General features: G+C 35.1%; 55 protein-coding genes, 1 tRNA gene and 5 pseudogenes (1 of these 61 running past the window's edge). 24 read left to right on the forward strand and 37 right to left on the reverse strand.

Features of this window, described 5'->3' with window-relative positions; translation table 11 throughout:
- The 6 genes from L0Z58_RS05350 to rseP all read right to left on the reverse strand — a co-directional run.
- A protein-coding gene (locus L0Z58_RS05350; protein WP_038228212.1) for a proton-conducting transporter transmembrane domain-containing protein crosses the window boundary here: on the reverse strand, nucleotides 1–1,436 show its 5' portion. It extends 124 nt beyond the left edge of the window; only the first 1,436 of its 1,560 coding nucleotides appear in the window; it begins with the start codon at nucleotides 1,434–1,436; the stop codon falls past the left edge of the window.
- Between the two features lie 303 nt (nucleotides 1,437–1,739).
- Nucleotides 1,740–4,622 (reverse strand): FAD-dependent oxidoreductase, encoded by a 2,883-nt coding sequence (locus L0Z58_RS05355; protein WP_010963032.1) that lies wholly within the window; start codon nucleotides 4,620–4,622, stop codon nucleotides 1,740–1,742.
- Between the two features lie 45 nt (nucleotides 4,623–4,667).
- The gene (fabZ, locus tag L0Z58_RS05360) at nucleotides 4,668–5,099 is read right to left on the reverse strand and encodes a 3-hydroxyacyl-ACP dehydratase FabZ (RefSeq protein ID WP_010082082.1); all 432 of its coding nucleotides are present in this window, start codon (nucleotides 5,097–5,099) and stop codon (nucleotides 4,668–4,670) included.
- Nucleotides 5,100–5,103: 4 nt separating this feature from the next.
- A complete protein-coding gene (locus tag L0Z58_RS05365) occupies nucleotides 5,104–5,655 on the reverse strand; it encodes an OmpH family outer membrane protein (RefSeq protein WP_010082083.1) in 552 nt (183 codons plus the stop codon).
- Nucleotides 5,656–7,992: an outer membrane protein assembly factor BamA gene (gene bamA / locus L0Z58_RS05370; protein WP_010963033.1), complete on the reverse strand. Its 2,337-nt coding sequence runs from the start codon at nucleotides 7,990–7,992 to the stop codon at nucleotides 5,656–5,658.
- Nucleotides 7,993–8,000: 8 nt separating this feature from the next.
- Entirely contained in the window at nucleotides 8,001–9,119 is a 1,119-nt protein-coding gene (gene rseP / locus L0Z58_RS05375; RefSeq protein ID WP_010963034.1) for an RIP metalloprotease RseP, read from the reverse strand.
- A gap of 99 nt (nucleotides 9,120–9,218) precedes the next feature.
- Here rseP and L0Z58_RS05380 point away from each other — a divergent pair, with 99 nt between their 5' ends.
- Complete coding sequence (locus tag L0Z58_RS05380) at nucleotides 9,219–9,497, forward strand: FAD assembly factor SdhE (RefSeq protein WP_006279484.1); 279 nt, start codon at nucleotides 9,219–9,221, stop codon at nucleotides 9,495–9,497.
- Here the strand turns inward: L0Z58_RS05380 and L0Z58_RS05385 are convergent.
- The 3 genes from L0Z58_RS05385 to L0Z58_RS05395 all read right to left on the reverse strand — a co-directional run bounded on the left by L0Z58_RS05385 (nucleotide 9,472) and on the right by L0Z58_RS05395 (nucleotide 11,831).
- Complete coding sequence (locus tag L0Z58_RS05385; RefSeq protein WP_010082086.1) at nucleotides 9,472–9,798, reverse strand: cell division protein ZapA; 327 nt, start codon at nucleotides 9,796–9,798, stop codon at nucleotides 9,472–9,474. The genes L0Z58_RS05380 and L0Z58_RS05385 overlap by 26 nt on opposite strands.
- A gap of 72 nt (nucleotides 9,799–9,870) precedes the next feature.
- The gene (locus L0Z58_RS05390) at nucleotides 9,871–10,149 is read right to left on the reverse strand and encodes an HU family DNA-binding protein (protein WP_010963035.1); all 279 of its coding nucleotides are present in this window, start codon (nucleotides 10,147–10,149) and stop codon (nucleotides 9,871–9,873) included.
- A 29-nt stretch (nucleotides 10,150–10,178) separates the two neighbouring features.
- Nucleotides 10,179–11,831, reverse strand: a complete 1,653-nt coding sequence (locus tag L0Z58_RS05395; protein WP_010963036.1) for a 30S ribosomal protein S1 — start codon at nucleotides 11,829–11,831, stop codon at nucleotides 10,179–10,181.
- Nucleotides 11,832–11,970: 139 nt separating this feature from the next.
- Between L0Z58_RS05395 and trmB the strand changes: the two genes are divergently transcribed.
- Nucleotides 11,971–12,636 carry a tRNA (guanosine(46)-N7)-methyltransferase TrmB gene (gene trmB, locus L0Z58_RS05400; protein WP_010963037.1) on the forward strand — a complete coding sequence of 222 codons (666 nt, stop codon included), beginning with the start codon at nucleotides 11,971–11,973 and terminating at the stop codon, nucleotides 12,634–12,636.
- 476 nt (nucleotides 12,637–13,112) lie between these two features.
- On the opposite strand, the gene L0Z58_RS05405 is transcribed toward trmB, so the two are convergent.
- Nucleotides 13,113–13,760: a heme exporter protein CcmB gene (locus L0Z58_RS05405; RefSeq protein ID WP_010963039.1), complete on the reverse strand. Its 648-nt coding sequence runs from the start codon at nucleotides 13,758–13,760 to the stop codon at nucleotides 13,113–13,115.
- Nucleotides 13,761–13,866: 106 nt separating this feature from the next.
- Between L0Z58_RS05405 and L0Z58_RS05410 the strand changes: the two genes are divergently transcribed.
- Together L0Z58_RS05410 and L0Z58_RS05415 are read left to right on the forward strand one after the other, a co-directional pair.
- Entirely contained in the window at nucleotides 13,867–14,259 is a 393-nt protein-coding gene (locus L0Z58_RS05410) for a TraR/DksA family transcriptional regulator (protein WP_010963040.1), read from the forward strand.
- 296 nt (nucleotides 14,260–14,555) lie between these two features.
- Nucleotides 14,556–15,699 (forward strand): annotated as a pseudogene (locus tag L0Z58_RS05415) (transposase).
- A gap of 9 nt (nucleotides 15,700–15,708) precedes the next feature.
- On the opposite strand, the gene L0Z58_RS05420 reads toward L0Z58_RS05415, so the two are convergent.
- A complete protein-coding gene (locus tag L0Z58_RS05420; protein WP_010081834.1) occupies nucleotides 15,709–15,918 on the reverse strand; it encodes a hypothetical protein in 210 nt (69 codons plus the stop codon).
- A 131-nt stretch (nucleotides 15,919–16,049) separates the two neighbouring features.
- On the opposite strand from L0Z58_RS05420, the gene der reads away from it, so the two are divergent.
- The 6 genes from der to L0Z58_RS05450 all read left to right on the forward strand — a co-directional run bounded on the left by der (nucleotide 16,050) and on the right by L0Z58_RS05450 (nucleotide 20,574).
- A complete protein-coding gene (gene der / locus L0Z58_RS05425) occupies nucleotides 16,050–17,375 on the forward strand; it encodes a ribosome biogenesis GTPase Der (RefSeq protein ID WP_010963041.1) in 1,326 nt (441 codons plus the stop codon).
- On the forward strand, nucleotides 17,372–17,893 hold the full coding sequence (locus tag L0Z58_RS05430) for a disulfide bond formation protein B (protein WP_010963042.1): 522 nt from the start codon (nucleotides 17,372–17,374) through the stop codon (nucleotides 17,891–17,893). Before der ends, L0Z58_RS05430 begins: the two co-directional genes overlap by 4 nt.
- Complete coding sequence (locus tag L0Z58_RS05435; protein WP_006279362.1) at nucleotides 17,868–18,410, forward strand: demethoxyubiquinone hydroxylase family protein; 543 nt, start codon at nucleotides 17,868–17,870, stop codon at nucleotides 18,408–18,410. The genes L0Z58_RS05430 and L0Z58_RS05435 overlap by 26 nt, the downstream gene beginning before the upstream one ends.
- Before the next feature lie 381 nt (nucleotides 18,411–18,791).
- The gene (locus tag L0Z58_RS05440) at nucleotides 18,792–18,932 is read left to right on the forward strand and encodes a hypothetical protein (protein ID WP_186802321.1); all 141 of its coding nucleotides are present in this window, start codon (nucleotides 18,792–18,794) and stop codon (nucleotides 18,930–18,932) included.
- Nucleotides 18,933–18,990: 58 nt separating this feature from the next.
- Nucleotides 18,991–19,971: a phospho-N-acetylmuramoyl-pentapeptide-transferase gene (gene mraY, locus L0Z58_RS05445; protein WP_010963043.1), complete on the forward strand. Its 981-nt coding sequence runs from the start codon at nucleotides 18,991–18,993 to the stop codon at nucleotides 19,969–19,971.
- Between the two features lie 6 nt (nucleotides 19,972–19,977).
- Nucleotides 19,978–20,574 carry a ribonuclease HII gene (locus tag L0Z58_RS05450; RefSeq protein WP_010082329.1) on the forward strand — a complete coding sequence of 199 codons (597 nt, stop codon included), beginning with the start codon at nucleotides 19,978–19,980 and terminating at the stop codon, nucleotides 20,572–20,574.
- 3 nt (nucleotides 20,575–20,577) lie between these two features.
- On the opposite strand, the gene virB9 is transcribed toward L0Z58_RS05450, so the two are convergent.
- From virB9 to L0Z58_RS05465, 3 genes are all read right to left on the reverse strand, one after another.
- On the reverse strand, nucleotides 20,578–21,360 hold the full coding sequence (gene virB9 / locus L0Z58_RS05455; RefSeq protein ID WP_010082330.1) for a P-type conjugative transfer protein VirB9: 783 nt from the start codon (nucleotides 21,358–21,360) through the stop codon (nucleotides 20,578–20,580).
- A gap of 185 nt (nucleotides 21,361–21,545) precedes the next feature.
- A complete protein-coding gene (gene mlaD, locus L0Z58_RS05460; protein WP_010082331.1) occupies nucleotides 21,546–22,001 on the reverse strand; it encodes an outer membrane lipid asymmetry maintenance protein MlaD in 456 nt (151 codons plus the stop codon).
- Nucleotides 22,002–22,003: 2 nt separating this feature from the next.
- Entirely contained in the window at nucleotides 22,004–22,318 is a 315-nt protein-coding gene (locus L0Z58_RS05465; protein ID WP_007548590.1) for an NADH-ubiquinone oxidoreductase subunit NDUFA12 family protein, read from the reverse strand.
- A gap of 64 nt (nucleotides 22,319–22,382) precedes the next feature.
- Here L0Z58_RS05465 and L0Z58_RS05470 point away from each other — a divergent pair, with 64 nt between their 5' ends.
- Genes L0Z58_RS05470 through purF form a run of 3 tightly spaced genes read left to right on the forward strand, consistent with a single transcriptional unit; the run spans nucleotide 22,383 to nucleotide 26,417 of the window.
- The gene (locus tag L0Z58_RS05470) at nucleotides 22,383–23,849 is read left to right on the forward strand and encodes a proton-conducting transporter transmembrane domain-containing protein (protein WP_010963044.1); all 1,467 of its coding nucleotides are present in this window, start codon (nucleotides 22,383–22,385) and stop codon (nucleotides 23,847–23,849) included.
- Between the two features lie 53 nt (nucleotides 23,850–23,902).
- On the forward strand, nucleotides 23,903–25,006 hold the full coding sequence (gene rodA, locus L0Z58_RS05475; RefSeq protein ID WP_010963045.1) for a rod shape-determining protein RodA: 1,104 nt from the start codon (nucleotides 23,903–23,905) through the stop codon (nucleotides 25,004–25,006).
- Between the two features lie 25 nt (nucleotides 25,007–25,031).
- Entirely contained in the window at nucleotides 25,032–26,417 is a 1,386-nt protein-coding gene (purF, locus tag L0Z58_RS05480; RefSeq protein WP_010082377.1) for an amidophosphoribosyltransferase, read from the forward strand.
- Here the strand turns inward: purF and L0Z58_RS05485 are convergent.
- The 5 genes and pseudogenes from L0Z58_RS05485 to L0Z58_RS07135 form a co-directional block, all read right to left on the reverse strand.
- Entirely contained in the window at nucleotides 26,399–26,938 is a 540-nt protein-coding gene (locus L0Z58_RS05485) for a DNA-3-methyladenine glycosylase (protein WP_038199418.1), read from the reverse strand. The two genes, purF and L0Z58_RS05485, sit on opposite strands and share 19 nt — an antisense overlap.
- Before the next feature lie 60 nt (nucleotides 26,939–26,998).
- Nucleotides 26,999–27,916 carry a hypothetical protein gene (locus L0Z58_RS05490; protein WP_022626411.1) on the reverse strand — a complete coding sequence of 306 codons (918 nt, stop codon included), beginning with the start codon at nucleotides 27,914–27,916 and terminating at the stop codon, nucleotides 26,999–27,001.
- A gap of 77 nt (nucleotides 27,917–27,993) precedes the next feature.
- The gene (gene ruvB, locus L0Z58_RS05495) at nucleotides 27,994–28,974 is read right to left on the reverse strand and encodes a Holliday junction branch migration DNA helicase RuvB (protein ID WP_010963048.1); all 981 of its coding nucleotides are present in this window, start codon (nucleotides 28,972–28,974) and stop codon (nucleotides 27,994–27,996) included.
- Nucleotides 28,971–29,543 carry a Holliday junction branch migration protein RuvA gene (ruvA, locus tag L0Z58_RS05500; RefSeq protein WP_010082382.1) on the reverse strand — a complete coding sequence of 191 codons (573 nt, stop codon included), beginning with the start codon at nucleotides 29,541–29,543 and terminating at the stop codon, nucleotides 28,971–28,973. Before ruvA ends, ruvB begins: the two co-directional genes overlap by 4 nt.
- An 892-nt stretch (nucleotides 29,544–30,435) precedes the next feature.
- Nucleotides 30,436–31,376: pseudogene (locus tag L0Z58_RS07135) on the reverse strand (IS5 family transposase).
- A 68-nt stretch (nucleotides 31,377–31,444) separates the two neighbouring features.
- Here L0Z58_RS07135 and L0Z58_RS05520 point away from each other — a divergent pair.
- Nucleotides 31,445–31,594, forward strand: coding sequence for a hypothetical protein (locus L0Z58_RS05520; protein ID WP_234962155.1), 150 nt, complete (start codon nucleotides 31,445–31,447; stop codon nucleotides 31,592–31,594).
- A gap of 180 nt (nucleotides 31,595–31,774) precedes the next feature.
- Here the strand turns inward: L0Z58_RS05520 and tyrS are convergent, their stop codons facing one another.
- From tyrS to rsfS, 3 genes are read right to left on the reverse strand one after another with little or no spacing between them, the layout of a single operon-like run.
- Nucleotides 31,775–33,025: a tyrosine--tRNA ligase gene (gene tyrS, locus L0Z58_RS05525; protein ID WP_007548582.1), complete on the reverse strand. Its 1,251-nt coding sequence runs from the start codon at nucleotides 33,023–33,025 to the stop codon at nucleotides 31,775–31,777.
- 1 nt (nucleotide 33,026) lies between these two features.
- Nucleotides 33,027–33,266, reverse strand: coding sequence for a hypothetical protein (locus L0Z58_RS05530; RefSeq protein ID WP_010963049.1), 240 nt, complete (start codon nucleotides 33,264–33,266; stop codon nucleotides 33,027–33,029).
- Entirely contained in the window at nucleotides 33,257–33,574 is a 318-nt protein-coding gene (rsfS, locus tag L0Z58_RS05535) for a ribosome silencing factor (protein ID WP_006279567.1), read from the reverse strand. Before rsfS ends, L0Z58_RS05530 begins: the two co-directional genes overlap by 10 nt.
- 179 nt (nucleotides 33,575–33,753) lie before the next feature.
- On the opposite strand from rsfS, the gene L0Z58_RS05540 reads away from it, so the two are divergent.
- Genes L0Z58_RS05540 through L0Z58_RS05550 form a run of 3 tightly spaced genes read left to right on the forward strand, consistent with a single transcriptional unit; the run spans nucleotide 33,754 to nucleotide 35,616 of the window.
- The gene (locus tag L0Z58_RS05540; protein ID WP_022626414.1) at nucleotides 33,754–34,371 is read left to right on the forward strand and encodes an AAA family ATPase; all 618 of its coding nucleotides are present in this window, start codon (nucleotides 33,754–33,756) and stop codon (nucleotides 34,369–34,371) included.
- Nucleotides 34,364–34,852: an RNA pyrophosphohydrolase gene (locus tag L0Z58_RS05545; protein WP_010963050.1), complete on the forward strand. Its 489-nt coding sequence runs from the start codon at nucleotides 34,364–34,366 to the stop codon at nucleotides 34,850–34,852. Before L0Z58_RS05540 ends, L0Z58_RS05545 begins: the two co-directional genes overlap by 8 nt.
- On the forward strand, nucleotides 34,849–35,616 hold the full coding sequence (locus L0Z58_RS05550) for a TatD family hydrolase (RefSeq protein ID WP_010082353.1): 768 nt from the start codon (nucleotides 34,849–34,851) through the stop codon (nucleotides 35,614–35,616). Before L0Z58_RS05545 ends, L0Z58_RS05550 begins: the two co-directional genes overlap by 4 nt.
- Nucleotides 35,617–35,643: 27 nt before the next feature.
- On the opposite strand, the gene mdh is transcribed toward L0Z58_RS05550, so the two are convergent.
- Genes mdh through L0Z58_RS05585 form a run of 7 tightly spaced genes read right to left on the reverse strand, consistent with a single transcriptional unit; the run spans nucleotide 35,644 to nucleotide 39,458 of the window.
- Nucleotides 35,644–36,594 (reverse strand): malate dehydrogenase, encoded by a 951-nt coding sequence (mdh, locus tag L0Z58_RS05555; RefSeq protein WP_007548577.1) that lies wholly within the window; start codon nucleotides 36,592–36,594, stop codon nucleotides 35,644–35,646.
- Nucleotides 36,595–36,597: 3 nt separating this feature from the next.
- Nucleotides 36,598–37,170: an NADH-quinone oxidoreductase subunit C gene (locus tag L0Z58_RS05560; RefSeq protein WP_006279573.1), complete on the reverse strand. Its 573-nt coding sequence runs from the start codon at nucleotides 37,168–37,170 to the stop codon at nucleotides 36,598–36,600.
- The gene (locus tag L0Z58_RS05565; protein WP_006279574.1) at nucleotides 37,163–37,669 is read right to left on the reverse strand and encodes a NuoB/complex I 20 kDa subunit family protein; all 507 of its coding nucleotides are present in this window, start codon (nucleotides 37,667–37,669) and stop codon (nucleotides 37,163–37,165) included. The genes L0Z58_RS05560 and L0Z58_RS05565 overlap by 8 nt, the downstream gene beginning before the upstream one ends.
- 3 nt (nucleotides 37,670–37,672) lie before the next feature.
- Nucleotides 37,673–38,026, reverse strand: coding sequence for an NADH-quinone oxidoreductase subunit A (locus L0Z58_RS05570; RefSeq protein ID WP_006279576.1), 354 nt, complete (start codon nucleotides 38,024–38,026; stop codon nucleotides 37,673–37,675).
- A gap of 18 nt (nucleotides 38,027–38,044) precedes the next feature.
- A complete protein-coding gene (locus tag L0Z58_RS05575; RefSeq protein ID WP_010082356.1) occupies nucleotides 38,045–38,413 on the reverse strand; it encodes an HIT domain-containing protein in 369 nt (122 codons plus the stop codon).
- A 3-nt stretch (nucleotides 38,414–38,416) separates the two neighbouring features.
- Nucleotides 38,417–38,674 (reverse strand): hypothetical protein, encoded by a 258-nt coding sequence (locus L0Z58_RS05580; protein WP_010082357.1) that lies wholly within the window; start codon nucleotides 38,672–38,674, stop codon nucleotides 38,417–38,419.
- A 16-nt stretch (nucleotides 38,675–38,690) separates the two neighbouring features.
- Nucleotides 38,691–39,458 carry a hypothetical protein gene (locus L0Z58_RS05585; RefSeq protein WP_010963051.1) on the reverse strand — a complete coding sequence of 256 codons (768 nt, stop codon included), beginning with the start codon at nucleotides 39,456–39,458 and terminating at the stop codon, nucleotides 38,691–38,693.
- Nucleotides 39,459–39,641: 183 nt separating this feature from the next.
- Between L0Z58_RS05585 and L0Z58_RS05590 the strand changes: the two genes are divergently transcribed.
- Both L0Z58_RS05590 and L0Z58_RS05595 read left to right on the forward strand, forming a co-directional pair.
- A complete protein-coding gene (locus tag L0Z58_RS05590; protein ID WP_010963052.1) occupies nucleotides 39,642–41,171 on the forward strand; it encodes a UDP-N-acetylmuramoyl-tripeptide--D-alanyl-D-alanine ligase in 1,530 nt (509 codons plus the stop codon).
- A gap of 50 nt (nucleotides 41,172–41,221) precedes the next feature.
- On the forward strand, nucleotides 41,222–42,172 hold the full coding sequence (locus L0Z58_RS05595) for a complex I NDUFA9 subunit family protein (protein WP_010082395.1): 951 nt from the start codon (nucleotides 41,222–41,224) through the stop codon (nucleotides 42,170–42,172).
- 8 nt (nucleotides 42,173–42,180) lie between these two features.
- Here the strand turns inward: L0Z58_RS05595 and L0Z58_RS05600 are convergent.
- Nucleotides 42,181–42,254, reverse strand: a tRNA-Arg gene (locus tag L0Z58_RS05600).
- Between the two features lie 1,270 nt (nucleotides 42,255–43,524).
- Between L0Z58_RS05600 and terL the strand changes: the two are divergent.
- The 3 genes and pseudogenes from terL (at nucleotide 43,525) to topA (ending at nucleotide 47,703) form a co-directional block, all read left to right on the forward strand.
- A pseudogene (gene terL, locus L0Z58_RS05605) lies at nucleotides 43,525–44,976 on the forward strand (phage terminase large subunit).
- A gap of 90 nt (nucleotides 44,977–45,066) precedes the next feature.
- Nucleotides 45,067–45,165: pseudogene (locus tag L0Z58_RS07140) on the forward strand (TomO hydrophobic C-terminal domain-containing protein); the annotation flags it as partial.
- An 87-nt stretch (nucleotides 45,166–45,252) separates the two neighbouring features.
- Nucleotides 45,253–47,703 (forward strand): type I DNA topoisomerase, encoded by a 2,451-nt coding sequence (topA, locus tag L0Z58_RS05610; RefSeq protein ID WP_010963054.1) that lies wholly within the window; start codon nucleotides 45,253–45,255, stop codon nucleotides 47,701–47,703.
- Nucleotides 47,704–47,867: 164 nt separating this feature from the next.
- Here topA and trhO read toward each other — a convergent pair whose 3' ends face one another.
- On the reverse strand, nucleotides 47,868–48,695 hold the full coding sequence (gene trhO, locus L0Z58_RS05615; RefSeq protein WP_010963056.1) for an oxygen-dependent tRNA uridine(34) hydroxylase TrhO: 828 nt from the start codon (nucleotides 48,693–48,695) through the stop codon (nucleotides 47,868–47,870).
- A 129-nt stretch (nucleotides 48,696–48,824) separates the two neighbouring features.
- On the opposite strand from trhO, the gene L0Z58_RS05620 reads away from it, so the two are divergent.
- The gene (locus L0Z58_RS05620) at nucleotides 48,825–50,423 is read left to right on the forward strand and encodes an ABC transporter permease (RefSeq protein ID WP_010963057.1); all 1,599 of its coding nucleotides are present in this window, start codon (nucleotides 48,825–48,827) and stop codon (nucleotides 50,421–50,423) included.
- 10 nt (nucleotides 50,424–50,433) lie between these two features.
- Here L0Z58_RS05620 and L0Z58_RS05625 read toward each other — a convergent pair whose 3' ends face one another.
- The 5 genes and pseudogenes from L0Z58_RS05625 to apaG all read right to left on the reverse strand — a co-directional run bounded on the left by L0Z58_RS05625 (nucleotide 50,434) and on the right by apaG (nucleotide 54,257).
- Complete coding sequence (locus tag L0Z58_RS05625; protein ID WP_010963058.1) at nucleotides 50,434–51,204, reverse strand: Rpn family recombination-promoting nuclease/putative transposase; 771 nt, start codon at nucleotides 51,202–51,204, stop codon at nucleotides 50,434–50,436.
- Nucleotides 51,201–52,748: a group II intron reverse transcriptase/maturase gene (gene ltrA, locus L0Z58_RS05630; protein WP_010962767.1), complete on the reverse strand. Its 1,548-nt coding sequence runs from the start codon at nucleotides 52,746–52,748 to the stop codon at nucleotides 51,201–51,203. Before ltrA ends, L0Z58_RS05625 begins: the two co-directional genes overlap by 4 nt.
- Before the next feature lie 37 nt (nucleotides 52,749–52,785).
- Nucleotides 52,786–52,929 carry a hypothetical protein gene (locus tag L0Z58_RS05635; RefSeq protein ID WP_173862902.1) on the reverse strand — a complete coding sequence of 48 codons (144 nt, stop codon included), beginning with the start codon at nucleotides 52,927–52,929 and terminating at the stop codon, nucleotides 52,786–52,788.
- A 446-nt stretch (nucleotides 52,930–53,375) separates the two neighbouring features.
- Nucleotides 53,376–53,621: pseudogene (locus L0Z58_RS06840) on the reverse strand (PD-(D/E)XK nuclease family transposase); the annotation flags it as partial.
- Between the two features lie 234 nt (nucleotides 53,622–53,855).
- Entirely contained in the window at nucleotides 53,856–54,257 is a 402-nt protein-coding gene (gene apaG, locus L0Z58_RS05645; protein ID WP_007549064.1) for a Co2+/Mg2+ efflux protein ApaG, read from the reverse strand.
- Nucleotides 54,258–54,353: 96 nt separating this feature from the next.
- On the opposite strand from apaG, the gene L0Z58_RS05650 reads away from it, so the two are divergent.
- The gene (locus tag L0Z58_RS05650; RefSeq protein WP_010963059.1) at nucleotides 54,354–55,418 is read left to right on the forward strand and encodes a 5-(carboxyamino)imidazole ribonucleotide synthase; all 1,065 of its coding nucleotides are present in this window, start codon (nucleotides 54,354–54,356) and stop codon (nucleotides 55,416–55,418) included.
- A 958-nt stretch (nucleotides 55,419–56,376) separates the two neighbouring features.
- On the opposite strand, the gene L0Z58_RS05655 is transcribed toward L0Z58_RS05650, so the two are convergent.
- On the reverse strand, nucleotides 56,377–57,570 hold the full coding sequence (locus L0Z58_RS05655) for a bifunctional 2-C-methyl-D-erythritol 4-phosphate cytidylyltransferase/2-C-methyl-D-erythritol 2,4-cyclodiphosphate synthase (RefSeq protein WP_010963060.1): 1,194 nt from the start codon (nucleotides 57,568–57,570) through the stop codon (nucleotides 56,377–56,379).
- Nucleotides 57,571–57,671: the final 101 nt, after the last annotated feature.

Consider the following 57,671-nt stretch of genomic DNA (forward strand, 5'->3'; position numbering starts at 1 on the left):
CCAACAAGTGGATTAGTCAAGTTTTGCACTACGCTGGCAAACATTTCTCTAGTTTTAGAGACTAACTGATTGAACAGCAAGATAATATAGGGTATGAAAGCTCTAAAAATCCAATCAACATCCATTTTAAAATTTACTCTCGGGTAAAATAACTTGCGTAAAGGAATAAACAATAAAGTGGTACATAGTAATAAATTAAATTGCGACCAAATATTTTTTGTGTTGTACACAAAATCGAAAATCGAAGGTTTATTGTAAATAGGTAAGTAAGGATTGCCAGCGATTACGCATATAAATGCTAAAATAATCATAGTCATTTTGCTTCCTCTCTCTGCTAAAGGTTTTGACTTACTTTTTGCAATAAATAAGTAATAAAGAAACTTTAGCCCCACGCTTAAATGAAGCAGCAAATTTAGAAGCTTATATAAATTTTTATACCCTTTTAAGGCAACAGTGTTCATTTCAATTTCAGCTGTGATATATGATTTACTGATAAATCCAACGGTTCCAGGAAATGCAGCCATTGTAAGTATTGCGATTATAGCACACATGCCTTCCACTGACATCAGTTTACCCACTCCATTAAAACTAATTGTTTTTGTTTGTGAAATAATCGAATTACTGACCACAAACAATAATGATTGATAAACAAGAGAGAAGATTATATGCAGTATCAAAATTGGTATTGCTTTTTCCGAAGGACTGAGCAAACTTCCTGCAATAATCAGCAAGCCCATTTGTCCTACAACGTTATAGCATAAAAATCTGCGAATATTTTGCTCAAGAGAAGCAAATATAATGCTGTAAATTGCAGTGATGGCGCCTACAAGCGCTAATATTTCAGTACAATCTTGCCATAGGTTATAAGTGTGTAAAAGCATCACTAAAAAAGAGACTTTAGTGGTAAATAAAGAGAGATATGTGGTGCCATGTAGCGATGCAGCAGGATATGCATCAACAACCCAAAATGAAAAAGGAAAACAAGCGCAGTTTATCAATAAACCCAAAATTATCAGGTTAGTGCTTTGAAGTGCCAATCCTGCTATTAATATAACTCCAACGAAAAAGTGTACACAAGCGTACCTTATTGCAGGTCCACTATCTCTACAGCTAGCTGCGATAATAAAAAATGCACTGATGGTCATTAATTCACAGAATATTATAACCAATATCATATGTTCAGATAAAACTGCATAAAGTGAACTAATAGTGTAAGCAGCAAAAGATAGCATTTCTGAAAAAGTCAAATTTTGTGCTGGTAGAACAGCTAAAAATGCAACTGATAAAAAAGATATTAGTATGGTACGAAAAGATAAATCAAAATCTAGAATTGGGAGAGACCAATTTACTGCAATGCTCAAATTTTCAGGTAATTTTAGGACTATAACTATTAATACAGTCAGTAGAAGTAACAGTGACGATTTATAAAGTTGCACAATAATTAAAACCAATATGGTTTATGCTATCTCAATATATGAATAAAATCAATTTGCATATTAACCACTCATTAAACTAATTATCATATAATTATATCAGAGTTTAGAGGGTTATAGAGAAACCGGTCAGATTAGGTTTTTAATCTAATCTGACCGATAGCTTTAATAGTGAGGTAAGCTTTAATATAGCACTCCTAATTCATAACGCTACACTCGTGCATAATTTATTTTTAATTTGTGCACGAGCGTTAGTAAATTATTTACTTTTTGAAATAAAATTTGGCATCACTTTAATATTGAGACTTAGTAAACCTCAGTAGGTCTGCCAGTTGGGCCCATAAGAATTATTTGCTCGCCTTCTCTTAAGTGTCTGCATAAATTAGTGGAGCCGCCGATTTCCAGCACAATAGTGGAAATAATTCCTTTTTTTTTGTCTACTTCAGTGCCGGTTACGGCTATACCTTCCATAGCAAGGTTTGTATTATTGGCTTTTCTGCCATTGGTTTCAAAATTTTGCAATCTAAAGAATTGCCCAGGCTTAAAATTCTTTGCCGCAAGTGGTGCTTTGATCACTATTTCCACAACTTTGTCTGTTAAATATTGAACTTTTATAACCTTTGCAGTGAATTGCTCTTTGATTCTATTAAATAATTCTTTATTAGCCAGGTCTTCAACACTTGACCACGCATTTTTTTTCTGGCCCACAACATCACACACTGGAATGACAGAAACGAAGCTATTAACTCCACTCAAAAGCTGAGAAATAATAGGGTAGCCGTTTTTAGCACTTGCCATAGCTTTCACGACGCTGCCACTATACGAAGGGTGAAGATCACCAAAAAAGCTGATTGTTTTATTGCCTTGCTTATACACTAATATTCTATCTTTATTTTGCATTTTAGGAGAAAATATTGGGTCTATTTCTTTTCCTGATGAATTCAAATGAGTAAAATACCCATTACTTAATTTAAAATGCTTTTTATCTTCTGTTGCAATAACTGTATTTGGCTCAGTACCTGCTGCTATAAAAATAGAACGTGCTTTTATACGTTTGATTTCGCCGGATTTTGTGTCTATCAGTTTTATTAATTCAGCATGGTTATATTTATCCGTCACAACTTCAACTGGCTCTAAGTTTTCAATAAAGTAAATTCCTTCTGACAGTGCATTTTGCACCTCTTCGCTATTTAATCGATAACTTGGTGAATCTTTTAGCTCTTTTCTATATATAACTTTCACTCCCCCGAGGCTCTGCATTAACTCTAATATTTTTATTTCTCTATTCTCTTTTTTTGCTAACTTTTGCTTTTCTCGGATCAATTGTGCGTGCGATATAAACTCATTCGCAATTTCGCGCTCTTCTTCTGTCCAATCTTTTTCAACACAGTCCTTTCCATACTTATCAACTAATATCTCATAACGAAGAAGAAATTTTTCTACTTGAATTGGATAATACGCTAAAGCTTCAGTGGCAGTGTCAATCGCAGTAAGCCCCGCCCCTATGACAACTATCGGCATACGAACTTGCAGATTTGCTATAGAATCAAATTTAAGAGCGCCAGTCAGTTGTAACGACATCAGAAAATCAGATGCCATGCGTACTCCACGAGCTAGTATGTTTTTTATTTTGATCATTCGTGGCTTACCAGAGCCAAGTGCTAGGGCGATGTGATCAAAACCCAAGTTGAACGCGTCATCAGCATTAATCGTGCCACCAAAACGAATGCCTCCATAAAGTACGAAATTCTCACGTCTTTCCAGCAGTAATCTAATAATCTTTAAGTAATTCTTATCCCACCGAGAAGTAATGCCATATTCTGCCACCCCACCAAACCCTCCTGCCGTGCGTTCACTCAATTTTTCGTGTTTGAAATCTTTAATTAGCTGGAAATTATCGATCAAAGGTTCAATCTTTAGTCCATCAATGGTGATAACGTTATGCCCATCATTCAACAAATGATGAGCTAAATTAAAACCAGCAGGACCAAGGCCTACAACTAGAACGTTTTTTCCGGTGTTTTCTCTTGGCAATGAACGCTGAAAATTTAAAGGATTCCAACGGCTGAGCAGAGAATATATTTCAAATCCGTACGGTAAACTGAGCACATCATCCAGAATCCTTGTTTCAATTGCTGGCACATTTACGGGTTCTTGTTTTTGATATATGCACGAATTCATGCAGTCATTGCATATTCTGTGTCCAGTAGCCGCGCATAATGGGTTATCTATCATCACAATTGCAAGACTTGCTATGCTGTACCCTTCGCTTTTCACCAGATTCATTTCTGATATTTTCTGCTCTAGTGGGCAGCCGTGCAGTTCAACTCTAAGTGGAGACTTTTTGAAAGTATTGTCATCATTAATTAGCCCCTTTGAGCAGCTATCCTTACTTTGCTTATGACAAAATATGCAGTAGTGAGCATTATCCAATGCTTTATCTAAACTAGCCTTTTCACTTGTTAGGTCAAAACCGTATCGTCTTTTTACTTCATTTGAATACAGCACTTCAACTTTGTCTACTTCTTTTTTAGAAAATGGTATGAGGTTTTCGTGGTCAATTTTTTTATGTATGCTAAATAATATACTCTGTTTATTTTTTACTCTCCACACTGCATATTGTGCCGCAAGTTCTATTTCCTCTTTGTGATTTTCTTTATCTTCAAACCAATGCATCACCTGCTCAGCAAAATTTTTTTCTGTTGTTGGCAAAGTGAGAAAATGACTTAGTTTGTTAGTAATATCTATATTCGCCACATTAGTGTATTTCTTCAATGCATAGCGTTGGACAAATAATCTTTTGCACTTATATATTACAGCAAAGTCGTTGTGCTTTTTCTTTAGCTCCTCTATTTCTTTTTCAACATTAAAAAGTTTTGCAATAAATTCATCAAGTAAATATGAGAGGTCTATAATGAGCTGGCTATCTGTCATCCAAGTAGCTGACCGTTCTTCTTGTTTTCTAGATCCCAGTGTCAAGCACTGGGATGACGGGGGGTGACACTGGGATGATGGGAGGTGACACTGGGATGACATCGAAGAAGAAGCTGCTTTTTCTCTTGCTTCAATTAATGAACAAAACAAGCTCTCATCACATGATTTAATATAATTCAAAAATGTCTCATCTAATTTTGTTAATCCATTGCGAGTATATAGATTCGAAAATGAGATTTTGAAATTCAGCTTCATTGCTATACTATAAAGTGTACATGCTGTTTCTTACAGATGAAGATTTTATTTATTTTGCAATACTGCTGAGATTGTTGCTTCTGCAACTTTTTCTTCGCTAACAGATGCAATACACCTAAATTTGTATACACCTAAACACACACTTTGAATGTTAGCTTGAAGAATCAATGTGTCCCCTGGAGTAACTAGCTTTCTGAATTTTGCATTTTCAATGGATCTCAAGTAAACAACTTTATTTTCTATTGTTTCTTTACCTAGAACACATATAGCAGATGCCTGAGCTAGAGATTCAATTATCAAGACTCCTGGCATTATCGGATGACCAGGGAAGTGGCCAATAAAAAATGGCTCATTGAAAGTCACATTTTTGATTGCTTTTATACTTTTACCAGGATCACACTCTATAACTCTATCTACTAAGAGAAACGGATAAGAATGTGGTAGTGTTTTTATAATATCACTGATATTAAATTGCATAAGTCTATTCAATGCCTTTTAAAGCAAATTCAGGTATTTCCTTGTTTATATTGTTTAATACCACATCTGATAAATCAACTTCATCCATGGAGTATAAAACTTGGTTCTTTTTTGAAATAAATAGTACCAAATCTATGTTGTTTTTTTCTGCCGTTTTTTTAGCGACTTCTTTTATCTTGTTAAAAACACTCTCTACTGCTTCTCTATAGCTTTCTTCTAAATGTAACATTTTTTTAGCATAATTATCTCTAACATTTACAGTGTGCTTATTAAATTGTCCTGTCTTTTCCTTTTTTGCTTCTTCTGACAAAAGGTCAAATTCTTCTTTTGATGGCTTAAGTTTTTCTAACTCATTTTCAAATTCTTGTTGTAATCTAGAATTCTGCTCCTTTATTTGTTGTTGTATATTTTGCAGAGCAAGAGATTCATTGATGACTTTTTCACTATCGATAATTGCAGCCTTTGTGTTCTGAGGTTGATATCCTACAAACTTATACCCCACAAATAAGGAAATAATTAAGGCAATAACTGATATAAATAACTGTATATATTTCATTCAAATCCCCGCTTCAATAGAAAATTTAACATTTGGTGATGGTATTATATCATAAGATTCCTTTACTAAAGGAAACCCGAAATCCAATCTAAGTCTACCAAAAGGAGAAAGCATTGAAAAGCCAAAACCTGGTGACACTCTCACAAGCTTGCTATCATAGTATTTCCCTTCATACTTCTTATTTTTATCATCTAAGCCAAAAAGTGTTGCATAGTCAACAAATAGTGAGCCTTTGATACCAGCATAGTCATATAGTTTTGGTAGAGGAAAATCCACTTGCTGTGTTAGATTAAAATAAGTTTTGCCTCCTAATGAGCTTTTATTTTTGTCTTCTGCTCTTGGTCCAATACCGGAAAGGTCAAACCCTCTAATCTCATTACCCCCTTTAAAAAAGTGCTGGCCAATGTTTAGATTTTCATCAGTATAAGAAAAAATATGACCTGCCGCCATCTTAAAGCGTAGCGTTATATCATCGTCAATTTTGCTTAATATAGGGTGCGTATAAAAAGATAAGAATTCAGATTTCAGGAAATTCACGTTTCCTCCCAATCCTGAAATATCCTGACTTAAGCGCAGTAAATACCCTTCTTTTGGAGTATAGAGGTTATCCAGTTTATTATATGCCAACGTGTATCCCACTGATGAAATCTGATGTTTACCTTTTCGGTCCAGTATTATTTCAGAGATATCGGTGTCTTGTCCACCCTTATGATCCATGTGTATATGATTATACTTATAAGAATAGCGAAGGGAATTAGTTAAGTTCTCTGTGACTTTATATGATAACTTTGTAAAAAATCCCATATCGCAACTATCAAAAGTAGTGTTTGGTTTATCTTGTTTTTCATAAAATACACCCATGCCTAGTGACGTATCAGAATCGTTAAAATTATTTTCAACAAACTCTAAATCAGTAGAAAATACGTATTGACTTTTTTCAAGAGCAAAAGAGAGCTCTTTTCCAGTACCAAATAAATTACGGTCTTTGAGGTCAATTTTAATCAATGCTCCACCAGGAAGAGACACACCTCCTCCCAAATACAACGAAGTAGTGTTTTTTTCTTTAACACTTAAGTCAAGATTTACTGCATTATCATTAACTGCATAACTATTTACTTTCACTGTTTCAAAAAAATCACTACTCATTAGTTTTTTACGTGACTTTTGAATCTCAGATATATTGTACGCATCACCTTCTGCTACACTTAGCTTACTTCTGATCACTTTATCTAAAGTGCGATCGTTACCATCAATTGTAATTTGATTTATATAAATCTTTTTACCCGGCAGCACTCTGTAGGTTACATCTACAACATTGTCACGTTGTGCATACTCTGGATTAACTTTTGCAAATATATATCCTTTCTCATTTAAATATTTGTTTATTTTTTCTACTGTATTATTAATTTTAACTCTATTAAATATCTTATCGTTTTCCTCTGTTATAAAATCCAATATTTCTTCTTTTAGGCTCAAATCCTGAATTTCAGTTTCAATATTAACCTCATTATTTCCAAATAAATACTGCTGTCCTTCGTCAATCAAAAAAGTTAACTCTGTTTGATTGTTATTATCAACCTCAACAATTGGTTGAATATTATTTTGAATATATCCTTTAGATGAATAAAAATGATCGAGCAATTCTGTGTTAATCAATAGATATTGCGGTGAATAATGATTTCCGCCTTTTAAAATAGCTCTAAATAACTTACTAAATATGTCATTACTATGTCTTTTGATAACTTGCTCTAGCTCATTTTCAGAAAAGTTTTTGTTGCCTATAAATCTTATATCCTTAATTTTAGAGGTTTTGCCTTCTTTTATTTTAAAAATTAGATTGACTCTATTGCCATCAAGCTTATTCAGGTCATATTCAATTTTAACACCAATCTTACCGTTATTTCTATAAGTAGTGACTAAATTCACTAAATCGTTTTGCAATTTTGTTTCAGTTAAAATAGTTAGCGACTTTGATTGAATCACATTACTTAGCAGCTCTTTGCTGTTAAATAACTTATTGCCTTTTAACACTACCTTGTTAATCAGTGGATTTTCTTGAATTTTTATTACTAAATTTTTTTTATCATCTATGTAAGCATTAACACTAGCAAATAACTTTGTTTTATATAGATCTTTTATAATTGAGTCTATATCATCGTCGTTTATATAATCACCAGATTTTAGTTTTATATAGAACCCTATTGTCTGGTTGCTTACCCTCTCATTACCAATACATTTGACATCTTTCACCTGCACTTTTTCCGCAGTTCCTAAAGCAACAAGCAGGGCAGGAAAAGAAATAAAAACCACTACCAGTATATAAAATAGCTTTTTCATATTTTATTTCAAAAAAGATCCCTAATATCATTTGACATTCCAGTTGCCATAAGCAAAAACAACACTAAAGCACCAAAAATAGCTGCATATTTTTGACATTTCAAGCTTAAATCCCTACGTATAACCGCTTCTATGATATAATGAAATAAATGCCCACCATCTAGCAGTGGTATTGGCAGCAAGTTAATTGCAGCTAAATTAGCTGAAATGATTGCCATAAAATATAGAACCATAATAAATCCCTTTTTAGCTGATTGTCCTGAATATTTTGCGATTTTTATTGGTCCACCTATTTTACTTGCACTCCTCTTACCAACAATAATTTGAAAGATAGCTTTAATCGTTAAGCACATAGTGTGGTAAGTTTCACTTACTGATAAGCTCACAGCCCCAAGAAAAGACGACTGCTTTAATGTATTGACTGAAATAATCCCTATAGTTTCTCTTTCTATTGTGTTGCCAAAAACGTCTTTGTCCTTGATTATTAATGGAGTTAAACTGGTCCTGTGCTTCTCATTATTTCTGCTATACTCAACCTCCATTCTTGTTTTAGGATTCGACATTATCACACGTGAAATATCTTCAAAGTATTTTATTTTATGCTCATTGATTTGTGTAATAGTGTCACCTGGCAACAAACCAGCTTGCTTAGCTGCACTACCTTCGATTACATTTTCAATCACCGGTGGAGTGCGATAATAACCTGCTATGCTAAAAAATATTGTAAAAGCTATAACAGCAAATACCATGTTTGCAAAAGGCCCTGCAAAAACTACTGCTGCTTTTTTATGACGCGGTTTTGTATGAAATGAATACAATTTTTCTTCTTCCGTTAATTCTTGTTGATCAGCTGGGACACTCGCTGCATTAGTATCTCCTAGCATTTTAACATAACCACCCAATGGAACAACGCTTAATTTCCATCTAGTTCCAGACTTATCGTTAAAACCAAAAATTTCAGGACCAAAACCTATGGAAAAAGATTCAACTTTAACTTTGCATGCTTTGGCAACAACATAATGCCCATATTCATGCACGAATACTATGACAGAAATTATTAAAGAAAATGATAAAAAATAATATATTCCATCGCTAAATTGATGGATAAGATTAGAAATTAATTCCACCTGTATATTTAGATCTTAACAAAATGTTAAGTATATTAAAATGCGCCTCGCTTGACAAGTATTTAGTTTAACTTTTAAATTAAAAAAAGTTTAATTGTAATGACAGATACCTCACTACTCAGAAGAAAATTAATATATAGAAGCTGGCATAGGGGTTGCAAAGAAACCGATATACTTTTAGGGCATTTCGCATTGAAATATCTTGATAAATTTTCCTTAAGCGAACTAATCGAATACGAAAAAATAGTTGATCTTGATGATTACGAATTATATTGTTACATAACTCGTAAGACAAACCTCCCTCCTGGCTTGAATAGTCAGATAGTCAATTTAATTGCTTGCTTTATTGAAGCTAATCCTTTATGCACTCAAGATTAGTGATAATCTTATTTACCTTATCTAGTACCTCAGTATATTCTATTCTTTTCTCGTTTCTATACTTTTCGCGCTCTTGATTTACTTCATCTAATCGCTTTGTTAATTCTAAAATTTTATCCTCAAGAATTAGTGCTGCAAGTAAGAAATTTAATGCATCCGAACCCTTACCTCCAGTTTTTTGAGATACAGAACTAACTAACTTGTCAAAACTATTAGCAAGGCGTAATAAATGATTCCCCTTCCCACTTTCGCAAGATATTTTATATGTGTTATTACGTATAACTATTTCTACTACTTGCATATGGTGCTAAAAATTTCTATCGTACAGTATAAACTCAAACCCCTACTTTCATCTTATTTATGGTATAAATTTTTATTCATTTATCAAATCAGATAATTTTTTACTGCTACGAAAATATGTTTTAAAGTATTGATTCTTTGTAAACTTCTGTAACATTAAATGGCTTGTTTCTTTCAAGTTATAACTTCTAACTGAAAAAGAACCAAACCCCCTAATTTCAACTCTATTATGATGTTTCAATGTGCTTGAAAGTATCCCAAAAAATCTATCAACTATAGCTGCTATAACAATCTTATCTAAAAAAGGATGTCTTTTTGCTACCCTCGCTATTATATCAGACTTTGTTGCCATTTATATGAAGCCAAAATAAGTAAACCTTATCACTTAGCAGATAATGCTATGTTATATTCTTCAACACCCAATACTTCAACTTCTATTTTTTCTGATATAGAGAATTTTTTATTCTCTGGTAAATGCTCTTGATCTATTAGAAGGGTTACATCGTTCTCAACTTCAACGACTAGTCCATTATTTTCTCTCTTATCTACAATAACCTGTATTTTATCACCTACCTTAACTTTCTTTATCAGTTCTTCAAGAGGATCATACTCTATTTGTTTTATTCCAAGATAAATTCTTGCCCGATTCACGTTAGCCCTTATTACTTTTGCTTCTATTTTATCACCTACATTATACTTCTTTATCTCATCTGAACCGTTTTTAGACCAACTAAAATCTTTCACATATATTGTCCCTTCTACGTTCTCATCTATTTCAGAATCACCGAAAGCAACAGATACATATGAGCCGGTATTATTCTTCACTTCACCAGAAACAATAGAACCAGGAGGATATTTATTGATAAATACTTGCCAAGGGTTGTCTACACACCTTTTCATGCTTAAACTCATCCTACTCTTAGCAATGTCAATACTGAGAATTTTTACATATACTTCTTGTCCCCTTGTTACGAGACTACTAACTGGTAAATTACTCTTAACCCAAGTTATTTCTGACGAGTGCACTAAACCTTCAATTCCAGGTCTAAGCTCAACAAATAATCCATAATCTTCTATGCTTGTTACATAACCCTTATGCACACTATCAACTGGATATTTTGACTCTGCATCTTGCCAAGGGCTATCTTCTAGCTGCTTCACACCCAAGGAAATTTTAGCATTTTCCTTATCTATTTTTATAATTTTAACTTTTATAGTCTGACCACAAGTAAAAACTGCAGACGGATGACTTACCCTACTCCAAGAGATATCTGTAATATGTAACAATCCATCTATAACTCCCACTACATCTGATTCATGAATACCGACAAATACACCGTAATGAGTGATACTTTTTATTTTCCCTTCTATTATATCGCCTTCATTTAAAGATTCTAAAAATTTAATTTTTTCACCAGCGTGCAATTTTTCTAACACCAGCTTTCTTGATACTACAATATTGCCCTGCTTCTTATCCATTTTAAGCACGATGAACTTTTGTTCAGTTTCAATAAGGTGCTTCGCATCTTTTACTTGCTTCAAATCCACATGACTCAGCGGTAAAAAAGCGCTTATTCCGTCACCAAGATCAACAATAAAGCCACATTTAATTGAGCGTTTAATAACTCCGCTTACTTCAGCCCTTGTAACTGTATCTTCTTCCAACTTATTCCATTTTTCGTCCCTAATTGCTTTTTCACGACTAAGAACAACATTACCATGATAATCTTCAATTCTTTCCACATAAACTCTGATTTTCGAGCCAATAATGACCTCATCATTACAACCGAGTTCCTTGATCAGAATTCTCCCGTCAGATTTTAAACCAATATCAACCACAACGTCGTTAGGGTTTATTCTTGTAATTACACCTTCTACCACATCTCCTTCTTTAATTTTGTTAACAAAAGAATCTTCAAACAAGGTATTATCTTGATCCTCAAATTGGCCTTGACATATCTCTTCTATAAATTTGTTTGATGATAGCTTTCTGATAGTAACCGGTAGATTTACGACTGGATTATTATTATTCATACCTTTAACTTAAACTTTATTAGAACTCATATATTATATAATATTAACAATTATTGACAAGTAATTTTTCATTAACTCATTTCGAGAATTGTTTAAGCTATATAAAATATAGTGAGAAAATTATATATGTATCAAGAATATGCTATTTAAGAATAGCAAGTGGATTGGATCGTTCTCCAGAAGGTCCAGGCTAAAACCTGATGTTGATGAAATATTGGAAAAATATTCTATTCAAAACAGCAAGGAATCTATAGAGAAAATTGTAAATTCACAAAAAAGAATATGGGTAGAAATAGGCTTTGGCAACGGTGAAAATATGCTTTACCAGGTGCTCAATGAACCTGATCTATTATTTATAGGATGTGAGCCCTACTTAAAGGGGGTTTCTCGCTTGCTAACAAACATAGAAATACAGAACATAAAAAATATTTTAATGTGGACAGAAGATGCAAGAGAATTGATTGCAAATTTTCCTGATAACAGTGTTGAAAGATTCTTTATTCTCTTTCCAGATCCATGGCCAAAAAGAAGTCACAATAAAAGACGATTAATTAATACGGAATTTTTAAATTTATTAGCAAAAAAAATACTTATAACAGGGGAAATATTCATTGCAACCGATCATCAGGACTATGCAGAGTGGATAGCATCACATATAAAGCAGTGTAACTCTTTAATCTATAGGGAAGACGATTTCACAAGTTATACTCTTACAAAATACCACAGAAGAGCGCTCAAAGATCAGCGTAAAGTGAGGTTCTTTAAAGTAAGTGTTATTAATAATTTGCAGACTATGGATCAATAGAGTTTTTGCATATCTCTTTTACGTTAACTATAGATTAAAAATAATAAAAAAAGAGGGAGAAATAGAGTAAATTCCTTTAACTACTTCTCCTTATGAAGGAATAGACTTCTTGCATAACCCAAACTAAGTAGAAAAAAGGTATCATCCAAGTAGCCCCTTTCTCGTCATGCCGCTGCGAATCGTCATACCGCCGCGGCGCTAACACGTAGCGGGATGATGAGGCTTATCGTCATGCCACCGCGAACCGTCATACCGTCACGGTATCTCTTAGCCGCTAACAAGTAGCGGGATGACGGTTGTCAGGTTAGCTGTTATCCCAGTTTTTGACACTGGGATGACAACGAAGGGCTACTTGGATGACAGGGAAGGATGCTGGAATGAAGGTTTTTCAAATTGTCGATAAACCTAAATCTATAATAACTATTTGCCTTTTTTCTAGGTTATGCAAGAAGTCTACTGAATAACAGTAAGATTTTTCAATCCTGTTCCACAGCAAATTTTAGTGCCATGTGAGTAGTTATGGTGCTGTTAACAATCAAAATAACAAAAACTAAGATGGTGATTAGTAGTGTATAAATATTCAAGGATAAATTTTCAAATTGAGTTAGCATTTTAAAATACACAAAGGTTGGCATTATCATTGGCAAAACAAGAATTTGCGATACTCCTGATGCTAAGTTGTTTTGACCAATCATCAATGCATTTCCAGTAGCTGAAATATTAGTGATTATCAGCGTATTAAATAATAAAGACACTCCAACTGCTATTGAGTGTTCAATACTATTGCCTAGAATTGCAAAGCTGAATATGGAAGAAATTACTGAAATCGGTAACCCAAATAATAACCAGTGAGCGAAAATTTTATAAGCAACTATAAGCCTAGAAGAGAGTGGCTGTACAAAGATTTGCTCTAATATTCCATCATGATAATCAGATGTAAACAAATTATTTGTAGAAATCTGCAAAACAAATGTAGCACATATCCATGTTAATGTTAACATAACTTCTTGTTTATTGTTGTTTTTAAGTGTAAATGAAGATAAACTTAACATTATGATAAAAATACATACTATATAGGTAAAGTTCTTATCATCTATTACTAATTTTTTTACTGAGTCGATCATACTAGGCTTTTAAATGTTTATTATAAATTATAGTGTTTACTTTGAGGTAGTATAATTTTTTGTTCATAAATTATATAGGTTTTATTATTTTTTTGATAATGCAATTATGGAAAAGTTACCAAAAATAAAGTCACCAGAAGATTACACTCCTTCAGAAGATGAAGAATATATGAGCGTAAAACAACTGGAATACTTCAGCTTAAAGTTACAATCAATACTCGCTGAGTTAGAGAAACAAGAACTAGAAGATAATAGTATTGATACATACTATTCTGATGAAGATAGTGGAAACGAGGAATTAATCAAGCGTCGAAAAGATAGAAAAGAAAAAATTAAGGAGGCGTTAGAAAAAATAAAATTAGGCACTTATGGTTACTGCGATGGAACAGGAGAAGAAATAGGAGTCGAAAGACTTAAAGCTAATCCGCTTGCTATATATTGTATTGAAGAGCAAGAGAGAGTAGAAAAAGAAAAGAACGTGTACAACATTAACGATTAATTTACACATAAGTGGTGAGCCCATTGGACTTCAAGAGGAGCAAGAGGCGCTGAAGTATGTTATGCTATAAAGAAAGTGGAAAATTGGACATTCTCAACTTGACTCCTGCAGATTAAAAATTAAGTTGTATCCGTTCAGGCAATGGCGTCAACTTAAGGAAAAATATCAGCGATAGTATATAAAATTTCTCTCTAAATTTTTTATCATTAAATTATCCAAAGAGTGCAAGGGACAGCACTTTTGTTTCTATTTTATTGCAACAAAAAAGTTTAAAATGTGTCTTTTTTAGGTGAGGCATGCAAAAAGGAAAAGATCTTATCTTACAAATTAAAAATGCAATATACTCGAAAACTTTTCAGAAAATCCATTGTGTTGAGTTTTACACGAACAAGAAAACTTCCTTTTTCGACAGTATTTTCTATGATTTTAAAGTTAGTTAAAAAAAGTTTGGGAATAGAATGTGAACTTATGGAGCCATTGACATGTACCCTCAAAGCAAGCTTTTTCTAAAGCAAGGTATAAGATTTGCCATACAGGCTTTCAAGAATCTAAGCATCCAAACAGCCTATCAGGATGAACCTGAGTTGGAGAGGCTATAGACTTATTGCAGCAGATGGTTCTGGTATGAGATTACCCAGCTCTGGGGAAATTGTATCCGAGTTTGAACCAAATGGAACAACAGGCACCATTGGCAATTTGTTTGTTGATTTGTGTACTTCGCTGATTTGCAGTGCTCGTCTTGCAGCTTGGAATATAGGTGAACAAACGTTGGCGGCAGAGCAATTACCCGAAGTTATCACTCAAATGCGTTTATTAAATCAAGAGAAATTATTATTTATCTATGATCGTCTTCAGTAAAATTCATTCAGCAGCATTATAATTTGGAAGTAGATTTTATTTTTCGCTTGCAAAAAAGAAATTATAGTAAGCTATGGGAACGCTGGCGAATTAGATTTTGATTTTATATTAGAAAATGAAAAGCTAAAAAATAAAATGAAAGGACAGAAAGTAAGAGTTATAGTGCTGACATTAGCCAACTGAGAAACAGAGTTTTTGACCGAGACTTTGGAGCAAAGCTTATGTGTTAAGGTGGCACATAGAGGAGTGCTATAAACGACTCAAAGTAGGAGCAGAGTTAGAGAATTTTTCTGGAGAGGCTGTATTACAAGAATTTTGGGCAAACTTGGTCATGTGCAATATATTATCGCTTCATATATGTGATGCACAAGGGCCTTGGAACCCAGATCAAATTACTGAGTATCGTTTAAATTTTTCAGTTTTATTTAGTGTAATGAGACAGAAACTCTATCAGGTACTTATTGCGCCAAAAAACTTTCAAGCCCTTTTTAAGTATACGCGCTAAAGTTAAAATCCGACCGGGACAGCCGCAATAAAGTAGATAAGCCTAAACGCCATCATGTCTTTAGGAGAGTTTGCTAATGAAAGCTCTTAAGTTGACGCCATTGGCTGTTCCGATTCGTTATATGACATAAGAGCATCATATATTTCATGCAATGTATTTGAGATGTTTTTTTCCATATGTTGATTAATATGCCCATATATTGTCGTCTCTTCCGAATACTCTGTATCTTTATGTATATGATTTTGTTGCTTTAATTCTTCTCTATCTACACTCTCTATTTGCTCTGACACTAGCATAACTACCCCATATTTTACATAACGAAATAAAAAAATTCTAACTGTAGTATGCTTATATAATCTACGAAGTCAATAGTTAAATTGAAAAGTTTCGGTTATAATTTACTTCATATAGAACATGCCCTTGAATTATGCTAAAAATCGCCATAGTAGGCCTACCAAATGCTGGAAAATCGACCCTATTCAACAGATTAGTAGGAAGAAAAGCAGCAGTAGTGAGTAACATTCCAGGAGTGACAAGGGATAGGCGAGAGGGAATGGGGAGAATTAGCGATTTGGAGTTTAAAGTTATAGATACAGGAGGATGGAACGACCAAACTAATTTTTCACTACAAGTTATTGAACAAATCGAATTTTCTTTATCCAATTCAAACATAATTTTCTTTCTTGTTGATGCAAAAGTGCAAAATGAGCGAAATGAAGAGTTTGCAAAGTGGCTGAAGAGAAAAATAAATAAACCTGTAATACTAGTAGCAAATAAATGCGAGAGTCATAAATCCGAAAATGTTGATTATTTGCAGTTTTTTGATTTTCTTGGCCCGGTGTATATCTCTGCCGAGCATAATCTTGGCATGGTTGATCTTTATGATGCATTAGCTGGTGTTATTGAAAATTTTAACGAGAACACTGAGTTACCTAACAATGAACTGAGTAGGCTGAGGATCGCGATCATCGGCCGTCCGAATGTTGGAAAATCAACTTTTTTAAATGGTTTACTTGCAGAAAACAGACTAATAACAAGTTCAGAGCCAGGTACCACACGTGATTCTGTGGATATTACATATGATCATGATGGAGAGTTAATTACTCTAATTGACACTGCCGGAATCCGCAGAAAGGCGAATGTTGTAGATGGCTTAGAATCAAGATTTGTTGAGAAAAGCATGGAATCAATCAAGCGCTCTCATGTGGTAGTTTTAATGCTAGACTCCCTAGTTGGTATTGAGCAGCAGGATTTATCAATTGGTGAAGCTGCAATTAAGGGAGGGAAAGGGATTATTGTTGTTTTAAATAAGTGGGATTTAATAGGTAAGGATGACAGAAGCAGGTTAATAAAATTTGTCAAACAACAGGAAGTAACCAGGTTATTCTTGGAAGTGCCAACTATAACAATTTCTGCGTTAAAAGGCATGCGCTGCGGTGATGTGATAGATAAGTGTCTTGAAGTGAGTGAATCCTTGAACAAGAAGATCAGCACTGCAAAACTGAATAAGTGGCTCATAGATGCTGTAGGAAAACATTCTCACCCTCTTGTAAAAGGCAAAGCAGTTAAAATGAAGTATATCGCTCAAATTGGTACTAAACCTCCAGCTTTTTCTTTGATATGTAACATACCTGAAAGTGTTGATGAAAGTTACAAACGCTATTTAATTAACGATCTCAGAAAAAATTTCTTTGCAGACGGTGTGCCAGTTAGATTGCTTTTGAAAAAAAATAAAAATCCCTATGTAAAATGAATACTCTGCTTTATACTTTCAGGGATAATTTACTTAAAGTTATGTGTAATAATTCCAGAATTCCTGCAATCTTTCTGCTGTCGAGTGCCGCTGCTCTAATTTTTGCATATGTGCTAGAATATTTTTTCAACATGCTGCCATGCAAGTTATGTACATACGAGCGAATAGTTTACTATATCGCTGGATTACTTGCAGTAGCGTGCATGCTTAAAGACAACAAAATTCTAATCTATGCAATGTTTTGCAGCTACCTCATAGGTGCAGTAATATCTTTTTATCATATAGGTCTTGAACTTCACTTATTTCATGATGTTTTAGGTTGTACAGAGCAAGCAAGTAGTAACGTTAGTATAGAAGAGCTCAGAAATAATCTACTAAATCCTAATTACTCTCCATCTTGTGACAGACCTCATTACGTTCTAGGTGTTTCCTTAGCAACATGGAATCTAATTTATCTCATAGTAGCTCTGTTCGTATCAGGTAAGGTGTATTGTGGAGAAAGAAAGAAATCTAAATAATTTAAGGTACAGCAACAATCAGTTCTTGCAACAGGCAATTAGAGTAGATCACGCTGGAGAATATGGAGCTATTTGCATTTATTCTGGTCAAAAATTTATTCTTAAGAAATCTTCTATAATCAATGAAATAATTGAAATGGAAGAGCAGGAAAAAAAGCATTTTCACTATTTTAATGAGAAAATCAAAGAGCAAAAAGTTCGTCCTACTGTTTTGTTGCCTGTTTGGCGTGTTTTAGGAGTGTCGCTTGGCGTTGCAACTGCCATTATGGGCAAAAAAGCTGCTATGGCTTGCACTGCTGCAGTTGAAGAAGTTATCGGGGAGCACTACAAAGAGCAAGTTTCACATTTAGAAGATGGGGAATTAAGAGAAACTATAAGTAAATTTCGCGACGAGGAGTTAGAGCACAAAGATATTGCAATTCAGCACAATGCTGAAAGCGCATTTGGCTACAACATTTTATCATCATTCATAAAAACAGGCTGCAAAACTGCTATTTACTTGTCTAAGTTAATTTAACTAAGCAGCTTTCTTAAAGTGTTTTAAATGTTCTGATAACAACAGAAACCAGGAAGGAATTCAAGTGTAACAATTATTTTATAACTATATTTACATATCACCATTATTAATAAATAATTAGTATTTGTAAATTAAATACATCTAAAGTATAGACTGCAAAGGAGGCAAAAGTGCGTTTTAATTTAGAAGAGGGAAATGCTCTTATGTAATACCTGCCACAGGTTCACAACTGTACGAACATTCATTTTTGAAGGTAAATTGCACAGCAAATGGTGTCATTCCAGTCTGGAATCCAGAAATTTTGCTTATAACTGAGCTGATAAGCTAAAGGTAATTGTCTTACACTAAAACAAACGTTTTTAATTAAGTTGCATAGAACCAGTGTCTGGGCACTGGGATGACACCCCACTGGTGGTCCAAACTACAACGTTCGTACAGTTGTGGATTCCAGACTGGGATGACACCCTACTGATGGGCCCAAATCACAATGTTCGTACAGTTGTGGGTCAGGCTATAGGATGACAGAAGTTGACTTTATTAGCTATAGGTGGTATGACACTTAGTCAATTTAAGTAAGCAGATGATCTTAGCTACAAAAGTATTTTTTACCTCATTTGTTTTTGGGTTTATTCTTTTTCCCTATTTTATAAAGCTTCTAAAAAAAATAAGCAAAGATGGGCAACCAATTAGATCATGTGGACCAGAAAGTCATTTAATAACAAAAAAGAATGTACCACCTATGGGCGGAATAATAATACTGATTTCTTCTTTATTACCAATTTTACTCTGGGCTCAGTTAACACCAGAAATTTTGCTGCTGATATTGATAACTCTATTTTTTGCTCTACTTGGATTTATTGATGATTATTTAAAATTGAAGACAAATCACTATCGAGGTTTAAGTGCAAAAACCAAAATACTTATTCAGTTTATTGTTGCTCTGGTTGGTGTGTTTATACTTAAGCTATACTCTGCTGAATGTTTTACAAAAACGTCCCTATTTAAAGGAGTAATAATAGATTTTGGCTATCTATATGTTCCGTTTGCTGCGTTTGTAATTGTCGGCTCTTCTAATGCTGTGAATCTCACAGATGGTTTGGATGGCCTTGCTGCAACTCAAGTTATCACTTCCTTTGCTTTTTTGGGGCTAATTGCATATATAACTCAGGCAGATATGAATATTACTTTATTCTGCATTGCATTTATAGGAGCTATTCTAAGTTTCTTGTGGTTTAACACACATCCAGCAAAAATATTTATGGGTGATGTTGGTAGCTTGTCGGTAGGTGCGGCTTTAGGGTTAACTAGTGTCCTAATTAAAAGAGAAATGCTTTTTGCCATTATTGGAATAATCTTTGTAATAGAGACTCTATCTGTTATTATTCAGATATCATATTTTAAATATACAAAGTTTAAATATGGAGAAGGAAAAAGAGTTTTTCTTATGGCACCAATACATCATCACTTTGAGAAGAAGAGATGGTCAGAAAATGTAATCGTTATGAAATTTTGGATAATTTCTATTATCTGTTCAGTTTTTACTATAACTTTCTTATTATAAAAACCTATGAAATACCCAGACTTTACATTAGAAAATAAATTATCAGGAGTGATAGCAGGAGTGGATGAAGTTGGAAGAGGTCCGCTAGCTGGTCCAGTAATATCCGCAGCCGTAGTGTTTATTGATAGAAATACAATTATTGATGGAATCAACGACTCGAAAAAGTTGACTCCTCAATGTAGGCAAGTCCTATATGAAAAAATAACATCCGTTGCAAAATTTGGTATAGGAATGGCAAGCGTAGAAGAAATAAATTCATACAATATCTTGCAAGCAACAAAGCTTTCAATGAAACGTGCGTTGATAGACTTGGACCTAGAATTAGATTATGTACTAGTTGATGGTAATCAACCACCTGAAGTGAAATGGCAAGTGAAATCCATAGTAAATGGTGATAATTTGAGTACATCAATTGCAGCAGCTTCAATCGTTGCAAAAGTTACGAGAGATCGGCTTATGCAAGAATTGCATAATAAGCATCCTGAATATAATTGGTATAAAAATAAAGGATATGGGACAAAAGAGCACCTTAACGCTATTGGCCTTTATGGAATTACAGAACATCATAGAAAAAATTTTGCACCCATATCTCGGGCATTATAGCCTTTACCCTTTTTTGAAAGGTATGGTTTCATTAAATAGGCAAACTGTACTCGATCCATTCCTTAAGGTAAACACTGAACTTACCCTTTCGATTATCAGGTAGTTATCAACTGTACGGAAATTTACTAAAGACTCATATCCTGCAGAATCAACCATAAAAACTGCCGGAAAATCAGAGTTTATTTTATTGAATTGTAGATATGTAAATTTTCCGTCATCAAAAACCTTAATTGGTATTATTGACTGACTACCTTTGACGTGCGAGATGGAATAATTAAAATTTAATCCCTTCTTTACAACTTCAATATCATTGATATCAGGAATAATGGTATGACTAGCTTGTTCGAAGATATCACCGTTATTTGTTGTGTAAATCTCATCACTGCTAAATAGTGGATAAAGAAACCTTACTTCATATGCTAATCTTGGATCATCTAGTCCAGTTGCTTCTTCAGCATGAAGTTCAAAGTAATAAACTCTTTTATTGGTAATTATAGTTGCATTAGTATCGGCAATATCATCTATAGGCTTAATAAACAATCTATTACCTTGAGGAAGGAGTTGCCAACCAGTTGAATCACCCATTGAAAGGTTTTGTATTACCTCCCCTGGTTCAAACAATATACTGGACTGATAACCATAAAAACCCGTATACTTATGTATAGCTTGTGGGTTATAATTTATCACCTTTATGTGATTATCTCCAGCTATTGAACGTGGCTCCTGTTTTGCAAGTGCATCACTACCACAGAGGAACAACAGTACGGCAAACAGTAAACCAATCATAATATCAAAATAAATTAATTTTCATTTTATCATTGATAGACATGCACTGCAACTATTAAGGCACTTTCTATACTATAAACCCCAAAGCAAGCGGTAGAAAAGGCAAGAAATAAGGCAAACTCCTTAAATACTTTAGAACTACAGGAGGCTTTACCTGAACGGATATACTTGGAATCCTGCCATTTTCACTTTGTAAACATACCAAGAATTCTGTCCATTATTCCACCCATATTTGCTTCAGCTTGAGTATACTCTATTTTACCACCATGCAAGATTAGTTTAATATCTGATCCAGGTGATATATTAACAAATTTACTGCCAACAACTCCACTGCTAGTGATCAGAGCTGAACTATCAATTGGCAATTTTATGTCTTTGCTTATACACATATCGATTCGTGCTACGTAGGTAGCTTTGTCAAGTGATACACCAGTTATGCTTCCAACATCTACACCAGAGATCTTGACACTATCACCAACTCCTATACCGTTAGCGTTAGCAAAAAGACCATATATTTTATTGCAATCCTTATAGTTTTTCTTTATGTAAGATAGCTTATCAATAGCAAAGAAAATCAGAAAAATAGTGAAAATTAATACAAATAATCCAGCGGTTATTTCAAGTATATTTGACCTTCGCATCTTTAGTTATCAGGACTCCAGCTTTTATAGTAATTTTTCACTTTTTGGTTTGGATAGTATGCATCTTTTGTACCCGTTAAATTAGGAGTATGTTTTACTTTTCTTTTTTTATTATTAACTGGTACTACATTATCAGTATAGTGAAGCCATATATGCCATTCCGGAGGCACTGTTGTAGGCTCAGAGACACTGCTATACATAACCCACCTTTTTCCTTTACTTGATTCATAGTAAGAATTTCCATTTTCATCTCTTCCTACAAATTTATCTTCTCTTCGTAATAGGCGTTTTATTGCGTTACAAATTTTAGATAACATAAGGGTATTAAAACAAAAAGTATTATATATACTAATACTTTAACGATATATTAACAACAATTTAATGCAATTACCAATCTTACAAGTTATTATACCAATAATTGCATCAATGTTTTGCTTTCTTGCCAAGAAACACAAGGTATCTTGGTTTATTTCTTTTATTGCAACAACAATCACTCTTATCATTTCATCAATACTACTCATTAAAACATATAAAGGTGAAATTATAACTTATCACCTTGGAAATTGGGCTCCTCCGTATGGAATAGAGTTAAGAATCGACGTGTTAAACTCCTTGATTCTAACTTTGGTGAATTTTATAGCGCTGATTAGCGTGCTTTATAGCTTTTATATTAACGAAAAAGAAATTAGCAAAAACAAAATCACTGGTTTTTACTCTCTATTTCTACTGTGCTTAAGCGGACTGCTCGGGATTCTAGTAACAAACGACATATTTAACCTTTACGTTTTCTTGGAAATTTCATCTCTTTCTTCTTATGTATTAGTTTCAATGGGAAGGGATAAAAAAGCCTTGGTTGCAGCATTTGAATATCTAATTAGTGGAACAATAGGCGCAACATTTTATTTATTTGGCATCGGGCTCTTGTATTCAATGACTGGAACGCTCAATATGTCTGACATGGCTGAAAGAATAGTTCCATTACACGATAACAACATCATAAAACTTGGCACGTTGTTCATTTTTATTGGTCTCTCAATCAAAATGGCACTGTTTCCATTAAGCAGGTGGCTGGTTAATGCATATAGTGAGGCGCCAAGTTTCATTAGCATATTCTTTTCAGGCACAGTGGCAAAAGTGATGATATATGTTTTCATCAGAATCTTTTATACTGTTTTTCATCAAAATTTCTTCTTATTTAAACCATCACTAAGCAACGTGATAATTATCCTCGCACTTTGCGCTGTTATATTTGGGTCGATATTTGCAATAACCGCAAAAGACATAAAAAGACTGCTTGCTCACTCTAGTATTAGCCAAATTGGTTATATAATTTTAGCACTGAGTTTTAACTCAAAAACAGGTGTATTTGCAGCAATTCTTCACATAGTAAACCACAGCATAATAAAAACATCTTTATTTATGGCTGCAGGATGTATTTCTTACAAATTTGATACAACAAAAATAGAGAATTTATCGGGACTCAAGAAATCAATGCCTTATACAGCACTTGCGTTCACTCTACTCAGTTTAGCATTAATCGGTGTGCCTTTAACAAATGGCTTTGTAAGCAAGTGGTATATAATGAAAGCAATTATCGAATCTCATGCGTGGATTTCCCTTGTAACATTTGCTGCTGGCTCTTTCCTTGCATTGATATATATGTGGAAGATGGTAGAGAAAATGTATTTTGAAAATGATGCAACGTCACGCACTGGAATGACACCGGACAAAATTAATGATGTGCCATTTCCTATGCTTTTCTGTCTATTGTTTATGGCAGTTTTAACAGTAGTAACTGGAATATATAGCACTCCAATTCGGTTAGTAGTTGAGAAGTTGGTTTTTTGATTTTTATCTTTGTTTCATATTTTACTATACTTTAAAGTTATAAGGTCTTTATTGTGGATAGACTGAAGAAGATTCATTGGTTGTTAGTCATTAACGTGATAGCGCTGTTTTGCGTTGGCATTGTTGTTCAATACTCTTCTGCTGGAGGAAAGTGGGTGCCATTTGCGATTCACCAACTGGTCATATTCTCCTTCTTTTTCCTACTTGCTATAGCTATGTCATTCATAGAGCTAGATTTTTATTTGAAGCACGCCTACTTTTTTTATGTAGCAGCAGTGATTTCGCTATTAGTAGTGAATTTTTTTGGCTCACACATAATGGGTGCAACAAGGTGGATAAGAATTGGATCAATTAGTTTGCAACCATCAGAATTTGCAAAAGTAGGCTTAATACTTGCGCTTGCTCGCTATTTTGATAAGCAGAGTGTATATAAAATGATGGAATTTAAAAGATTGCTTAAGGCACTTATAATTATTTTCTTACCCGTGTTCTTGGTGTTAAAGCAACCTAATTTAGGCACAGCTGTGATAATGTTATTTATAGGGATATCAATTATATTCACAGCAATAATAAAAAGATCTCATTCGGTAATATGTGGAACGCTTGGCATTTTTGCAGTACCGGCTATTTGGCCTTTTTTACGTCCTTATCACAAGCAAAGGATATTGTCGTTTTTGGATTCATCAGTGGATCCACTTGGAATAGGTTATAATGCGCAGCAATCTCAGATAGCTATTGGTTCAGGAGGTTTGCTTGGTAAGGGCTTTGTTAACGGAAGTCAAACTCAACTTGGATTTTTGCCGGAGAAACGTACAGATTTTGCTTTTGCAGTGCTGAGTGAGGAATGGGGATTTTTAGGTAGCATGGCTTTAATTTTGCTTTATACCTCATTACTTGGCATAATTTTCTCTATCGCTTATAGGTCGAAAAATTATTTTTCTAAGTCGATATCTATCGGCATTTTCGCCTTTTTTAGTGCTCATTTCTTTATAAACATCGGAATGACAATGGGCCTCTTACCTGTGATAGGCGACCCATTGCCATTTCTGTCCTATGGAGGAAGTACAACTGCTGCAAGCTTAATATGCATAGGATTATTGCTGGCAATAAAAGCAGATGAACAACAAAATGCTTGTATTTTACCTATGCTAAAGTAAAATTAAATTTTACTTAATAGTTTTTATGCTAGATGAAATGCGTGAGGAATGTGGGGTATTTGGCATAAGTTGCAACCAAAGTGCTGCTTTTAACTCTATACTTGCTCTCCACGCTTTGCAGCATAGAGGTCAAGAGTCTTTTGGCGTAGTAACCAGTAACAACGATAAGCTGCACTCTTATCACTTTCAAGGTCAAGTGAGCAGCGTATTTGATGATATAGATGAAATAAAGAAATCCTTACCTGGAGATTGTGCAATAGGTCATGTTCGATACTCAACAAGTGGTAATAAGTTTGGAGTGCAGCCCATGTTTAGCAAAAGTGGCAAATTTGGGGATTTCGCCATAGCACATAATGGTAATTTAATTAATATTTCTCCGATACGCGAACAATTGATTAAACAAGAGTGCGTTTTTCAGTCAGATATTGATACAGAAGTAGTAGTGCATCTGACAGCAAGCGGTGAAAAAGATAGCTTTTTAGAGAGTTTTATATATGCATTAAAGCAAATACAAGGTGCTTATTCTTTTGTTGCAATCAATCAAGAAGTAGTTATTGGAGTACGTGATTCATCTGGAATCAGGCCTCTTGTTTTAGGAAAGTTAAACGGTTCTTACGTTCTTGCATCTGAAACTTGTGCTCTTGATATAATAAATGCAGAGTTTGTTAGAGAAATAGAACCAGGCGAATTAGTTACCATCAGTTCGGGTAGTAAGCTAGCCTCAATGTTTCCTTTCCCACAGCAAAAATCAAGTTTTTGTATTTTTGAATACGTTTATTTTTCAAGACCAGACAGCATAATGGAGAATAGGTCTATATACGATACAAGAAAAGAAATAGGAAGAATACTTGCAGAAGAGAGCCCACCAAAAAACAATGTAGATATGGTTGTACCAATACCTGATTCTGGAATACCTGCAGCTATTGGATATGCAAAGCATTCAGGATTACCTATGGAACTGGGAATAATTCGTAATCATTACATAGGAAGAACTTTTATACAACCAACCGCTGAAGTACGTAAAGTTAGAATAAAATTAAAATTCAATGCTAATAAGCACACTTTGAAAGGTAAAAACATAATTTTAATAGATGATAGTATAGTGCGTGGTAGTACGTTAACAAATATAATAGTTATGCTAAAGGATGCAGGAGTAAAAGAGATTCACCTCAAAATTTCAAGCCCACCAATTAAGCATTCTTGTTTTTATGGAATAGATACGCCAGAGTGCAAAGATTTAATTGCTGCAAATAAATCTGTAGAGGAAATTAAGGAAGTTATAGGAGTAGATAGCCTAGCCTTCTTGAGTATTGATGGATTATATCAGGCTGTTAAAGGAGAAGTGCGTAACAATGCTACACCACAATATTGTGATGCTTGTTTCACTGGTGATTATCCAATTGGCAAATAGTCTACGCAAGATCTTAAGTTTTTAAACCGCCAAAATTTCTCTTGGCCTTTACTAATTCCGATTCTCGGAGTGCACACATAATCTGGTTTGAGGTGAGATTCATAAACACAAAATTCGTGGCTTATAGTAAGGTCCTGTTTGTTATGTTCTTTTGTAATATTTAATCTTTTACACAATATTCCTGGCCCACCTAAATTTGCCTCAAGCGGTTCAATGAGCTTTAATCCCCGTATTAACACTGCTGCTGGGAACCCTTCTGCTTCTGTTACAATATTTAAACAGTAATACATTCCATATATAAAGTACACATATGAAAACCCCGGCATACCAAACATTACTGAGGTTCGGTTAGTATAACCCTTAGCTGCATGACAAGCTGGGTCACTCATTCCTATATAGGCTTCAACTTCGGTTATTATTCCACTAAAGTTAGAAAATTTCAGCATCTTTCCTAGTAACTCCCCGGCTACAACCAAAGTTGGCCGCTCGTAGAAATTTCTTGGTAGTATTGTGTTGCTCATCATAAAAGTATAAGTTACTTGCAGATGCAAGCAACTTATACTGAATTTTCACTACTTTACCTATTTTGAAGCAGCAGGAGCTTGATGCTTTTGTGATGCGCCGCTCAAGTCTTCTACATTTGTTGAATGCTGCTCCAAAAATTTTACTTCTTCAGAGCTTTGTTGTAATTGTGTTTGTGGCAATTGTGATGCTAACACTTCATGTAAAGGCTTTGCTTCATATTGCCTTCCTACTTTTACTTCTTTATGTGCAGCTAATTGCTCCATAGTAACACCATTACCCTCAATAAGTTCTACGGAGCCATTATCATGAATATTAATTTTAATATTACATTCTTTTCCTTGAGCATTCCACTTTAAAGTCATTTGATATGACCCATTAGCTACTTCATAAATTCTTGTTCCATGTTCATCAACCCGGCAAAGTAGCTCCCTTGCTTTACTTTGAGGTAGCAATAATGTAATTGCTTTCACGCCATATTGTTTACACAAATCGTTATTTAGAATGTCACTCATGCTTATTTCTTTTGTATTACTACCTATCGCAATTCTTACGGCAGGCTCAATAATATTATCTTCATTTTTGCTTTCTTTAAGTTTTATAAATTCTATATCATTATTTTCTATATTTTTAGATATCTCTTCTTTAATTTGTTCAGCAATTTTGCCTATAATGTTCTTACCACCATATTTATTCTCATCCCGAGCAGTATATGTACATATACCATTACTATCCTTATGAATATAAGGTTTTGGTTTCTTTTTATTAGTGGTATTAGTAGAAGTGTTGTTCTGCATTATAAAGAACTCATTCCATTCTTCTGCATTATTAAGAGTGACGTATTTAGGTACGTTCTCATCTAGTGTTGATTTAGGTACATTTTTAGTATCCGAAATCGAATTATTATCAGAAGGACTGATATTTAGATTAGAAGAAGTTTCAATGAAAGATACAGTTTCAGTGCTATTAGTTAACATATATGCCTCCATTATTTTTAATATATAAATGTTAGCATATAGATACCACGCCAATTAGTCAATATAAATTATGATGTTTAATGTTGAAAGCTCAAATACTCCTTTGCTTGATCGGTTAGAACGCGCCCTCTTGGTGTGCGCTTTACAAAACTAATTTTGATTAAATAAGGTTCTACTGTTTCTTCAATATTGCCAACATCTTCGGATAGCGCAATAGATATGGTGTCAATTCCAACAGGGCCTGAAGTGTTGAATAAAAATCTTAGATAATTCATATCAAGTTTATTGAGTCCCATTTTATCTACACCCAATTTTAGTAATACAGAATCAGCGACTTCATAAGTAATTTTTTTATCATCTTTCACTTCAACAAAATCCCTTATTCTTCTGAGTAACCTCAAAGCAATTCTTGGAGTGCCGCGCGCACGGCAGGCAATTTCCCGTGCTGCATCCTCTTCAATTTCAGCAGAAAGAACTCTTGCGCCTCTTTTTATAATATTAACCAGCTCCTCAAAGGAATAAAACTCAAGATGCAAAGGAATGCCAAAACGATCTCTGAGTGGCGCAGAAAGTAATCCAAGCCGTGTTGTTGCTCCAATTAGCGTAAATGGTGGTAGATCTATCCTTAAAGTGCGAGTAGATGGACCTTCACCTACTAATATGTCCAGGCAAAAATCTTCCATAGCAGTATATAAAACTTCTTCGATGCTGCGATTTAATCTATGAATTTCGTCGATAAATAGAACATCTTTTGCATTTAAAGTGGTAAGCACTGCGGCCAAATCTCCAGCTTTACTAAGTAAAGGACCAGAAGTTGCGCGAAAGCTAACTCTTAATTCTTTAGAAACAATTTGTGCTAAAGTGGTTTTGCCAAGCCCTGGAGGACCATATAATAAAACGTGATCTAAAGCTTCAGTTCTCGTCTGTGCAGCGTTTATAAACACTTTTAAATTTTGTATTAAGTCTTTTTGCCCGACAAAATCATCAAGTTGTTCAGGCCTGATGTTGATATTGCGCACATCTTCAGTATATTCTTTACCGCACGATATTGATTTCATAGTATTGAAAGCTCCTTAAGCGCCATGCGAATAATATCCTTAGTGTCCAGATTTGGCCTGTATTTTTTTATCGTATCATAAGCTTTCATTTTTTCATACCCAAGATTGATCAATGCTGAAAGGGCATCTTCATTAATTGGATGAAAATTATTGTTATTTATTTCTAGTTTACTCACTTTGCCACTCAATTCAGTGATGATTCGATTTATGAGTTTCAGGCCAAGTCCGCTCATCTTGAGTGCTACTTTATCTTCATTCATAATTGCCAAAAATAGCTGTTCTGGAGTTAATTTGCCCAAAATTGACATTGCAGTTTTATAGCTAACGCCGCTTACTTTGACAAGCAACCTCAAGCACTGCTGTTCTTCTTTGCTTATAAAACCATATAGCTGAGCGACATTTTCTCTGTTATTTGCATAGGTTTCGATAAGTAATTTAACTCTACTTCCGATGGAACATGCATTTAAAGTTTTGGCTGAAAGATACACCATATAGCCAACATCATTCACATTCAGGATTATGTGATCACTGCGCACTTCATCAACTATTCCGCTTAGATTTCCTATCATTTTTAACACTATATAGAGTTCAGTTTAAATACTCCTGGATCTTAGGTCAAGCAAACGAACATTATAACAGGGAAACGTGGCTAAAAAACCACTTGACAAACTCCGCCAGCCCCCTTATCATAAACACTGAAGCTATTTATTTATCTTCTCTGTACAGATTAAATGACAAAAAACTCACGTATCTGGCGTCTCATGTTTAATTTTTTGCACTATGTGCACTCTATGTCTTTATCAAATTTCTGGGTTTTTACCTACACAAGCTGAAATACGCTTATAAAGCATTTAAAACATTAAAAAACGCCAACTTAAAAAATGGATAGTGAATAATTAGCTACCCTAGGGTTTCTTTTGCCTTTTTTTCTGTTTAGTAAATTTCTTAATGTTTATAATTTAGATTAGTTGCAGCTTAAAAGCAGCTGAGTCGTGGTTATTAAGCGTTTAGAATAAAAAAACGCCATACTTGAAAGTATAATGTAAGTAATTAGCCAACCACGGGGCTTCTTTTGCCTTTTTTTTATTTGGTAAATTTCTTAATGTTTGTAGCTAAACGACAACCGTCATCCCGCTGCTTGTTAGCGGGATCTATGTTAAGGTATGACGGTTAAGTAAGGGATCTATGTTAAGAGATACCGCGAATGAATCGCGGTATGACGGTGTAGATAGTAATTCGTCATCCCGCTACGTGTTAGCGGGATCTCTTGTTAGCGCCGCGGCGGTATGACGGTTCGTGGCAGCGTGACGATAAGCTCGTCATCCCGCTACGTGTTAGCGGGATCTCTTGTTAGCGGCCGAGATACCGCGAATGAATCGTGGTATGACGTAGGACTGCTGTCATCCCAGTGCGTGGGCTTTGTTGCATCGCTCTTCGGATAGTAGGTAACGCACAATAAATTTATGAAGCTATCTCAAATTTAGCCATACCAATATCAGTGAACTTATTGAGCAAATAGCATTTAACAAGTAGTTCCTTCTCTCTATTTGTCTCAGATTTATTCCTAAAACTAAACCCGAATGTTTGTTTCAGTCGCGAGAAAAAACTTTCTATATAAGATCTTTTTCCATAACTCATCTCTTTTTTCCACTTCTTTATACCATCTTCATCATATGACTTTATGAGCTTGACTGCAGAATTTCTCTCAGCCATATAGTCTAACTTTGGATGCTCTGCTGCGTTGTTTTTCGGAGGAATTTTCGTTTTTATACCATATTGATTACACAGCTTATAGAGCTTTTCTCTGTCATATGCCCTATCTGCATATAGTACTTTTATGACATACTGAAAATCGACTTCTTTTAGCAAATCACAAGCTCCATAGTGATCAGCCGTTACTGTATTTTACAGCTATGGCTTTTTTGCTGTTTGTATTCAACATTACATGCAATTTTCTTGTCTGTTCATAGCTGCGATACTTTCTATCTTCGCTATTTTCTTTGCTATGACCAGGAGTGTTGTTGTATATACTAATTCCTATACTGTCTATAGCAATTTCGATATCTTCCATATTATTTTCTGCAATCATTGATCTTAATATTGAGTTTCTTAAACCTTCTTGATGATTGTGAATAGCTGATAACTTGCAAATTTTTCCCAATTTGCTCAAGGTATCCTGCTATAAACCCAACTGTTTGCCTCAGGCCTATTCTAAATAAACAAGTTATTATGTGCACCAAAATTACAACTTTATCGCTATAAATATTGTTGCCACCTGGTATTTTTGGACCATTCTCGTACCACTTTTCTATGGCTTCGTTGATATAATGAAAAATATTTCCTCTTTTTTCTAGAAATTTGTTATATTCGCTATGGTTACTGACCCTCATTTTTTGTGGCATATTTTTTCTTTCAAGGTTAAATGGCTATTTTATAATGAATTTTGTCAGTAGCCACCAGATTTTTTCAGTTGCTATGCAACAAAGCCATCCCAGTGTCGGCTACTTGGATGACAATAAGAGGGTACTTGGATAAGAGGCATTGCCCTCCTGGTAGGCCCAAATTGCAATGTCCGTACAGTTATGGATTCATTCGCGGTATAGATTCTGCTAATGAGTAGCGGAATGACGAATTTGTTGTTTTTCAAATTGTAGGTAAACCTAAGCCACTTTAGCTATATATAATAGAATTTCGCTTTCTACTATCTTTCCAGTTGTTTTATACATAATTCTCGAATTTTGAAAATTTGCTCCATATCTAATTTCTCACTTGTATAAAATTTGTTTTCTTACTTCGAGACCTAATCTACCACAACTTTTATATGGCGTTTCTTTCCTGCAGATAATTTTATAAATGGCTGATCTTTAAAGCTTTCGAAATTTATTACATGATCAATATTGTTTACAACATTATCATTAATCTTGCATCCGTTGCCCTGTATTAAACGCTTTGCAGCGCCTTTTGAAGGTTCAAAACCGGTGTCATGTAGTAGGTCTACTAAGGATATGCCGCTTGCAACTTGTTCTTTTTTTATGATGTAATCAGGAAGTAGTGAGCTATCTTCATTCTCAAAAGCAGAAATTGCAGCAAATTGTGCAAGTTCCGCTTCTTTGTCACCATGACATATTTTTGTCACTTCTGTTGCCAAGACCTTTTTTGCTTCATTTATTTCTTGATCCTTTAAAGACTCTAATTTTCTAATCTCATCAATTGGCACATCAGTGAGCAATCTTAAAAAACGTCCAACATCTTGATCATCAACGTTGCGAAAATATTGCCAGTAGTCGTAAGGCTTTAGCATATTATCATCAAGCCACACTGCTCCACTTTCAGTTTTGCCCATTTTTTTTCCTTGTGCATTTAATAAAAGAGGCATGGTAAGGCCAAATAGCTCAGGTAAATTCAACTTTTTTCCAAGTTCAATTCCGTTTACTATATTTCCCCACTGGTCTGACCCTCCAATCTGCAGACGACAATCATATTTTTTGTTTAATTCAATAAAGTCGTAAGCTTGCAATAGCATGTAATTAAATTCTAGAAAGCTTAAGGTTTGCTCTCTATCCAGCCTGGTTTTCACACTATCAAAACTTAGCATACGATTTACAGAAAAATAAGCTCCTATATCACGCAAAAAATCTATGTATTTTATGTTATCCAACCAATCTGCGTTATTTACTATCATTGCACCAGTCTTGCTGTCATTAAAAGACACCATTTTCTCTAATATTCTCCTTATACTGGATGTATTTTGATTGATGTTCTCTACAGGCAAGATGCTTCTTGCTTTATCTTTGAAGGATGGGTCACCAATTTTTGTTGTGCCACCTCCAAGTAAGACTATCGGCTTATAACCAAATTTTTGTAGGTGACAGAGCATCATAATCTGAATTAGGTGACCAGCATGAAGACTTGGTGCTGTGCAATCAAACCCAATGTATGCAACTATATAATTGCTCTGCAATAATAATTGATCTAGTCCTTCAATGTTTGTGCATTGGTATAGGTACCCTCTTTCTTGGATGAAATTTAAAAATTCAGATGCGTGTTTCATTTTATAAACCCCAGTCTATCCTGTCATTAATGCCGAAGGTAACCCTAATAGAGAAGCCAGTGCCCAGACACTGGAACTTAATTATAAACAAGCACACTATACAACGTTTCCGATGAAATTGCATGAAAAACTGGATTCCAGTGTCAGCTACTTTCATGACACCACTACCTGTGCAGGAGTTGCCTTCAAAATTACAACGTTTGTGCAGTTGTGCACCAGCTATCCAGGCAATCAGTTCCATAACTCTTCTATTTTATAATACTCCCTTACTTCCGGCCTGAATATGTGAACCATTATGCCTTGAAAATTCAAAACTACCCAATTGCCTTCATCCATACCTTCTACATCTATTTTATCATGTGGCTTGAGGCTTTTTATTACGTGCTCAGCTAAAGCTTTAACGTGACGGCTTGAATCACCAGATGCAATAATCATATATTTTGCAATAACGGTTTTATTCTGCACATCAAAAGTTACTATATCATGACCTTTATTTTGATCTATTATCTCTTCAATTGTACTTCTTATCGATTCCATATCGCTAAGCATTGTTTACAGGTTATATGATTCATTTATAATTATATACTCAAAATTTCTAAATATGAACTATTTTCAACGCAACTACTTGTTAAAGGTATTACCTGCATCTATTTTATCATCATGTTTTTAGCATGTACAATGTATATACTTTTTATATCATTGAAAATAGCTTTTTACTAGTATTCATTATGGGCAAGACTCTCATCTACTTAATCGGCTTTCCAGGCAGTGGTAAGTTTACTACTGCAAAGGAACTGTGTAAAATCATTGGTGCAGTAATAGTAAGCAATAATCTATTCAATAATATTATATTTGATATTGTTAAATTACAAAACGCTGAAGTTCCAGATGACCTATGGGAAAAAATTTTTGCAGTTAGGGAAAATGTATTAGCAATACTGGAAAAACACTACGTAAAATCAAAACATTATATATTTACAAATGAATTGATAGAGGGTGATCCCTATGACCAAAGATTATATAACTCAGTGGTAAATTTAAGTAAAAAAATGGACATGGAAATTTTTTCTGTAGTATTACATTGTAATAATGAAAAACTAGTAAGACGTGTCCAATCAGAAGAGAGATATCAGGAAAATAAAATTACTGATCCGGATTTTGCTATAAAGAAAATTGAAGGGAAAAGGCTATTTATACCTGAGGGTTCGCTTGAAATTGATAACTCGAACTTGAGTGCAAAGGAAGTTGCAAAGAAAATTGTTGAAGAGATGAAGAAAGAAAAAAATGGAAAATTAATTAAAACTTCTGTAACAAATCATTTAAAAACAGAGCGTACTCGTGGTTGAGCAGAAAGATAAGTACCGTCCTTGTGTTGGCATAATGCTATTTAACAGACAAGGACATGCCTTTATTGGAAAACGCTTTGAGAGCGATTCTTACTGGCAGATGCCACAAGGAGGTGTTGATGATGGTGAGGAACTGGAACAAGCAGCGTTACGTGAGTTGCTAGAGGAGGTTGGTACTAATAAAGTAAAGGTTATAACTAAAAGCAAGGATTGGATATACTACAACTTGCCTGAAGAAGTTATACCAATATGCTGGAATGGAAAATATTCTGGTCAAAAGCAAAGGTGGTTCTTAATGAAGTTTTGCGGAGAGGATGAGGACATTGATATTAATTATACTGGTCATCCAGAGTTCAAAGAGTGGCGTTGGCAAGGTATAGATAGTTTAGTAGCCAGTGCTATATCATTTAAAAAAGAAGTTTATAAAACAGTGATAGAAGAGTTTTCTTCTATAATAAAAGCCTCAACAATAAGCTCATGATAGTAGATTCTCATTGCCACTTGATTTATTTTTCTGACGATGAAATACCAAAAGTAATTTCAAGGGCAGAGCAAAATGGTGTAAAGGTTTTGCATAACATATGCGTAAGCATTGACGATGTTCCTAAGTTATTAAAAATTTCTTCATCCTATGATCAGGTCTACTCCTCTGTTGGTATACATCCGCTTGATGCTGCTATAGAAAACGGTGAGTGTATACATGTTGATGAATTAGTTGAATTTACCAAGAACCAAAAGGTAATTAGTATCGGTGAAACCGGGTTAGATTTTTATAAATCTGACAACAAAGACAATCAGAAAAAAAGTTTTGCATTACATATAGAAGCGTCAAGAATAACTGGACTACCTTTAGTTATTCACACAAGAAGCGCTGATAATGAGATGATCGATATGTTAAGGTCAGAAATGAAAGCCGGTGCTTTTAGTGGAGTAATGCACTGCTTTGCTTCCTCTAAAGAACTTGCTTATCAATCTATAGATTTGGGGTTATATATTTCATTTTCTGGAATTATTACTTTTAAAAATGCGAGCTTACTCAGAGAAATTGCACAAAATGTACCACGCGAGCGTGTTTTAGTCGAAACTGATGCACCATATCTATCACCTGAGCCTTATAGGGGAAAAAAGAATGAACCAGCAATGGTGAAATACGTTGTTGATTGTTTGGCAGAGTTGTGGAATGAGTCACCAGAACAAGTAGCGAAGGTAACCACAAGCAACTTTTTTAGGCTGTTTGAGCTATAAAGAAGCTCTATAAAACCATTAATTTGCTTATGAACCTAAAGATTTCACCAGCTCTCTCACCGAGTTTACAGACTTATTAAACATTTCTTGTTCACTATCATTCATTTTAACTTCTAGGATCTTTTCAATTCCGTTTTTTCCAATAATTACAGGAACACCAATAAACAACTCTTCTACACCATATTCACCATTAAGGTAAGCAGCACATGGTAATATGCGCCTCTTATCTTTTAAATATGATTCTAACATGCATATAGCTGAAGATGCAGGAGCGTAGTATGCAGATCCAGACTTAAGCAGATCAACTATTTCTTTACCGCCATTGCGAGTGCGTTCAACTATTTCATCGACTTTTTTCTGTGTGATAAGACCCATATCGATAATTTGAGTAAGTGGAACTCCAGCAACTGAAGCACAATTGATTAGTGGTACCATAGTGTCGCCATGTCCTCCAAGCACAAAAGCAGATATATCTTCAACTGAGATATTTAACTCACTTGCAAGAAAGTAACGAAAACGGGAAGAATCAAGCACTCCTGCCATGCCAACAATCATATTAGTTGGAAGGTTTGAAAATTTATGCACCACTGAAACCATGGCATCCAAAGGGTTGGTAACCACTATTACAAACGCGTTTGGAGAATATTTTTTAATATTTTCGCCAACCTCCTTCATTACTTTAGCATTGGTTTGCAGGAGGTCATCCCTGCTCATTCCAGGTTTTCTAGCGATGCCAGCGGTTATTATAATTGCATCGGAGTTTTTTATATCTTCATACCTATTTGTGCCAGTAATATTGACATTAAATCCATCAATAGGGGATGATTCTGCTATGTCGAGTGCTTTACCTTGTGGTATTCCATCACTAATATCAAGTAAAACAACATCACCGAGTTCCCTTAGTGCAATCATATGGGTGAGAGTTCCACCGATATTTCCTGCACCGATTAAAGATATTTTTTTTCTTTGTACTGTCATTTTCTACTCCTTTGTATTTACTTTTATGGTTTTACCTTCCCAAGGCGATAAGCTATCAAACATACGAAAATCTTGCGGTAAATCTATAGGATTATACACAACCTTTTTTGTCTCTATATCATATCTTACTTCCTCATAACCAGTGAGAGGGAAATCTTTTAACATTGGATGACCTTTGAATCCATAGTCTGTTAGAATCCTACGCAAATCAGGGTGATCAGAAAACTCTATTCCATACATATCAAACACTTCACGCTCAAACCACAAAGCCGTACTAAATATCTTCGCTACACTTGGAGGCATGTCGCTTTCACATAACTGAAGCTTTATGTGTACTCTAATATTATGCACAATGCTGAGTAGATTGTATATTAGCTCGAAACGCTTCTCTCTATTTGGATAGTCAACCCCAAAAATATCAACTAATAGTTCAAACCTACACTTTTCATCATCACGTAGAAAGAATAGGTACTTTTCAATTTCATCTAAAGTTGAATATATTACAATAATGCCATCATCTTTTTGAATGCACTCGCATTTGGTCTTTTTTTGTATATACTTTGCAGTTTTATCCATTCCGAGTCCGTTTTATTTTGTTTTGTAGGCATAGCATTCCATATAGCAACGCCTCAGCGGTTGGTGGGCATCCAGGGACATACACGTCAACTGGCACAATTCTATCACAGCCTCGGACTACTGAATAAGAGTAATGGTAATAACCACCACCATTTGCACAACTTCCCATGGAAATAACATACTTCGGGTCTGCCATTTGATCATAAACCTTGCGCAATGCTGCTGCCATTTTATTAGTTAGTGTGCCAGCAACAATCATCACATCTGATTGACGTGGGCTTGCACGAAACATTATACCATATCTATCAAGATCATAACGGCTGGATGCAGTATGCATCATCTCAACTGCGCAACATGCAAGACCAAATGTCATTGGCCACAATGAACCAGACCTTGCCCAATTCATTACATAATCTGTTAAATCACCAAATTTAGTGACAAGAAACCCTTCTTTTTTATAACGACCCCAGTCATCATTAGATAGAATTTGATTTGTCATAAACTACTCCCACTCTAATGCACCTTTACACCATTCATAGATAAAACCTATAGTGAGTATTGCAAGAAATACCATCATAGACCAAAATCCACCATAGCTTATCTTAGATAAAGAAACAGCCCAAGGAAAAAGAAAAGCAATTTCTAAGTCAAATATTATAAATAATATTGAAACTAGGTAAAATTTAATGTCAAAATTTTTCCTTGCACTGGATAGTGGATTGAAGCCACACTCATATGTGGAAAGCTTTTCACCATCTGGCTTACTCACTGCAAGAAACATAGGCAATATACCTAAAGCAAAAGATACTACAATTGATACGCAGATAAAGATTACTATGGTTAAATATTCGCTCATTTAACAAAACATATAACACTATGAGTTTACATGCTTTCCTAACTTTTTACCACCTAAAATATGCACGTGAAAGTGTGGTACAACCTGCTCTCCATTTTCACCGTAGTTAGTGACTAATCTATATCCTGTTTTTTCTAGATTATATTTGTGTGCTATCTCTCTTACAGTTTTGAAGAAATCCGCTATTTCCTCTTCAGGAGCTTTTAGAATGAAATCATCATATGAAATATATTGATTTTTTGATATAACTAAAATATGAACTGGTGCGTCAGGGTACTTATCATGAAAAGCTAGTACATTTTCATTTTCATGTACCTTCTCACAAGGTAACTCACCTCTTAATATTTGAGCAAAGATATTATCGCTATCATAAACTTCATTGCTCATATTTTAAGAGCGACCTTTCCCTCTTTCTTCGTTTTTCTCTACATTAGGTGTAGATAGTGGTTTTATCGCATCACCAGAAGCATCTTCAAGATTTAAAGAGCTTACAAGTTCCCTTACTTTTACCATGTCCTGCTGTTCTTTCAAAAAGGGTTCTATTCCACTTACCCTTTTTCCAGTAATAACTCCTGGTTGTAAGTGATACATATCCCCAGGAACAGTTAGACTATGATGTCTTTCCTCTATTTTTTTAGCTTCACTCATAATACTCCCCTATAACTTATTTTTGCATTCCACAACTTTGCGACTTACCTGCTTTTATAGCTTCTTGCGCCCATTTTTTCTCACCTGAAGCTATAGTTTCTGAAGGCTGACCAACATCAGACTTCACAACTTTGTCTGATGACTGCTTTTGATTATCATATTCCTTATACAATTTTTCTGCAATACCATACAGCAATTTTAAGTCTGTGTGAACTTTAAATTCTCCACCAGTAATTTTTGCTAGATCTTTAAGGTTACCGTCAACTTTTTGTTTAATTTCTTCAATAGCAAGCTTTTTTATCTCCTCTGGACTCTTTCCTTTATATTTAATGTCTTCAATTATTTTTTTAACATCAACTTCAATTACAATTTTATTTTCTTCTTTAAAGATAGTTACATTTGGCAGGTTTTGCTTTATTTCACCTAATCGTTCTGGCGTCAAATAGGGTATATCCCCTGTCAGAGTCCTTGATGCTAAAAAAGTTACCTTTCCTGTTCCTTTCTTTTGCTCCATTATTTGGACACCAAGATCCTCACTAGCTTGTGTGGTTTCTATAGTTGGATCATATTCTTCAAGTGGGTTGCCAATAATAGAACGTCCGCCATTTTTTATGTCGTGCCGCATTTCATCCCAGGACTTAAACCAATTCTTTGGCCATATAGGGTACACTGCACCCTTGACTAGAACTTTTACACCTCTACCCAGAAAACTTCCTACTCCCGAAGCTGCATTACCAACTTTAGCTAGTATAGAAGTAGATTTTTCATTTTTTCCTGTGAACATACATACCTCCAAGGTACTTTCTACAACTAAATACATTTTAATTATAGACGAAAAAACTTAAACTTCTATATCCATTATAAGATAGAATTATAGGGATTGCAACCATTATTTGCACATTGTCTAAAACATGTAGTATTTTCGCTACTTTTATTGTTCAATTTATTATAAAGAATACTCTAAATTATGTTTAAATGGAACACAAATAATATCATTGATGCAACTGGCGGAAGAGACGTAAATGGTTGTAATTGGATACATAGCTCAAATATTTCAACGGACACAAGAAGCATAAAAAAAGGTGATTTATTTATTGCCTTCAAGGGAAAGAATTTTGATGGCCATAATTTTTTGCATGAAGCGTTTTTAAAAGGAGCTATCGCTGCAATAGTGAGTGAGGGTAAATATAAAAGTTTCCCTCTCATTATTGTACAAGATACCCTGAAAGCTTTGCACGATATGGCATCATATTACATTAGAAATGTTCTTATTGATGCTAAAGTTATTGCAGTTACAGGCAGTGTCGGAAAAACCACTACAAAGGATATGCTACACACTGTTTTATCGCAATATGGAGTGTCCCATGCAAACGAAGGTAACTTAAATAATAATATAGGATTGCCTTTGACAATTCTGAAAGCTCCAAAAAACTGCCAGTACTTAATTCTTGAAATGGGAATGAATAAAGCTGGTGAAATAAAAGAATTATCAAAAATTAGTAATCCGAATATTGCAGTTATTACCAACATCGAACCTGCACATACTGAAAATTTTTCATCACTATTTGACGTTGCACAAGCGAAGTTAGAAATTCTGTATGGTATGAAAAATAACGGTACTTTGGTTTTAAGCAGAGATAATAAATATTATGATTATCTCTCATCACACGCCAATAGAAATGTAATAAGCTTCGGTAAAGATAAAAATGCTGAAGTTTGTTTACTAAACTTAATAAGAAACGATGAATCTTCTGTCATTTCAGCACTATCTTCTGTCATCCCAGTGCTTGACTACTTGGATCCAGGAAGTTCAATTGCAAATGAGCATATCAGACGGTTGTATAATAAAGACTGGATTCCAGCGTCACGCGCTGGAATGACATCAAACCGAGTTGCTAATAGATTAAGTTTAAAAATCAGGCTGAGTGATAATCAAATTATAAACTGTAATTTACGTGTACAAGGTGAGCATTTTGCTTATTCGCTACTTGCTGTTGCAGCAGTTGTGCAAAGCCTCGGACTTGATTTATCAAAATTACCACTTGCACTTAAGAATTTTAGTGTAGCGAAAGGTAGAGGCAATATTCATAAGGTCAAATGCAATAAAAAATATATACATTTAATTGATGACTCCTATAACGCCAGCCCTGCTTCGATGAAAACTGCAATAAAAACTTTGAGTACATATTCTAATCAGAGAAAAGTAGCTTTGCTTGGTGATATGTTGGAACTTGGTGATGAAAGCATAGAGTTTCATACAGATTTGGTCAAGATTATCACAGAAAATAATATAGATAAAGTTTATACAGTTGGTAAATTTATGTTAGAATTGCATGAGCTTTTGCCAGATAATATAAGAGGCACGCATTTTAATGATTCTAATCAATTGAAAAGTGATTTAGCTAACATTATTCAGAATAATGACGCAATTCTAGTTAAAGGCTCACGAGGAATGAAAATGGATCTTATTGTACGGGAATTCGTAATAAAATATTAAGCGAAATCATTGTATTAATTTACAGTAACAAATTATTAGGAACTTTAATTGTGACAAAACGTGTAATTATTTTTGGTGGAACGGGGTTTATAGGGAAACACATCGTAAGACGCTTGGCAGCAGAAGGATATTTAATAAAGATATTCACTCGTAATCAGGAAAAAGCTGCTTGTTTAAAATTGTGTGGCAATTTAGGACAAATATCAATATTTAAAGGCGATTTTTTTGATGAAAAATCAGTTCTGGATGGTATGGAAGAATGTGATGTAGCTATAAACTTAGTGGGAATATTATATGAAGCAAAAAAGCACGATTTTTACGCTGTTCACGTTAAAATAGCTGAAAGGATAGCAAAAGCTGCAAAAATGAAAAATGTACCTATGATGATACATTTTTCTGCTATGGGAATAGAAAATAGCAAGTTGTCAAAATATGCCAAAAGTAAATTGGAAGGTGAAAAAGCTGTAACTTCAGCATTTCAAAAAGCAATAATAATTAGGCCAAGCCTTGTATTTGGTAAAGAAGACAACTTCTTTAATAAATTTGCAAGATTAGCAACTATTCTTCCTTTCTTACCACTAATTGGCAATGGAACAACTAAATTTCAGCCAATATGTGTAACAGACTTAGCTGAAGTGGTATATCGTATTATCAGTTTTAATAAGCAAGACAAGAAAATTTATAACATGGGTGGACCAAAGGTTTACTCTTTCAAAAGCTTATTGAAGTTTATTCTGAATGTTACTAACAGAAAGTGTTTGTTGATCAATGTATCTTTTCCAATGGCAAAGTTAATAGCTTTCTTTTTAGAAAATAAAATTATTTCTATGCTGCTAAAACCAATAACCGGAGATACGAACCCTATGCTTACTCAAGATCAGGTGAAAGTTATGATGAATAGTTCAATCGAAAAGTCAGTTGACCTTGAAACAATGAAGGTTCGACCATTAGCAATTGAAAATGTGGTGCCAGAGTACTTGAAGATTTATAGAAAGTATTGATAAAAGAGTGTGCCCGGTGGGATTCGAACCTACGACCCACAGCTTAGAAGGCTGTTGCTCTATCCAGCTGAGCTACGGGCACACAACATATATAAAATGCTTCTTAGTACAAGTCAAGTCAAGTACTTCGTGTGAATATGATGTTTATCTTGCGACACCTTGTCATTGCAGTTGTGTGTCGCGCGCTGCCAAAATTGGATGCGAGAAGTCTATTTATTTTAGAAAATATTATATAGAAACTTACTTGACACCCTTCGCCAGCGCCCTTATCATGATAGTGAAGCTATTGTATTTGCTTTCGCCAATCTGCAGATTAAAAGGTAAGGATTACTTAATGTATCGGCGTCTTATGTTCAATTTTTTGCAGTATATAGATACTGTATGTCTTTACAAAACTTCATCTACATCTAGATTTTTATCTAAATAAGCTGAACGCGCTTATAAAGCGTTACAAGACATCAAAAAATGCCAATACTCGACAGAGATAGTAAAAGACTAGCTAACTCGGGGATTCTTTGTCTTTTTTTCTGCTTGGTAAATTTCTTAAACATTTGCAGCGTAGGTTAGTTGCAATTAAAAGCAGCTGAATTTCGCTTGTCAAGCGTTTAAAACATAAAAAACGCCAATATTTTAAAGCAGATAATAACCACGGGGCTTCTTTTGCCTTTTTTTCATTTGGTAAATTTCTTAATATTTATGGCTAAACGACAATCGTCATCCCGCTGCTTGTTAGCGGGATCTATGTTAAGGTATAGTAGGGGATCTATGTTAAGAGATACCGCGAATGAATCGCGGTATGACGGTGTAGATGATGGTTAAGTATCCCGCTGCTTGTTAGCGGGATCTATGTTAAGGTATAGTAGGGGGATCTATGTTAAGAGATACCGCGAATGAATCGCGGTATGACGGTGTAATGATGGTTAAGTATCCCGCTACGTGTTAGCGGGATCTATGTTAAGAGATACCGCGAATGAATCGTGGTATGACGGTGTAATGATGGTTAAGTATCCCGCTACGTGTTAGCGGGATCTATGTTAAGGTATAGTAGGGGGATCTATGTTAAGAGATACCGCGAATGAATCGCGGTATGACGGTGTAGATGATGGTTAAGTATCCCGCTACGTGTTAGCGGGATCTATGTTAAGGTATAGTAGGGGATCTATGTTAAGAGATACCGCGAATGAATCGCGGTATGACGGTGTAGATGATGGTTAAGTATCCCGCTACGTGTTAGCGGGATCTATGTTAAGAGATACCGCGAATGAATCGCGGTATGACGGTTAAGTAAGGTGTCATTCCAGTGCTCCTTTTTTTGTCATCCCAGCGTCACGCGTTGGTTTCAACATTATATCATGAACTTTCTAAAATTCATTGAACTGTGCTTTCAAACGGTAGTGCCGGGGTGTGAGTATAACGATTATCAGTATATAAAAGTCATAGCAGACAGGCTGGAAGCAGCGAGCGCTGGTGAAGTGAAACGAATAATATTCAATATGCCTCCGCGCTCGATGAAGTCCATGTGCATAAGCGTTGCGTGGCCCGCATGGATACTGGGAAACCAACCAACTGCGAGAATAATAGTTGCAAGTTATTCTCAGCGGCTCAGCGAAAAGCACTCGCTCGACACCAGGTGCGTGATGCAGTCTAGTTGGTATAGAGCGCTATTTCCAGAGATAGAACTATCCAAAGACCAGAATACCAAATATAAATTTCAAACAGTGCAGAGAGGATACAGAATCGCAACATCAGTTGGTGGAACACTAACTGATGAAGGTGGTGATTTTATCATTGTGGACGATCCGCTCAGTTCTGCTCAAGCTTTGAGTGAAACGCTTAGAAAGCGTGCCACAAACTGGTTTGATTAGACTTTAGTAACCAGGCTGAACGATAGAAAAAAAGGAGTCATCGTTCTTGTAATGCACAGGCTACACCAGGAGGACTTAACTGGACACCTTCTCTCCAAGCCAAAAAACATATGGCATCATATTTGTTTGCCAATGATTTCTGAAAATAAGCAGGTTATTTATTCAATCAAAAAGCCAATGCCTCCCGTTCCTGTCATCCGAGTAGCTCAGCACTGTGCGACCAGGCGATTATATAATAAACCAGCGTCACCTGTAAGGATATTATATTCAAGAGAAGAAGGTCAGTTGTTATATCTCCTCGATGGAGGAAAAGAAGAAGTTGAGATAATAAAAGCTGAACTTGGGAGTTACGCTTTTGCTGCTCAATATCAACAAAACCCTCTGCCGCTTTCAAGTGGTATAATTAAACCAGAGTGGTTGAAACGCTATAAAAAATTTCCTGATAATCTCTCGCATATAACACAAAGTTGGGATACTGCGGTTTCAACAAGTAACATGAGCAACTTTAGTGTCTGCACCACCTGGGCAAAAATAGATAATAAATTCTATTTACTCGACGTATATCGCGCAAAGCTTGAGTATCCAAAGCTTAAAGAACAGGTTTTGTCACTAGCTGCAAGATGGACGCCACACGCAATTTTAATCGAAGCAAAAACAAGTGGTCAACAATTGGTGCAAGAGCTAAAGACAAACAGTGATTTACCGATTATTGAAATAGTGCCACATGATGACAAGCTCACTCGATTTCATCAAATTGTTCCGATTATAGAGTCTGGCAAGGTTTTTCTGCCACATCAAGCAGTATGGCTGAACGATTTTGAGTATGAGATTTTAATGTTTCCTGAAACGCGCCACGACGACCAAGTGGACAGTACCGTGCAATATTTGCAGTGGGTGAGAAACAGTACCTCTAGGGTTACGGCTGTACGGGCATTGTGATTTGAGAGCAATTTCCACAAGGGAGGATGTCATCCCAGCGCTCCTTTTTTTGTCATGCAAGTAGCTGACACTGGAATCTAGCTTCTCGTTGCTGCTGCGATCATATACTATTGTAATGAGCCTTCAAAGTCACTTAAAAATAGCAACGTCCAAGGGTTTTCTGAAAAGGTCCCACAACCCGGTTCGTAAAATTCACAAGAACCATTAAAATATTTTTTTACTTTTCATTGTATATTTCTCAACATATTATTTTTAAGTACTAAAATAATTAACAATATGGCATTATTAATAGTTGAATCACCTGCGAAAGCAAAGACAATAGGTAAATATTTGAGTAAAGAGTTCAAAGTAGCTGCATCCTTTGGACATGTGAGGGATCTTCCAGCAAAAAACGGTTCTGTCGATCCGGATAATGATTTTACTATAAAGTATGAAACCATTGAAAAAGCAGAAAAGTATATAAAAGAGCTAGTAAAAGCCGCAAGCAAAACATCAGATATATATCTTGCAACAGACCCAGACAGAGAAGGGGAAGCAATGGCTTGGCATGTGATAGAGACATTAAAAGAAAAGAAAGCAATCAGTAATGAAAACAACATTTATAGAGTAGTCTTTAATGAGATAACAAAAAGAGCAGTACAAGAAGCAATAAAAAATCCACGTGAAATTAATATGGATTTAGTGCGTGCACAACAAGCACGTAGAGCTTTGGATTATCTAGTTGGATTTAGTTTGTCACCACTGCTGTGGACAAAATTGTCGGGAAGCAAGTCTGCAGGGCGAGTGCAGTCTGTTGCATTAAAGATTATATGCGAACGAGAAGATGAAATTAGTAAATTTATAACACAGGAGTATTGGAGCATAAAAGCAGAAATGCAAAATAGCAAAGATGAGGCTTTTTTTGCTATGCTAAGCCACTATGACAATAAAAAGCTAGAAAAATTTGATATTAAGAATGAAGAAGAAGCAAAGAACTTAGTCAGGGAGATTGAATCAAGGCAATATGCTGTAAGCACAGTAGAACGCAAGCAAGTTAAGAGAAACCCGCTTCCTCCGTTTATTACTTCAAGTCTTCAGCAAGATGCAGTGAATAAACTGTATTTTAATGTGAAAAGTGTTATGCGCATAGCGCAAAATTTATATGAAGGTATCGATATTGGTGGTGAAACTGTAGGGTTGATAACTTACATGCGTACAGATGGGTTTCATATTGCAGATGAGGCTATAAACTCAATTAGAGGGTCAATTAAGTCATTATATGGTGATAAATATTTACCGCAGTCTCCTCGTAAATATGTAAAAAAGGTCAAAAATGCTCAAGAAGCACATGAAGCAATTCGTCCAACTGATATCAATAGAACGCCGGGTAGTATTAAGGATTACTTAACGCCAGAGCAATTTAAATTGTATGATTTAATCTGGAAAAGGACCATTGCAAGTCAAATGGAGTCGGCGATTCTTGATCAAGTGGTAGTCGAAATTAGTTCTACTGACCAGAAAGTAATTCTGCGAGCAAGTGGATCAAGTATATTTTTTGATGGTTTTTATAGAGTCTACCAAGATAACATAGAAGCCGAAAATGAAGGCCTGCTACCTGCCATGAAGGAAGGGGAAGCGTGTAAGCTGATTTCAGTTGAGCCAAAACAACATTTCACTCAACCGCCACCTCGTTATAGTGAAGCAAGTATCGTAAAAAAAATGGAAGAAATCGGTATAGGTCGACCATCAACTTATGCAACAATTATTTCGGTATTACAAGATCGTGAGTACGTTTCATTGGATAGCAAAAGGTTTATTCCAAGCAGCCGCGGTAAAATCGTTACTATATTTTTAGAAACTTTTTTTCAGCGTTGTGTAGAGTATGATTTCACAGCACAAATGGAAGAGAAGCTTGATTTAATTTCAAATGGACATGCAGATTGGAAAAAAGAATTAGGCCACTTTTGGGTGCCATTTTTTGGTCATGTAAACTCTGTCAAGCAAATGACGCATGATGAAGTTTTCAGCGGCATTCACGATTTGGTAATCGATTGGTTTTGTTCAGAAGAAGGAAGAAAAGAGGTGAATACGAAATGCCCTGCTTGCTTAGGTGGCATATTGAAATTGAACTTTGGAAAAGCCGGGGTGTTCCTTGGATGTTCTAACTATCCTGAATGCAACCATACAAAAGAAATTACAGGTAGTAACGACAATTCAGAATATCCAAAAAGTTTAGGTATAGATGATATAACAAACCAAGAAGTGATGATCAAAAAGGGTCCTTTTGGACTTTATCTGGAGTTTAATAACGAGTTAAAAAAGAAAAAAACGGTTTCCATACCAAAAGATATAAATGTTAATGAGATTGATCTGAGCACCGCTACTCAGTTACTTTCCTTGCCAAAAGTAATCGGAGAACACCCTGAAACCGGAAAGGAAGTAAAAATAGGCCTTGGGCGATTTGGGTACTATATTTTCTATGATGGTAGATACTTTTCTCTTAAGAAAAGCTCCAAAGAGGTGCTGAATACAGAATTGAGCGAAGCTGTACAAATTATTGCAAACAGTCCACGCAAAGAGTTAAAATCTCTCGGGGTTAATGAAAAGGGAAAAGAAGTTTTTATCTGCAACGGTAGGTACGGATTCTATATAAAATGCGGTAAAACAAACGTTGCTTTGGGCAAGAGTGCAGATATTGAGAGTATAGATCTGGAGAAGGCTTTAGAGTTGATTAAGGGTAAGAAATAGACTTCTTGCATAACCATATGCTCTTTATTGTCATTCCAGCGCGTGACGCTGGAATCTAGAAAAAAAGAACCTGGATGCCAGTGTCTGGGCACTGGCATGACACCCTTTCTGGTAGAGGTTGCTCTCAAATCACAACGTGCATACAACTGCAGCAGTATGATGTTTTATTTATTATAGCTATAACACTGAAGTTTACAATCAGAACAAACCACTTGGCCACGTGGAACTGATTTCAGTTTATCAGTTGAAACTTGATTTGAGCAGAATATGCATTTTATTGTGTTGCTTGGAGTAAGTGAGTTATCAACAGCAATTCTATCATCAAAAACAAAACATTCTCCTTTCCAATTACCATTTTTATTATAAGTTTTTTCAAGGTAAGAAAGAATGCCGCCTTTAAGATGGTAAACATCACTAAATCCAAGGCTTTTCATATATGCTGTAGATTTTTCGCATCTAATCCCACCAGTGCAGTACATAGCCACTTTCAGGTCTTTACTCTCAGAAAATGACTCTGTCCACTGAGGAAACTCACGGAAACATTGTGTGTGTGGATTAATTGCATTCTTAAACTTGCCTAATTTCACTTCATACTCGTTTCGTGTATCTATTACTAAAACGTCAGGTTGAGAAGTAAAATCATCCCAATGCTCTGGATCAACATATTTACCCCTAAGGGAAATATCAAGATTGCTTACACCAAGATTCACAATCTCTCTTTTTAATTTTACCTTCATCTTGCTAAATGGTTGATATTCTGCTGCACTCTCTTTCCATGTAAGGTCCCTTAGCCTATAATCAGAACGTAGAAAATCGAATATTTTATCAATTGCGTTTCTTTCACCAGATATTGTTGCATTAACACCCTCTTCTGCAAGGAGTATAGTGCCCTTTAACTCAACGTTGTTGCATGCAGCTTTTATTTCGTCTTTCATGTCATAATAATTAGAGAGTTCTACAAAGTGATAGAAAGTTGCAATGACGAAGCTCATGATTATTCACTTATCAACTAAAAACATGATATACAAAATTATAAAGATATTCAATAGTACGGCTGTTAATTACTGGATATCTTCAGTTTTTACATATAACATTTTAATATAAAATATAGATTCAAATTAATGTTTTTAAGAGTATTTAAAAATATATTCTTATTTTTAATAAGCATATTATTCGTCTGCCCAATATTATCATTAATATCAATCTTATTTACAGATTCAGCGAATTCCGAATGGGTAATCAGTACACTTTTTCCTGAATATATACTGAGTACGTTAATTTTGATGGTAGGAGTAGGGGGAATATCTTTCATATTTGGAGTAATTCCAGCTTGGCTCACCACATTTTTTTCATTTCCTGGAAGTAAAATTTTTGAGATTGCTTTGTTCTTTCCGATATCGATTCCTGGATATATAGTAGCGTTCGTCTATGTAAATACGCTAGAGTTTTCAGGTCCGGTGCAGAGCTTATTAAGAGACATTTTAGATTGGAGCAAAGGTGACTATTGGTTTCCTGAAATAAAATCCCTAGGTGGTGGAATATTAGTAATGGGATTCAGCCTATATCCATACGTTTATATGTTAGTTCGCTCAAGTCTAAAGAATGTTAGTAACTCAGTCACTATTGCGTCAACGCTTGGGTTCTCCTCATTGAAGAGCCTGTTTTCTGTTATCATACCCTCCATACGCCCATCAATTATAGCTGGGTTGTCTTTGGTACTAATGGAAGTAATTACAGATTTCGGCACACCACAGTTTCTTGCTATCGATACTTTTACGACAGGAATATATCGCACCTGGTTTTTACTGCATGACAAATATTCAACTACTGTTTTAGCAGTTGCAGAATTAATTTTCGTTGTGATACTAATAGCTATCGAAAAAAAACTACAAAAAAAAGGAATATCTTACTCTTCAATCAATACCAATTCGGACTATCACAACAAACGGAGTATAAGTGGCGCTATGCCGTTGATCTTTGCTTATCTTATGTGTGTATTGCCGATCTTAATAGGTTTTATTTTGCCAATGATTCCGCTCATATATTGGAGCATAGAGAAGGGGTTTTTCATATACGAAGCAAGATTCTATAACATAATAGCAAATAGCATTAGTTTATCATTTATCACCGCATTAATCTCAATTAGCATTGCAATAATGATTGGATATACGGCGCGTAAAAATAAGGTAATCAACAATATAGCGCGTCTCATTTCTTTAGGCTACGCAATTCCAAATGCAATTATCGCAATTAGTATAATAATATTTTTAAGCAGAATATCCTCTTTCATTACTCAATATGTTGTGGAAATTAGCTTGGTAGGAACTATTGGCGCATTAGTTTACTCATATTTATTTCGTTTTTTTGCTATATCTTTCAAGGCGGTAGAGTCAGGGCTCAAAAAAACACCAAATGAAATTGAGTGGACTGCATATACTATGGGTCATGGACCTATTTCCACATGTTTGAATGTTCATATCCCTCTCATCAAGAAGAGTATATTATCGGGATTTTTGCTCGTATTTATGGATACTATCAAAGAGCTCACAGCAACACTCATTATAAGACCATTTAATTTTGAAACTATATCAACTAGAATATATGAACTTGTAAGCGATGAGCGCTATAGAGAAGCTGCCCCATTTTCGTTAATAATAGTTATAATAGGCTTAATCTCTACAATAACCTTATTTACACTTGATGATAAGGATAAAAAATAAACGTAACCGTTCACAGATTTCCACTTAATTCTTCAATCTCACTAATAGAAAGGCCAGTAAACTTAACAATAGTGTTGACATCAACATTATTAGCCAGCATTGCTTTTGCGACTTCAATTTTCCCTTCAATTTTCCCTTTCTCTATACCTTTTTGTATACCTTTCTCTTCAGCAAGATCAAGTCTGTATTCAAGAATAGCTTCTTCTTTGCGTAGATCCATTATCCTTTCTTCATAGGCTACTAAATCTTTTTCGTTCCAACGAAACTTGTCTAATTCATCATATGCTAGCTTTATTATTGGCGCTTTTTCTGCTATCTCTTTTAAGTCCTCTTCTGTTGTTTCTTCTGCGTATTTAAAAAAGAAACACCACCTTTCTACTATACTTTCTAACTGCTCTACTTTATTTTTTGCGAATTTAGGCAACTCAATAAAGACAAACTGAAAATCTTTTAAGTAATGGCCGTTAGTTTTTATATCACGTATATTGTGAGTAGAAATATAATCAACTTCTTCAGGAAGTAAGTTACAATTTGATATAGCAATAAAGAAGACTTTCTTTAAATCAATGTAGTTGCCAGATTTATCTAATTGTCTTGAGTAGGCTTTAGCGGCATATAATTGAGCGCGTTTTTCGAAGCCCTTGTCTCTAGCGAGCTGGTTAGGTAAGGAAGTAGTATTGCTACTACTCCCTCCCTTAGAAACGCAGCATGCAGGTTTCCCCACACTACGCTTGAGCCCCTTATCTAAGTCCTTCTTTTCTCGAATCGGCTTGTCCTTCATGATTCCTCAGAAAACATCATTCTTAATGGTGACACCAACAGTAGAGAACCTTCTCTTGAGAAAGAGCTTGCTAACATTTTTGTTTGTTTCACTCTTTCATCAAAATACTTTTTCCATTTTAAGTCAAGTGGATTTGCATCCGCCCTGATTTTAACATGTCGTCTGATAGGTATATCAATCAACCTCAGCAGTCTTAAATACCTTATCTCTTTCGGTTTGTTCTTGCATATGGGTGCAGCAAAGACCCATTGGCGTTGTTTCATTACCTTGAAGTAACGATTCTTTATCCAACGTAATCCTTTACGAGGATGTCTTTTCTTTGCCCATTTCCATAGAGCACACATAATTTCATGGTCTATTTTGTTAAAAGCTCTTTTCGCACACACATGGCTGTAGTAATTTCCCCATCCCCTTAATAGGGAATTGAGCAACTTGATTAGTACGGCCTGAGTGTTCGCTATGTTTGCCTTTATCAATGTACGTGCTTTATTAAGAAGTTTCTTAATACTTTCTTTTGAAGGTTTTATAATTAACTTCTTATTATACCTGCGTACATTACAACCAAGAAAGTCAAACCCTGTTGTAATAGATGTAATTTTTGTTTTCTCTTCGGAAAGGATAAGACCTCTCTCCTGAAGAAAGGACGATACTAGAGGTTTTACTTCATTTTCCAGTACTTCACGTGTGATTCCTGAAATGATAAAGTCATCTGCGTACCTGATTACATTTACTCCACTTCTGATTTTGCTTCTTCTTTTACTGCCAAGTTTACCAAATTGACTTTCCAATGATTTTTCAAGTCCATTTAGGGCTAGATTTGCTAGTATTGGAGAGATGATACTACCTTGTGGGGTACCTGCAGTTGTGGAATACAGAGTTTTTGATTCTAGGAAGCCAGCTTTTAACCAGCTATGAAGAATTTTCTTCTCCATAGGAATATGCTTCATGAGCCATTCATGGTTAATGTTATCAAAACACCATTTAATATCACCTTTGAGTATCCATTGTAGTTGGTTACGGCTTGCCAGTAACAAGTGACAAGCCACAGTAGCGTCTGCGCAGGATCTTTTTGGTCTAAAACCATAAGAGTGACGATCACTGATCGTTTCAGCTATCGGTTCCAAAGCAAACAAGTATAATGCTTGCATGGCTCTATCTTTTATCGTAGGGATTCCAAGAGGTCTTCTTTTGCCATTAGACTTACTGATGTATATCCGTTTTAGCGGAGAAGGTTTGTATCCTCTTTGTTTTAATAGCTTTATTCCTTGAAATTTTGTGTTGCAAGTTGACCATATTTGACGATCTACACCTGCTGTGTTTTTTCCTTGGTTTTCAGTTACTCTCTTAACCGCCAAAGCTTTGCCGCTAAAAGAGCGTGTGAGAAGGTGTTGTAAAGTTTTCACCTTACCCCATCTGCCTTGTTGGACAGCCTTAACAATACGCCTCTGTAGCCTCATAACAACTTTTTGGCATTTCTTCCAGGGTAACTGGTTCCATGCTTCGGAGTTATTGGTAGGTGCACTTACAGTTGTACTTGTAATCATCTGCTTTCCTACCTTAAGTGGTTAACAAAGTTTCTTGTCATGAGGGACCAAATGGAAGTCTGCTCGTTTTCACGCGAATTAATGTTACAAATTCTATCCATTTCGTTACAAAATGGCATTCGCTTTCTCCATTATCCTTTACCTGCACATCCATCAGCATTCCTTGCGGGTTGCCTGCCATATAGGCGAAAATACAGGCTTATCCTGTTCCTTTTGTCATACAATAGTGGGTTAGGTGGCTTCTCTATACCGGTGGAATTATTATTTGCGTACATCCAGAAATGAAAAATGTCACATTACCTTTTGGTCGGAGCTTATCAGCATCTTTAGCTCTTTAATCGTTACGATACTTATGAAGCTTCACTTACGTTCACCATACCACTAAGCCTAGCCCTCCAACCACATGATGCTTGTAGTTTATGCTTTCTCTCACGATTGAGCATCTTCTTTATCAAGAGGAGGTTCATTGTCCGCGTCGCTCGGCACCAACTGGTTACCCAATTCGCACTGATGCGTAGACTCAGATGGCAAAACATCTGGTTCAATAAGCTTTAGAATCCTTTCAGTTTCTTTCTGAATGAATTCCTCTCCTTTTAAACAATATGACCGAAGGCTTTCAGGTCGCACCATTTCTGCTATATATCTATTTCCGTGAGAATCCTTGCAGAGAACATCAACAATACTTTGTTTATCAGAGGCAACTTCGGGATCCATAATAGTGCTAAGAAACTCAACTTCTTGTATTGCATTTATCTCAGTAAACCCTAAAATATCGTTCAAAAAGTGGATCAGGATATTCTTATTTTTTTCCGTTCCAAAGATTTTTTTGAAACACAAATCATTGCGAGGATCGAGAAATTTTGAAAGAGCCATAGCCAAAGTGCTTAAAAATATTAATAATTATACACTATTATTAACAATTATTCAACCATATTTTTGAAGATAGCTATAGCTAACACGTCATAACCGCCACGAACCGTCATACCGCGATTCATTCGCGGTATCTTAGCATAGATCCCGCTAACAAGTAGCGGGATGACGATTGTGTATCGTGCTTTGCTAAAAATCACAGAATGCAGTCTGGTTACAAATAAACTATTTTGACAGTTAATGGGGTCTAGTTTTGATGTATGGACTATCCAAAGAAAAGGGTGGTATCATAACTTCAAAAACTTTTATGCTTTCTTCATTCAGAAATTCATACTTACCCTGCATTATTCCTGACGGTACATTTAAGTATGTTCCACTTGTGTATTTAAATACCTCTCCAGATTTTATCACAGGTTGTTCTCCGATAACACCAACTCCGGCAATTTCATTTACTTTTCCCTTATAATCTATTATTTGCCAATGACGACTTAACAATTGAATAGTTGATTGGCTTTTGTTTTTTATCTTAACGTTATACATCCATACATAGCAATTTTCATAAGGAATGGATTGCTCTTCAATATAAATTGGTAAAACTGTAACTTCAACAAAGTTGGTAGTTAGTGTGTATTCTATCATTATAAAATATTCATGATAAGAAAATAGTATTTTAATTATATACTTTTTTCATAGATTTTTCAAGTATACTTTAATTAGGAAATATCAATTTATAGTATGAATGAACCAGATGCGCTGAGCAAAAAAGTAATAGGAATAATAGGTGGTGGACAATTAGGTAAAATGACTGCTATCGCTGCAACAAAACTTGGACAAAAAATACATGTTTTTGCCAGTGCTAAAGACGATCCAGCTTGTTCTATTGCTGATGATTTCACAATAGCAGATTTCTCTGATAAGAAAGCGCTTGAATCTTTTGCACAGAGTGTGGATTTGGTCACTATTGAGTCTGAAAATATTCCATGTAGTGCAATTGATATCGATGTAAATTTTTATCCGGGTAAAAAAGCGTTACACATTGCGCAAAATAGGCTTAGAGAGAAAGATTTCATTAGAAGCTTGAGTATAAAAACTGCTGAATACAAAAGTATACAAAATTATAATGAGCTACTGAAAAGCAGTAGAGCTTTTGGCTATCCAACAAGGCTGAAAACAACAGAAATGGGTTATGATGGAAAAGGGCAATATGTGCTTGAGAATGATTCTGAAGTGAAGCAATTTGCTTTCTTTGATTGGAATACAGAGTACATTCTTGAAGCAAGTGTTGATTTACTGAAAGAGGTTTCAATAGTCGTTGCAAGAGATAAAAACGGTAAAGTAGCTTTTTTTCCTATAGCAGAAAATTACCACGTTGATGGAATACTTGATACTTCAACAGTGCCAGCTAAAATAGATAGTAAATTAACTCAAGAGGTACAACGAGCTGCAAAGAAAATAGCAAATGCGCTTGATGTAATAGGAATTCTGGCTATTGAATTTTTTGTTACTAAGGATAACGAATTGTTAGTTAATGAACTAGCTCCAAGACCTCACAATTCTTGCCACTGGAGCTTGGATGCATGTAACGTTAGTCAATTTGAACAGCTAGTTAGGATAATATGCGGGCTACCTATGCAGGAAGTAGTATTACGCTTTCCTTGTATGACGAAAAATATAATAGGTAATGATATATATGATTCTCATAAGTATTTGAGCAACGAAAAAGCTAGTTTAACCATATATGGGAAAAAAGAGGTTAGGGATAAGCGTAAAATGGGACATGTCAATATAGATTTAAGTTAACAGTTTTTCTACGTCATACCGCCACAACTGTACGAACATTGTGATATGATGAGATGTTACATAGTAAACGGTGTCATTCTAGCACCTCTTTTCCCGTCATCCCGCTGCTTGTTAGCGGGATCTCATTTCATTTTGTGAAGGTGTCATCCCAGCACCTCTTTTCCCGTCATTCCGCTGCTTGTTAGCGGGATCTCATTTTACTTTATGAGGGTATCATCCGAGTAGCCCCTTTCTCGTCATCCCGCTGCTTGTTAGCGGGATCTCATTTCACTTTATGAAGGTGTCATTCGAGTAGCCTGACTACTTGGATCCAGGAATTTTATTAAGTTGGTAAGCATAAAAGTGGCTGATCTTATGTTAAAACACAACGTTCTTGATGAGATTACAGCAAGGCTGGATTCCAGCGTCAGCTACTTGAATGACAGCAGTCCTACGTCATGCCGCCGCGGTATCTCTAGATCCCGCTAACAAGTAGCGGGATGACGATTGTCGTTTAGCCATAAATGTTTAAGAAATTTACCAAACGAAAAAAAAGGCAAAAGAAGCCCCGTGGTTGGCTAGTTACTTACATTATACTTTCAAGTATGGCGTTTTTTTATTCTAAACGTTTAATAACCGCGATTCATCTGCTTTTAAGCCGCAACTAATCTAAATTATAAACATTAAGAAATTTACTAAACAGAAAAAAAGGCAAAGAAAACCTAGGGTAGCTAATTACTCACTATCCATTTTTTAAGTTGGCGTTTTTTGATGTTTTAAATGCTTTATAAGCGCATTTTAGCTTGTATAGCTAGAAATTTGATAAAGACATAAGGTGCACATAGTGCAAAAAATTAAACATGAGACGCCAAATACGTTGAGTTTTTTTGTCATTTAATCTGTACAGAGAAGATAAATAAATAGCTTCAGTTTCATGATAAGGGGGCTGGCGAAGGGTGTCAAGTAAGTTTTTTCGTTTCTATTTCCAATAAAAGTTTGTATGCAATAACACAGAAGCATGCACTGCTATTCCTTCATTTCTTCCAATATAACCTAATTTCTCTGCAGTGGTTGCTTTGATATTTACAAATTCATCATCAATTTCTAATGCTTTTGATATGAATTTCTTCATTTCTACTTTGTAAGGCGATATTTTAGGCTCTTCACAAACTATAGTAATATCTAAATTAGACACGCTGTACCCTTTTTCTTTTGCTTTTTTAGCAGCAAAGTCAAGAAAGTGAGATGAATTGCAATCTTTCCATTCAGAGGAACTAGGAGGAAAGTGCTCTCCTATGTCGCCACATCCCAGTGCTCCGAGTATTGCATCAACGATTGCATGTATTGCAACATCACCATCAGAGTGCGCTTCTATTGCCATGTTGTGTTCAATTTTCACACCGCAAATTTTTATAAAGCTTTCAGCACCATTTTGAACTTTAATGAACTTATGTATATCATAACCGGCTCCGACACGAAATTTTGGCTCTTCAAAAAGAAGCTTTGCCATATTGATATCCTCTTTTGTGGTTAACTTAAAATTGCTTTTCTCACCTTTAATAATCGCAACATGTTTTTTGTGCTCTACCATTAGTGATGAATCGTCAGTAAATTCTTTGACTGATTGATGGCATGATAATAATTCTTTGAAATTAAAAATTTGAGGGGTTTGTATGGCTCTGAGCTTTCCTCTTGAAATCGTAGATTCAATAAAACTATTACTCACCAATGACATAGTGTCTTCAACTTCTATTGCTGGAACTACTCCTGTATATTGATCATTAATCATAGATTCAACCAAGTTATCTATCAGAACATCTGACACAAAAGGCCTACAAGCATCGTGTATAACTACAAAATCTGGGTTAATTTTTTGTAAGCTTTCAAGCCCTAGTTTAACTGAACTTTGCCTGTTTTCTCCTCCGTATACAGGGCTTAGTAATTTAGTGTCTGTAATTAGTGATATAGCTTTCTCATAGAAACTTTCATGGTCTCTATTAATTGCTATTCTTATGTAATCTATATATTGGTTAGCCAGAAATCTTTTAATTGTATGAAATAAAACAGATTTACCTGCCAGTTTTATATATTGCTTAGGAATCGTAGAATTGCATCTACTGCCTACTCCCGCTGCAACTATTAATGCTGCTATTTTGTATTTCTTAGCGCACATATTTCTTTTTGTAGAAGCTTTCCTCTCTATCCAAGATTCTTTCCGAAAAATAAAATTTCTGACATCATATAAAAGTTACTTCCCCTATTAACTAGCATAAT

It is taken from the genome of Wolbachia endosymbiont of Aedes aegypti, from assembly GCF_021496215.1.
Classification (GTDB): Bacteria; Pseudomonadota; Alphaproteobacteria; order Rickettsiales; family Anaplasmataceae; genus Wolbachia; species Wolbachia pipientis.

Bases quoted from the DNA above. Each gene is read 5' to 3' on its own strand.
- L0Z58_RS05355 (WP_010963032.1), bottom strand. From the start codon at position 4,622: ATGAAGCTGAATTTCAAAATCTCATTTTCGAATCTATATACTCGCAAT.
- fabZ (WP_010082082.1), bottom strand. From the start codon at position 5,099: ATGCAATTTAATATCAGTGATATTATAAAAACACTACCACATTCTTAT.
- L0Z58_RS05365 (WP_010082083.1), bottom strand. From the start codon at position 5,655: ATGAAATATATACAGTTATTTATATCAGTTATTGCCTTAATTATTTCC.
- bamA (WP_010963033.1), bottom strand. From the start codon at position 7,992: ATGAAAAAGCTATTTTATATACTGGTAGTGGTTTTTATTTCTTTTCCT.
- L0Z58_RS05380 (WP_006279484.1), top strand. From the start codon at position 9,219: ATGACAGATACCTCACTACTCAGAAGAAAATTAATATATAGAAGCTGG.
- L0Z58_RS05385 (WP_010082086.1), bottom strand. From the start codon at position 9,798: ATGCAAGTAGTAGAAATAGTTATACGTAATAACACATATAAAATATCT.
- L0Z58_RS05390 (WP_010963035.1), bottom strand. From the start codon at position 10,149: ATGGCAACAAAGTCTGATATAATAGCGAGGGTAGCAAAAAGACATCCT.
- L0Z58_RS05395 (WP_010963036.1), bottom strand. From the start codon at position 11,831: ATGAATAATAATAATCCAGTCGTAAATCTACCGGTTACTATCAGAAAG.
- trmB (WP_010963037.1), top strand. From the start codon at position 11,971: ATGCTATTTAAGAATAGCAAGTGGATTGGATCGTTCTCCAGAAGGTCC.
- L0Z58_RS05405 (WP_010963039.1), bottom strand. From the start codon at position 13,760: ATGATCGACTCAGTAAAAAAATTAGTAATAGATGATAAGAACTTTACC.
- L0Z58_RS05410 (WP_010963040.1), top strand. From the start codon at position 13,867: ATGGAAAAGTTACCAAAAATAAAGTCACCAGAAGATTACACTCCTTCA.
- L0Z58_RS05420 (WP_010081834.1), bottom strand. From the start codon at position 15,918: ATGCTAGTGTCAGAGCAAATAGAGAGTGTAGATAGAGAAGAATTAAAG.
- der (WP_010963041.1), top strand. From the start codon at position 16,050: ATGCTAAAAATCGCCATAGTAGGCCTACCAAATGCTGGAAAATCGACC.
- L0Z58_RS05430 (WP_010963042.1), top strand. From the start codon at position 17,372: ATGAATACTCTGCTTTATACTTTCAGGGATAATTTACTTAAAGTTATG.
- mraY (WP_010963043.1), top strand. From the start codon at position 18,991: ATGATCTTAGCTACAAAAGTATTTTTTACCTCATTTGTTTTTGGGTTT.
- L0Z58_RS05450 (WP_010082329.1), top strand. From the start codon at position 19,978: ATGAAATACCCAGACTTTACATTAGAAAATAAATTATCAGGAGTGATA.
- virB9 (WP_010082330.1), bottom strand. From the start codon at position 21,360: ATGATTGGTTTACTGTTTGCCGTACTGTTGTTCCTCTGTGGTAGTGAT.
- mlaD (WP_010082331.1), bottom strand. From the start codon at position 22,001: ATGCGAAGGTCAAATATACTTGAAATAACCGCTGGATTATTTGTATTA.
- L0Z58_RS05465 (WP_007548590.1), bottom strand. From the start codon at position 22,318: ATGTTATCTAAAATTTGTAACGCAATAAAACGCCTATTACGAAGAGAA.
- L0Z58_RS05470 (WP_010963044.1), top strand. From the start codon at position 22,383: ATGCAATTACCAATCTTACAAGTTATTATACCAATAATTGCATCAATG.
- purF (WP_010082377.1), top strand. From the start codon at position 25,032: ATGCTAGATGAAATGCGTGAGGAATGTGGGGTATTTGGCATAAGTTGC.
- L0Z58_RS05485 (WP_038199418.1), bottom strand. From the start codon at position 26,938: ATGAGCAACACAATACTACCAAGAAATTTCTACGAGCGGCCAACTTTG.
- L0Z58_RS05490 (WP_022626411.1), bottom strand. From the start codon at position 27,916: ATGTTAACTAATAGCACTGAAACTGTATCTTTCATTGAAACTTCTTCT.
- ruvB (WP_010963048.1), bottom strand. From the start codon at position 28,974: ATGAAATCAATATCGTGCGGTAAAGAATATACTGAAGATGTGCGCAAT.
- ruvA (WP_010082382.1), bottom strand. From the start codon at position 29,543: ATGATAGGAAATCTAAGCGGAATAGTTGATGAAGTGCGCAGTGATCAC.
- tyrS (WP_007548582.1), bottom strand. From the start codon at position 33,025: ATGAAACACGCATCTGAATTTTTAAATTTCATCCAAGAAAGAGGGTAC.
- L0Z58_RS05530 (WP_010963049.1), bottom strand. From the start codon at position 33,266: ATGGAACTGATTGCCTGGATAGCTGGTGCACAACTGCACAAACGTTGT.
- rsfS (WP_006279567.1), bottom strand. From the start codon at position 33,574: ATGCTTAGCGATATGGAATCGATAAGAAGTACAATTGAAGAGATAATA.
- L0Z58_RS05540 (WP_022626414.1), top strand. From the start codon at position 33,754: ATGGGCAAGACTCTCATCTACTTAATCGGCTTTCCAGGCAGTGGTAAG.
- L0Z58_RS05550 (WP_010082353.1), top strand. From the start codon at position 34,849: ATGATAGTAGATTCTCATTGCCACTTGATTTATTTTTCTGACGATGAA.
- mdh (WP_007548577.1), bottom strand. From the start codon at position 36,594: ATGACAGTACAAAGAAAAAAAATATCTTTAATCGGTGCAGGAAATATC.
- L0Z58_RS05560 (WP_006279573.1), bottom strand. From the start codon at position 37,170: ATGGATAAAACTGCAAAGTATATACAAAAAAAGACCAAATGCGAGTGC.
- L0Z58_RS05565 (WP_006279574.1), bottom strand. From the start codon at position 37,669: ATGACAAATCAAATTCTATCTAATGATGACTGGGGTCGTTATAAAAAA.
- L0Z58_RS05570 (WP_006279576.1), bottom strand. From the start codon at position 38,026: ATGAGCGAATATTTAACCATAGTAATCTTTATCTGCGTATCAATTGTA.
- L0Z58_RS05575 (WP_010082356.1), bottom strand. From the start codon at position 38,413: ATGAGCAATGAAGTTTATGATAGCGATAATATCTTTGCTCAAATATTA.
- L0Z58_RS05580 (WP_010082357.1), bottom strand. From the start codon at position 38,674: ATGAGTGAAGCTAAAAAAATAGAGGAAAGACATCATAGTCTAACTGTT.
- L0Z58_RS05585 (WP_010963051.1), bottom strand. From the start codon at position 39,458: ATGTTCACAGGAAAAAATGAAAAATCTACTTCTATACTAGCTAAAGTT.
- L0Z58_RS05590 (WP_010963052.1), top strand. From the start codon at position 39,642: ATGTTTAAATGGAACACAAATAATATCATTGATGCAACTGGCGGAAGA.
- topA (WP_010963054.1), top strand. From the start codon at position 45,253: ATGGCATTATTAATAGTTGAATCACCTGCGAAAGCAAAGACAATAGGT.
- trhO (WP_010963056.1), bottom strand. From the start codon at position 48,695: ATGAGCTTCGTCATTGCAACTTTCTATCACTTTGTAGAACTCTCTAAT.
- L0Z58_RS05620 (WP_010963057.1), top strand. From the start codon at position 48,825: ATGTTTTTAAGAGTATTTAAAAATATATTCTTATTTTTAATAAGCATA.
- L0Z58_RS05625 (WP_010963058.1), bottom strand. From the start codon at position 51,204: ATGAAGGACAAGCCGATTCGAGAAAAGAAGGACTTAGATAAGGGGCTC.
- ltrA (WP_010962767.1), bottom strand. From the start codon at position 52,748: ATGATTACAAGTACAACTGTAAGTGCACCTACCAATAACTCCGAAGCA.
- L0Z58_RS05635 (WP_173862902.1), bottom strand. From the start codon at position 52,929: ATGGCAGGCAACCCGCAAGGAATGCTGATGGATGTGCAGGTAAAGGAT.
- apaG (WP_007549064.1), bottom strand. From the start codon at position 54,257: ATGATAGAATACACACTAACTACCAACTTTGTTGAAGTTACAGTTTTA.
- L0Z58_RS05650 (WP_010963059.1), top strand. From the start codon at position 54,354: ATGAATGAACCAGATGCGCTGAGCAAAAAAGTAATAGGAATAATAGGT.
- L0Z58_RS05655 (WP_010963060.1), bottom strand. From the start codon at position 57,570: ATGTGCGCTAAGAAATACAAAATAGCAGCATTAATAGTTGCAGCGGGA.